Source organism: Sinomonas humi (assembly GCF_000802235.1).
GTDB classification, from domain to species: Bacteria; Actinomycetota; Actinomycetes; order Actinomycetales; family Micrococcaceae; genus Sinomonas; species Sinomonas humi.
On the sequence record NZ_JTDL01000146.1, the window covers coordinates 1 to 47,228 of the forward strand.

A 47,228-nucleotide genomic window follows, 5' to 3' on the forward strand; every position below is an offset into this window, starting at 1 on the left:
CCACCCCCCCACCCCCCGCCAACCCCCGCCCCGGCGATGCCGGCGGCGGTTGCGGTCCCGCCGATGCCGCGGGCGCCGGCGTCGGGGCGGCGGGGTCCTCGGCGTCCGTTGCGGCGGCGGAGGAACGGACCCTGTCCCAGCTGCGCGCCGACGCGCTCGTGCACCGGCTCCTGGGCGTCCCGGACGAGGCCTTCCCCGGCCCCTTCCGACCCCACATCACCCTCACCATCCCCGTCCGCACCCTCTTGGCCGCCCAGAGCAGCCAGGCCGGCGGCCCGGCCCGCGACGAGGAGACGGGCTGCGACGCTCTCGGCTGCGACCTCGCCGAAGGGGACAGGCCCGAGGGTCCCCAAGAGCCCGAGCGCCCCCAAGAGCCTGCGGGCCCGGAGGGGCTTGTGGGATGGGTGGGGCCGGTGGGGTCGGGGTCCGTGGGGTCGGGGTCCGCGGAGCTGGAGGGCTACGGTCCGATCGACGCGGCCACGGCCCGCCGGCTCGCGGCCCTGGCCCCGAACTGGGACCGGCTCTTCACCGACTGGGACACCGGGGCCGCCCTGGGGGTCGGGCGCACGGCCTACCGCCCGCCCAAGGCACTGCGCCGCTACCTCGCCCACCGCGACGGCGGATGCAGGTTCCCCGGCTGCACCCGCCCCGCCCACGCCTGCGAACCCGACCACACCACCGAATGGCAGGACGGCGGCACCACCGACCCCTACAACCTCGCCATTCCTTAATACATCCTCAGTGTGATGGGACCAGTCATGAAGTGTACGGTTCAGTCATGTCGATTGATCAATTCAGCATTGAGAGTCAGTGCTTCATCAGCTATACCCGAGCGGACAATGACCAGTTCCATCAGGTGGTGGATCGGCTCAAGTCGGATTTGGAAGGGCGGTTCGCGGCGGCCACCGGCCGGAGTCTGAAGATATTCCTAGACCGGGAGTCAATTGGGTGGGGCGAAGACTGGCGCGCAAAGATTCGCGGAAGCATCGAATCCGCGACATTTTTCATCCCAATCGTCACGATGCGATATTTCCTCAGCGAACCGTGTCGAGAGGAGCTGCTTGCTTTCTATGAAAACGCCAAGCAGCTGGGAGTCACCGAACTGATCCTTCCGGCGATCCTCACGGGTGCCTCGAAGATCTCGGCAGAGGACCCCCGAGAAGAAGTGCAAATCATCGAAAAGCTAAATTTTCGAAATATCGAAAATGAGTGGCTTGAAGGATATGATTCGCCCGCCTGGAAAAAGATGATTCACCGGATGGTTGCAGATCTTGAGAGTGCGATGGTTCGCTCTGAGGCCGCCATGGCTGAGCGGGAGCAGTCGGCTGCGAACCGCTTGGAGTCGGAAGAAGCAGGCGAGCTCCCCGAAGAGGAGCCTGACCTTTTCGTACTCAATGAAACCTTTGAACGGATAACCAAGCTGACGACCGAGTCAGGCGCGGCTTTGAACGACTTCGCCGCCGCAAGCAGCCGAGCGTTGGAGGGAGATATGGCCGCTCTGTCTCCAGCCCAACAGCAAGCGCGCATGGTCAAGGCAGCGGGGGAGATCAAGGGCTACGCAAGCAAGCTTTCGGACGTGGCCACCCGCTTCGAGAAGGAAACCGTGGGCGCTGATGCACAACTGCGGGCCTTCGTTCAAGAAGCAAGAACTATCAATCATGATTTAGTCCGGGAAGCGCTTGGAAATTTGCTAGATCCCTTGAAATCCATAGATGACATGAGTGAAACCCTCGACACGATCGACTCAATCGTCGGGGTTCTTCAGTTCGCGTCTTTGGCGAATATCAGCCTTCGCAAGGCTGTGCAGCCGGGGATCAAGGGAGTCAAGTCGCTCCGTAATGCACTCCAAACAGCACAAAGCTGGAAGAAGCTCTAGCCGGACGTGGGCGCCGAAGGCGCCCACGTCCCTTCACTTGAAGTAGCAACATAACTCGGGGGACTGAATGGACCGGGGGGACGGTAGACGCCAGCGGTCGGGGAGGGTCGCCGTGGATGGCGGAGGCCTCGTTTCGAGGCGGCCTGCCGCCGGGCCCGGCCAGAAGCGGGAGCGGACGGTTGGACTTGACCTTCTCCCGATGCTTCCCGCCGTCCAAGGCCAAACAGAGGTGACCACGACGGGCGGTGACGGTCGATCCGGGGTAATGACAGCGGTGTAGTTCGTGTGCCATCATGGGGGTGCGTCCAGCGAGGCGCTGGGGTGAACCCGCCCAGGACCCCAAAAACAGACAACTAATGCGAGTGGCTCTCCTGGGGAGCAGAGCAGCGTGGTAGGCCCGCGTCCAGGAATGCTCATTGGGTTAGACGACACGAAGGGCCCATCCGGAGCGAGACCGGATGCTTAGGCCGCGTGTTCCCAGATAGTCCTTTCTTCCGGTGAGTCCGGGGCCTAAGCGATTCCATGTCGAGTCGTCTCCCCGAGGTTCTGCGATGCCTTCCGCGCCACTTCTGTCGCCGTCGCTTTCCGCTCTCGCCCGCCCGGACGCGGGCTGGTCGTTCATCCTCTACCCAGATGCCGCCGAGGGCTCGGGGCGTTTTCGCTCCTCCGATCAGCCCAAGCGGGTGCGGGTTCCGAAGGGCTCCGCCGCAGACCCAGCTCGTGCCGCAGCGGAGGGCGGGCGCCGCGCGAAGTCCAAGCTTCGCCGCTACTGCGCCGCCAACCGGCTCAACCGTCTCGGGACCCTCACCTACGCCGGGGACGGGTGCCGCGATCCTAAGGCCCTGCGGGGGCATCTTGGCGAGTTCTTCCGGACGCTGAGAGGGCATCTCGGCGGGGACCCCTTCCCCTATGCGTGGGTGCCGGAGTGGCACAAGAGCCACGGCCTGCACGCGCACTTCGCCATCGGCCGGTACGTGAAGAAGTCGGCGATCGAGAAGGCGTGGGGCCGGGGCTTCGTGCACATCAAGCTTCTCGGGGACCTGCCGGTCGGGTCGGGAAAGCTCTCCGAAGCGCGGCGCGCGGCCGGCTACCTGTCCAAGTACGTCGCCAAGACCTTCACCGACCCCCAGTTCCGAGACCTCGGGAGGCACCGCTACGACGTCGCCCAAGGCTTCCAGCCCGCGTCCCTGCATCTGAGTGGGACCTCAGCTGCTGAGGTGCTCGGGCAGGCCTCCCAGTTCCTGGGCTCGCGCCCAGAGAGGCGCTGGTCCTCCTCGGACGCACAGGACTGGGCCGGGGCTCCGACGATCTGGGCCCAGTGGGGTGCCTGATGGTCTCCGGAGGAGCTGGCGGCGTGGGTGGCCGAGTCCTGCCGTGAACAGGGGGTCCCGGTACGGGTGACCGACCCCGGAGTCCTCTCCCGTGTCGGCACGCTGCTGGGCACGGCGGCGGAGCGGACGGACGCGGCAGCGGCCGGAGCACCGCGCCGGGCTCACAGCCGCCACGTGGGAACGAGCCGGGACGGGTCCAGAGACCGCGCTCCCCGCGTCCCCGGACCCACGGTCGCATAGTCCAGGACGGCCTTGACGATGGCTGCCTGCCGCTCGAGGTTCAGCCCGTCCCACCGTTCCCGAAGCTCCCGTCCCGCACCCACGAGGCCCTCGAGCTGGCTGGTCCCACTGAGGTGCGCAAGCTGCTGCTCGGCTCGCCGGATGCGCGCCTCGACGGGTTCTCTCGCGGTCTTCCACTCGGCGGTGCTGATCGCACGCGAGCTGGCCATCAGGGCGAATTCCTGCAAGAGGTCCTTGTCTGCCTCAAGCGCTGCCCACAGCTCGGCCTGCCGCTCGTCGGCGGCGCGGCGTCCGGCGAGGGCGTCGGCGAGCTCGGGGGTGTCGAGCCGGTGCAGAACGGCGGCGCTGATCCACTCCTCCACCGGTCCCGCCACGATTGTGAGGCGTCCGCAGCCGCCATGGTCCGGGCCCGAGTGGCACACGTAGCGGCGAGTGTCCACCCGCAGCGACGAGAACAGCCGATTCCCGCACTTGCCGCAACGCAGCAGACCCGAGAGGAGATAGCGCCGCGGGGACCGGGTGCCCGAGACCCTCTTGGCCTCCATCCTGTTCAGCACCTGCTGGCGCTGCTCGGGAGTGACGATCGCCTCCCACACCGCGTCTCCCACGATCTCGCCCTTGTGCTCCCGGAGCCCGGCGATGCGCCCGGAGCGCAGGACCTGCCTGAGCGTCGTGGTCATCCACGGCCCGCCCGCGACCGTGGTGATGCCTTCCTCGTTCAGCCATGTGCACAATGACCGCGCGGACTCACCGGCCAGGAACCGGGCCACGAGCGTCCGGATGACCTCCGCCTCCTCCGCGCGGACGGCCACCTTGTCCTCCTCGAACCCGAACGGGCGAAGCGGGCCACCGTGGGGCTTGCCCTGCTCGGCCAGCTGGAGCGCCTTGCGCCGGATGCGCGCCGACTTGCGGGCGGATTCCTTCGCAGCGAACGCGGCCAGCAGCCGGGCCATGAACAGCCCGTCGTCGTTGCCCATGTCGATATCAGCGGTCACGGTCGCCACCTGCGAGACCCCGGCCCTTTCGCACAGCTGGACGAACTGCTCCAGCTCCATCGGCATCCGGGTGAGCCGGTCGAGGTTGTAGATCAACACCCCGTCCCGGTGCCCCGAGGCGAGGTCCGCCAGCATGCGCTGGTACTCGGGCCGGGCCTTGCCCTTGAAGGCGCTCAGATCGTTGTCCACATACTCCTCGCCCACCGTCCAGCCACGCTCGGCAGCAAGCTTGCGGCAGTCCTCCAGCTGTCGCCGGACCCCGAGGCCCTCCCCGGTCTGGTCCGAGGAGATGCGAGCGTAGATGGCTGCGGAACGTGGTGGCGGTATGGGGGTCATACTAACGACGTGTCGGTAACCTCGCCCTCCTGTGCCGAAAACACCACGCCCTCAAATCCATCGACGCCTGGACCTACCACCACCAACCAGACGGCCACCTCCCACCAGACGGCCACCACCCACCAGAAGGTCCCTACGAACCCGAGGGCACCCTCCGCTGGCGCTCCCCGCTCGGGCGGACCCATGTGAGCGAACCCGGCCGGGGCGCGATTGCCGGCCGAGTCGAAGCGCCAAGGGTCGGAGCGCTGCGGGATTTCGCACCCGACGGGACTGGACCCGACCACTTCGCGCGCAGTGGGCGCGGTGGGACAGAACGTGGGGATCTGGTGCCCGGTGAGACAGGAGCCGGCGACGTGGTGTGCGCTGAGTCAGGACGCCGCGAACCCGGGCGTGGCGAGGCGCTGCCGGAAGACTCAGCGGGGAGTGCCAGCCCGCAGAGTGCCAGCCCGCAGAGTGCCAGCCCGCTGAGTGCCAGCCCGCTGAGTGCCAGCCCGCTGAGTGCCAGCCCGCTGAGTGCCAGCCCGCTGAGTGCCAGCCCGCTGAGTGCCAGCCCGCTGAGTGCCAGCCCGCTGAGTGCCAGCCCGCTGAGTGCCAGCCCGCTGAGTGCCAGCCGGCAGATTACCAGCCCGCTGAGTGCCAGCCGGCAGAGTGCCAGCCCGCAGAGCGGCCCTCCGGCGGCCCCGCCGCCCGAAAGCGTGAAGCCCCAGCATGGCGACGAACCCCCGCCGTTCTGACCCGACCGTTGCTGCACCGCACGCTCCACCGCGCGTTTTCAGCTTCCATGCTCGCGTTTCAAATGCTGCTGAGCGCCAATCCACGGCGTCGCCCATTTCAGGTCATTTGCTGCCCAGGGCGCCGCCGCCAAGGCGCCGCCGCCAGTGTGCCCCAGCCTAGAGCGCCGTCCGGATCGTCTTTTCGAATCCCGTCACGTGCTCAAGGGCGAGCTTTCCCGCCTTCTCGGCGTCGCCGTCGGCAATCGCTCGCAACAGGTCGGCGTGCTCGCTCACATGGCCGGCGACTGAAGGGACGCGGTCCAGCACGAGGCACCAGATGCGGGTTGCGAGGTTGTCGTAGCGGATCAGCACGTCTTCGAGATGCGCGTTCCCGGCAGCGCGGTAGATGAGTCTGTGCACGGAGAGGTCGAGCCGCATGAGCTTGGTCTGGTCCAGCTGGGTTTGGCTGACGTTGCTGATCTCGTCGGCCTTTGCCCGAATTTCCGCGCGTAGCGCAGCGCCTGCATTCTCGGCTGCCCGGCGCGCGGCGAGCGGTTCGAGGAGCTCGCGGATCTCCGAGATGGCAGCGAGTTCAGTGATGTCGACGATGGTCGCGAACGTGCCCCGCCGAGGGTATGACACCACGAGGTGATCCGTCTCGAGCCGTTTGAGTGCTTCGCGGACGGGTGTGCGCCCCACGCCGAGCTCGGCGGCGAGCTGCCCATCGTTGATGGGCTCCCCGGGCCGGATGTCGAGCATGATGAGGCGGTCTTTGAGGAGCTGGTAGGCGTGCTCGGCGAGCGAGAGGTTTCCTCCATGCTCCCCGGTTATCAGTGTTCCCTGCGCCGTCATCCCCAGAGGTCCCTTCTTCCGCAGCTGATGGTTGACATGCCCTTCACCGTCAATCATACTCGTGCTCAGGCTTTGATATATCAGTCTCATACTAGTTCTAAGTCTGAACGACCAGCAGAGAGGACACAATGGTGAACGTCCTGACCACTCACCTCGCCGAGGCGGACCCCGAGGTCGCGGCCGCCATCGACGAGGAGCTCAAGCGCCAGCAGGGCACACTCGAGATGATCGCGTCGGAGAACTTCGCTCCGACGGCCGTCATGGAAGCCCAAGGCTCCGTCCTGACCAACAAGTACGCCGAGGGCTACCCCGGCAAGCGCTACTACGGCGGCTGCGAGAACGTCGACGTGATCGAACAGCTCGCGATCGACCGCGTGAAGGCCCTCTTCGGCGCTGAGTTCGCCAACGTCCAGCCCCACTCCGGCGCACAGGCCAACGCCGCCGCAATGTTCGCTCTGCTCGACCCAGGCGACACCATCCTCGGCCTCTCGCTCGCCCACGGGGGGCACCTCACGCACGGTATGAAGATCAACTTCTCCGGCAAGCTCTACAAGGTAGTGCCTTACGAGGTGAGCCCGAAGGACTTCCTCATCGACATGGCCGAGGTCGAGCGCCTTGCCCTCGAGCACAAGCCGAAGCTCATCGTGGCCGGCTGGTCCGCGTACTCGCGCCAGCTCGACTTCGCGGAATTCCGGCGCATCGCAGACCTCGTCGGCGCCTACCTGATGGTGGACATGGCGCACTTCGCTGGACTAGTCGCCGCGGGGCTCCACCCGAACCCGGTCCCGCACGCGGACATCGTGACGACGACGACGCACAAGACCTTGGGCGGGCCGCGCGGCGGGGTGATCCTCACCAATCGGGCCGACATCGCGAAGAAGGTCAACTCCGCGGTCTTCCCCGGACAGCAAGGGGGCCCGCTGGAGCATGTGATCGCGGCGAAGGCCGTCGCGTTCAAGTTCGCGGCAGAGCCAGCCTTCCGCGACCGTCAGGAGCGCACACTCCAAGGAGCACGCATCATCGCCGAACGCCTCCTTGAGGACGACGTCGCAGCCTCCGGCGTCTCGGTCGTCAACGGCGGCACAGATGTGCACTTGGTCCTTGTCGACCTCCGAAACTCCGACCTCGACGGCCAACAGGGCGAGGACCGCCTTCATAAGATCGGGATCACAGTCAACCGCAACGCCGTCCCGTTCGATCCTCGGCCGCCGATGGTCTCCTCAGGGCTGCGCGTCGGAACACCGGCTCTCGCAACCCGTGGCTTCGGTGAGACCGAGTTCCGCGAGGTCGCAGACATCATCGCCACCGCCCTGAAGGCAGACTTCGACGACGAGGTGGCCGCGGGTCTGCGCACCCGGGTCGCAGTCCTTGCCGACAAGCATCCCCTTTACCCGAACCTGACCCAGGACGACTCGAACGGAGCCAAGTGATGGCGGATCTCCTGCCGGAACACCCGGACTTCCTCTGGCGCAATCCCGACCCGAAGCCGTCCTACGACGCCGTCATCGTCGGCGGCGGCGGCCACGGGCTCGCCACGGCGTACTACCTCGCCAAGAACCACGGGATGACCAACATCGCCGTGCTCGAGCGCGGCTGGCTCGCGGGCGGGAACATGGCCCGCAACACGACGATCATCCGCTCGAACTACCTCTGGGACGAGTCGGCAGCGATCTACGAGCACTCCCTCAAGCTCTGGGAGGAGCTTCCCGAGGAGCTCGAGTACGACTTCCTGTTCAGCCAGCGCGGTGTGCTCAACCTCGCGCACACGCTTCAGGACGTGCGCGAGTCGGTCCGCCGCGTGAGCGCGAACAAGCTCAACGGGGTCGACGCCGAGTGGCTCGACGTCGACCAGGTCAAGGAAGTCTGCCCGATCCTGAACACGAGCGACAAGATCCGCTACCCCGTCCTCGGCGGCACGTTCCAGCCCCGAGCGGGCATTGCCAAGCACGATCACGTGGCGTGGGCCTTCGCCCGCAAGGCCGACGAGCTCGGCGTGGACCTCATCCAGAACTGCGAGGTCACGGGCTTCGTCAAGGACGGCAACCGCGTGGTCGGCGTCCAGACGAACCGCGGCACGATCAACACCGGAAAGGTCGCCCTCTGCGCTGCGGGCCACTCGAGCGTCCTGGCCAAGATGGCTGGCTTCGACCTTCCGATCCAGTCCCACCCGCTCCAGGCGCTCGTCTCGGAGCTCCACGAGATCGTGCACCCGACGGTCGTGATGTCGAACCACGTCCACGTGTATGTTTCTCAGGCTCACAAGGGCGAGCTCGTCATGGGCGCTGGCATCGACTCGTACAACGGCTACGGCCAGCGGGGTGCGTTCCATGTCATCGAGGAGCAGATGGCCGCCGCGGTCGAGCTCTTCCCGATCTTCGCCAGGGCGCACCTGCTCCGGACATGGGGCGGCATCGTCGACGTCACGCTCGACGCGTCCCCCATCGTGAGCAAGTCCCCAATCGAGAACCTCTACGTGAACTGCGGCTGGGGCACCGGCGGCTTCAAGGGCACCCCGGGCGCGGGCTGGACGATGGCGCACACGGTCGCAACAGGCGAGCCGCACCCGCTCAACGCCCCGTTCTCCCTCGAGCGCTTCGTCACGGGCGCCCTCATCGACGAGCACGGCGCGGCCGCCGTCGCCCACTGAGCCCCCAGACGCCCAGCTAGACCTACAGAAGGAGCCAGCGATGCTGCTCATCAGCTGCCCGAATTGCGGGCCCCGCGACGAGACCGAGTTCCACTACGGCGGTCAGGCCCACGTCGCCTACCCGGAGGACCCCAACGCCCTCACCGACGAGGAATGGGGCCGCTACCTCTTCTATCGCGAGAACCCCAAGGGCCTCTTTGCAGAGCGCTGGGTCCACTCCAGCGGTTGCCGGAAGTGGTTCAACGCCGTTCGCGATACCGCTACGTACCGCATCGCCGCGGTCTACCGCATGGGCGAGACCCAGCCGAGTGTTACAGGAGGAGCCAAATGAGCCGCCAACCGTTCCGCCTCCGCCAGGGCGGCCGTGTCGACCGCTCGACCGAGCTCGAGTTCACCGTCGACGGCCGCGCCTACACGGGGCACCCGGGGGACACGCTCGCGTCGGCGCTGCTGGCCGCCGGCGTCATCGAGACCGCGCCGTCGCTCTACTTGAACCGGCCCCGCGGCATCGTCGCCGCAGGCGTCGAGGAGCCCAATGCGCTCGTGAAGCTCCGTCGGCCCGGCCAGTCGACCACGGAGTCGATGCTTCCGGCGACGACGGTTGAGCTCGTCGAAGGCCTCGAGGCCGAGTACCTCTCGGGTCTCGGCCAGCTCGACCCCGAAGAGGACACGTCCGTCTACGACAAGAAGTACGTCCACACCGACGTCCTCGTCGTCGGCGCAGGCCCCGCCGGGCTCGCCGCGGCCCGCGAAGCCGCTGCCACGGGTGCGCGCGTCATCCTTATCGACGATCAGCCCGAGCTCGGTGGATCGCTCCTCGCGGAGCAGGAGGCGACGGTAGCCGGAGCACCGGCCCTCGAGTGGGTCGCCACAGTGCGTGCAGAGCTCGACGCCGCCCCGGAGGCCACGGTCCTGACTCGCACCAACGCGTTCGGCAGCTACGACTCCAACTACGTCATCGCGCTCGAGAACCGCACCGATCACCTTGGCGCGCAGGCTGGGGGCCCCGAGTTCGACGGCGTCTCGCGGCAGCGGCTGTGGCACATCCGTGCGCAGCAGGTCGTCCTCGCGACGGGAGCCCACGAGCGTCCGATCGTCTTTCGCAACAACGACCGCCCGGGCGTCATGCTTGCCTCCGCGGTCCGCACCTACCTGAACCGCTACGGCGTGGCGGCAGGCTCGCGCGTCGTCGTCTCGACGACGAACGACAGCGTGTACCCGCTCGTCGCCGAGCTCACCCGGGCGGGCCTCCAGGTGGCCGCCGTCGCGGACGCCCGCCCCGAGCTCTCCTCCGCCGCCGAGGCAGCGAAGTCGGCCGGCGTCGTCGTGCTCTCCGGCGCGACCGTCGTAGACACTGCCGGCAGCCCGCGCGTCGCCTCCGCACGGATTCGCCGGATTGACGACGACGGGACCCCCACCGGGCCTACCCAGGAGATCGCCTGCGATCTCGTCGCGGTCTCGGGCGGGTGGAGCCCCGTGGTCCACCTGCACAGCCAGCGTCAGGGCAAGATCCGCTGGGACGACGACCTCGCGGCGTTCGTGCCGTCGGGGGCCGTCGAGGGCCAGCAGATTATCGGTGCGGCCCGCGGCAGCTTCGCGCTCGAGGACTGCCTCGTCGAGGGCACGAACGCGGGCGCCGTCGCGGGGTTCAACGCGGGCTTTGTCAACGAGGGCGGCGCGCACGCGATCGCCGTCGCCGGCACCGCCTTGCACGTGACCGGCAAGACTCGCCCGCTCTGGGTGGTCCGGGGCGAGGACGGCAGTCTCGATGGGCTCGACGAGCACTTCGTGGACCTCCAGCGCGACCAGACCGTCAAGGACATCCTCCGCGCGACCGGTGCTGGGATGCGCAGCGTCGAGCACGTCAAGCGGTACACGTCGATCAGCACCGCGAACGACCAGGGCAAGACCTCGGGCGTCAACGCCATCGGCGTCATCGCGGCAGCGCTCAACAACGGGGCAACCCCCGGCGAGATCGGCACGACGACGTACCGGGCCCCGTACGCGCCGGTGGCCTTCGCGGCCCTCGCCGGCCGCGAGCGTGGTGAGCTCTTCGACCCGGCTCGCCTCACGTCGATCCACCCGTGGCACGTCGAGCACGGCGCAGAGTTCGAGATCGTGGGCCAGTGGCTGAGGCCTTGGTACTACCCGCAGCCCGGCGAGGCGATGGACGACGCCGTGCTCCGCGAGTGCGCGGCGGTCCGCACCTCGGTGGGCATGATGGACGCGACGACCCTCGGCAAGATCGAGGTCTGGGGCAAGGATGCGGGCGAGTTCCTCAACCGGATCTACACAAACGCGTTCAAGAAGCTCGCGCCAGGCTCGGCACGCTACGGCGTCATGTGCACCCCGGACGGGATGATCTTCGACGACGGCGTCACCCTCCGCGTCGAGGAGAACCGCTACTTCATGACGACGACGACGGGCGGCGCCGCGCGCGTCCTCGACTGGCTCGAGGAGTGGCACCAGACCGAGTGGCCCGGGCTCGACGTGAACTTCACGTCCGTCACCGAGCAGTGGACGACGGTCGCCGTTGTCGGCCCGAAGTCCCGCGCGGTCATCGCCAAGATCGCGCCGGAGCTCGATGTCGACAACGAGGCGTTCCCGTTCATGACGTTCCGCGAGACGACCCTCGCCTCGGGCATCCCGGCCCGCGTCTGCCGCATCTCCTTCTCCGGCGAGCTGGCCTTCGAGGTCAACGTCTCCGGCTGGTACGGCCAGCAGGTCTGGGAGGACATCTTCGCGGCCGGTGAGGAGTTCGGCATCACCCCCTACGGCACCGAGACGATGCACGTGCTCCGCGCCGAGAAGGGCTACCCGATCGTCGGCCAGGACACCGACGGGACGGTGACCCCGCAGGACGCCGGCATGGAGTGGATCGTCTCGAAGGCGAAGGACTTCATCGGCAAGCGCTCCTACTCCCGTGCGGACAGCGCGCGCACCGACCGCAAGCACCTCGTCTCGCTCCTGCCCGTGGACCCGGCGTTCCGGCTCCCCGAGGGGACCCAGCTCGTCGAGTCGGGGATCAGCGTGAACCCGGCCTACGGCCCCGTGCCGATGCTCGGCCACGTGACGTCGAGCTACCACTCGGCAGCGCTCGGGCGCTCCTTCGCGCTCGCCCTCATCAAGAACGGCCGGAACCGAATCGGCCAGACCCTCGTCGCCCCCGTGGGCAACCAGCTCGTCGACGTCGTCGTCGCCGACACCGTCCTCTACGACCCGGAAGGGAAGCGCCGTGATGGCTGAGCACACCCTCATCGCCCCTATCACTGAGCAGCGCGCCACTGAGCTGCGCCGCAGCCCCGCCGAGCACCTTGCCGCCCAGTTCGCGGCGGCCGAGGTGACCGGCCCGCACAGCCTCGCGCTGCGCGAGGTGCCGTTCCGCACGATGGTCGGCCTCCGGGTCGTCCCGGGCACGGACGCCGCCCGCCGGGTCGAGGAGCTCCTCGGCACGCCTCTGCCTGGCAGGTGCGGGGGCGTCGCCATCTGTTTAGGCAATTCCGTCGCAGCCGGCTCTTCTGTCCTGTGGCTCGGGCCGGACGAGTTCCTCGTCGTCTCCCCTTTGGGCAGCACGGTCGGCCCTGCTGAGGCGACCGCCCGCTTGGTCGAGGCGCTCGGCACCGACCCGGGCTCCGCCGTCGACCTCTCCGCAAACCGCACGACGTTCGAGCTTGCGGGGAAGGCGGCCCGCGACGTGCTCGAGAAGGGCTGCGCGCTCGATCTCCACCCGCGTGCGTTCGCCGTCGGCTCCGCGTACGTCACGCAGCTCGGGCCGGTGCCCGTCCTGCTCTGGAAGACGGGGAGCGAGACGTGGGAGATCTTCCCGCGCGCCTCGTTCGCCGACTACCTCGGCCGCTGGCTCCTTGACGCGATGCGTGAATTCCATGGCGCCCGCTGAGTACGTCCTCACCCTCGACTGCCCGGAGAGGCCCGGGATCGTGTACGCGGTCTCGGGCTTCCTGGCCCAGCACGGCTGCAACATCCTCGACATCAAGCAGTACGGCGACCGGCGCGGCGGGCACTTCTACATGCGCGTGCACTTCGAGGCGCCCGGTCGGCTCGAGTCGGAGTTCGGCCCGATCGCCCACGAGTTCAGGATGACGTGGCAGCTGCGGCCGGCGGGGGAGAAGACCCGGGTGCTGCTCATGGTGTCGAAGTTCGGGCACTGCCTCAACGACCTGCTCTTCCGGGCGCGGATCGGCGAGCTGCCTGTCGAGATCGTCGCGGTCGTGTCCAACCACGAGGACCACCGCGGCCTGGTCGAGTGGCACGGCATCCCGTACCACCACATCCCTGTCACCGCCGAGTCCAAGCCCGAGGCGGAGGCAAAGCTCCTGGCCCTCGTCGACAGCTACGGGGTGGAGCTCGTGGTGCTTGCGCGCTACATGCAGGTGCTCAGCGACGCGCTTGCGACCCGCATGACCGGCCGTGTGATCAACATCCACCACTCGTTCCTGCCCTCGTTCAAGGGCGCGAAGCCGTACCACCAGGCGTGGGAGCGCGGGGTCAAGACGGTGGGCGCGACCGCGCACTACGTCAACGCCGAGCTCGACGAGGGGCCGATCATCGCCCAGCAGGTCATCGAGGTCGACCACACGCACTCGCCCGAGGACCTCGTTGCCGTCGGACGAGACGCCGAGTGCAAGGCGCTCAGCAATGCGGTGCGCTGGCACTGCGAGGGGCGGGTCATCCTGAACGGCAACCGCACCGTGGTGCTCCGCTGAGGGAAGGAGGCCGGTTATGGCACTGAGCGCACTCGACATGTTCTCCGTGGGCATCGGCCCGTCGTCGTCGCACACGGTCGGGCCCATGCGGGCGGCGGTCCTGTTCACGGATGGCCTGCGCGCTGCGGGGGTGCTGGGCGCCGTCGAACGCGTCCAGGCCGAGCTGTTCGGCTCGCTGGGTGCGACCGGGCACGGGCACGGCTCGGACAAAGCCGTGATCCTAGGCCTTCAGGGCGAGCGGCCCGAGACCGTCGACACGGACACCGCCGACGCCCGTGTGGCCCAGGCCGGGGCCGAGGGGAAGCTGCTGCTCGCGGGGGAGCGGTACATCGCGTTCACCCGAAGCGAGGACGTCGTGATGCACCGGAGGCGTTCGCTCCCAGCTCACCCCAATGGGATGGTCTTCAGGGCGTACGACGGCGCGGGGCAGCTTCTGCGGGAAGGCACCTTCTACTCGGTGGGCGGCGGGTTCGTCGTCGACGAGTCTGCGGTCGGCGCGGACCGGATCGTCCAGGACTCGACGCCGCTGCCGTACCCGTTCACGACGGGGGCGGAGCTGCTCGCCCACTGCGGCCGCGAGGGCAAGCGTGTCAGCGACATCATGCTCGCCAACGAGCTGTCCTGGCGTACTGAGGAGGAACTCCGCGCCGAGCTCCTGCATATCTGGGCGGTGATGCAGGAATGCGTGCGCAACGGCTGCACGCGAACCGAGAAGCTCCTCCCCGGGGGGCTCAAGGTCCCGCGGCGTGCGCCCAAGCTGCTCGCCGACCTTGAGGCGGCGAACGATCAGACCGACCCCATCCGAGCGATGGACTGGGTCAACCTGTTCGCGCTCGCGGTCAACGAGGAGAACGCATCGGGCGGTCGGATCGTCACCGCGCCGACGAACGGGGCGGCGGGGATCGTTCCCGCCGTCCTGCACTACTACATGACGTTCGTTCCCGGAGCGGACGACGACGGCGTCGTGCGCTTCCTGCTCACGGCGGCGGCCGTGGGGATCCTGTTCAAGGAGAACGCCTCGATCTCGGGCGCCGAGGTCGGGTGTCAGGGCGAGGTGGGCTCGGCGTGTGCGATGGCGGCCGGCGGCCTCTGCGAGGTCCTGGGCGGGACGCCTGAGCAGGTCGAGAACGCTGCCGAGATCGGCATCGAGCACAATCTCGGGCTGACGTGCGATCCGGTGGGCGGCCTCGTGCAGATTCCGTGCATCGAGCGGAACGCCGTCGCGAGCAACAAGGCCATCAACGCCGCGCGGATCGCGCTGCGCGGGGATGGCAGCCACAAGGTCTCCCTCGACAAGGCCATCAAGACCATGCGCGAGACCGGGGCGGACATGAAGATCAAGTACAAGGAGACATCACGCGGCGGGCTCGCCGTGAACGTCATCGAGTGCTGAGGGGGAGTTCTGCATGCGGCAGACAACCGTGGTCAAGACGCGGACCGGCCGCGGCCGGCGTGACGACTGGTCGCAGCTGGTCGGTCGTACTGTCGAGGTGTGGTTCCAGGGCGAGCAGGTCGCAACGGGTGTTGTAGACCTTGCCGCCTCGGACGACACCGTGCTCTGGCTCGCAGCCCAAGGGATCCAGCGCCGGAAGCTCTACGACAAGCTCGCGGGGTACGAGGTGTGGGCGTAGGAGCGGCGACACCCCGGAGAAGGCCGCTGCCCCTTTCCTTGCGTTTGTCCAGCTTCGCTGAGGGTATTGATTTCGCACGACGCCTGACTACCGCGTGTGGCCGTCCGGCCGTCCCTTGTGGCGATGAAAGCGGGTAAAGGTGGCAGAACACGTGCGGGGCGCTCATTCTCTGGGTGCCAGCTCGCTCGGCGGGAGATACAGGCTTCTTGAGAAGATCGGAGCGGGCTCGATGGCAGTCGTCCATCGAGCCTTCGACGAGTTCCTGGAGCGCGAGGTCGCAGTCAAGCTCATCCACTCGACCGCTGCGGACGAGGCGGAGCTGCGACGCAGCGACGTCGAGGTCGAGCTCCTCGCACGGCTCAGCCACCCGGGGCTCGTGACGCTGCTCGATGCCGGGGCTGAGTGGACGGCAGAGGGTGTGCCGCGCATCTTCCTCGTCATGGAGCTCGTCTCGGGCCCCGACCTGCGGTCGCGGCTCAAGGAGGGCCCCCTCCCGGCGACCCGAGCGGCCGAGATCGGCCACGATCTCGCGGAGGCGCTCGGCTACATCCACGACAAGGGAGTGGTGCACCGGGACGTCAAGCCCGCGAACATCCTCCTGCTGGACGACGCCGTCAAGGGCACGCGTGCGCACGCGAAGCTCACGGATTTCGGCATCGCGCGGATGACGGAATCGGTCCTCACGCTCGAAGACGCCGTCTCCGGCACACCCGCCTACTTGAGCCCCGAGCAGGTGCGCGGAGACGTGGCCAGCCCCGCGAGCGACATCTATTCGCTCGGGCTCGTCCTCCTGCAGTGCCTCACCGGCGAGCTCGCCTTCCCCGGCGCCCCGCTCGAGAGCGCAATGCGCCGGCTCACGCAAGGACCGCCGATTCCCGACGTGGTAGACCCGCTCTGGCGCGAGCTCGTCGTCGGGATGACTGCCTTGGACCCAGCCCAAAGGCTCACTGCCGTCGAGGCTGCCGCCTCGCTCTACCGGCTTGCCGCGCTGGGCACCGTCGGCGCACTCGCGCCGTTGGGCCAGCCCCTGAACCTGGCTGCTCAGCCAGCCGCGAGCTGACCGAGCAGGCTCGTCGCGAAGGCCTCGAGGAGCTTGTCCGGGCCGGTGTAGACCTCGGCTGCCCCGGCTTCCTTCAACTCGGCCTCGCTGGTTCCTCCGCACGTGACGGCGATCGTGGGGATGTCCAGCTTCGAGGCTGCGTACACGTCCCAGACGGAGTCGCCGACGTACACGACATCCTCCGCGCGGAGGTCTCCTGCTTCCAGGGCCGCGACGAGGATGTCCGGCGCGGGCTTGCTCTCCTCGGCGTCCGAGGAGCTGGTCGCTGCAGTGATCGCGTCGTCGGCGTCGAGCGCCCTCCGCAGCACACGGAGTTCGCGCTCGCGAGCCGAAGAGGCCAGCACGACGGCGAGTCCCGCCTCGGCGCACTTCCGCACGAGGCCGCGGGCGCCGTCGAACGCTACCAGCGAAGGCCAATAGGTGCCGAAGACGGCGCCGTGGGTCGCCTTGAGCTCGGCATCCTCGCTCTCGTCGCGGTCCTCGCCCAGCAGATGGGCAATGAGCTTGTCGCCGCCCATCCCCACGGCGCGGTGGATCGCGGACATCGGGACCTTGTGCTCGAACTGCCGGAAGGCCTCCCACCACGCGAGAGCGTGGAAATAGCTCGAGTCGATGAGCGTTCCGTCGACATCGAAGAGCACTCCGCGCGTTTGTGCGTCCATCCGTTCCGCCTTCCGTCCTCGGGGTAATGCTCCAGTGCCCGAACCCCAGCAACTCAAACGCAAGGAGGATGCCATGGCAGACAAGAACCAGGACGGCGGCGTGCGCAAAGGGAGTGAAAGCTCGGATTCGCTCAAGTATTCGCAGGAGATCAAGTCTCCCGACGACAAGCCCGAGCGCGAGGGGCGGAGCCTCGTCACCACGAACCACGACGTCATCCGGCAGTGGGCAGAGGAACGCGACGGCACCCCAGCCACCGTGGAGGGGACCGAGCACGGTGACCACCTTGGCGTCCTGCGGATCGACTTCGGCGCCAAGAACGACAAGCTCCGGCACATCGACTGGGACGAATGGTTCGCGACATTCGACGAGCGCAAGCTGAACTTCATCTATCAGGAGCAGCGCAGCGACGGCACCCAGTCGAACTTCTTCCAACTGGAGAATCCGAACCGGGAAGACGCCTAGCCAACGCGGCGTTTCTGCGAACCCGGGAGCCTCCTGGGCGGGGAGTAGTACTCGTGGCCGGTGGGGGTGACGGTGAGGATGTCGCCTCTGGTCCCCACGGGCCGAGTTTGATCTGGGGGATCCGTTCCGACGACGGCCCGTTCCCAGCCGGTGGATTCCTTGACATGGTTGCAGGCCTCGCACAGGCCCTGCCCGTTCTCCGCGCTCGTCTCCCCGCCGGAGGCCGCGGGGACTATGTGGTCGATGTGCCGGATCGGCGCCTCGCAGTATGGGGTGCGGCAGACCTGGTCGCGGATCTCGATGAACTGGGCCATTGCCCTCGGGAAGCGGCGCAGCTTGCTGTCCATGGCGGCGAGCTCGCCGGTGCTCGGATCGAGGTACAGGCGACGCAGCCACACCCCCGCCAGGGAGGCGGCGCCAGCAGGTAGGACCCTGGTGCTGCTTGCCGCGGTGCTGCCGGCGGGCATGCTTGTCGGCGCTGTTGCGGCGTGGGTCACCATGGTCCGGGCCTGGGCGGCTGGGATTGTGCCGTAGCCCTGCAGCAGCGCGGGCTCGCGGGCCCCTCGGAAGAGGGAGGATTCCGTCATGACCAGACCCACGCGCAGGGGCACGGCATCGGCGTGGGCCTGACCGGTTACCCGCTCTACCAGAGTGTCGGCGGCCACCTGCCCACTGGTCCGCGGGTCTCCCGTGGCCTTGGCCGCCCGGCCTGCTGCACGCAGTGCCTCTGCGGCCGCCGCGGCTTGGGCGACGGGAAGGATTGCGGTGAGCTGTGCCATCGCGTCGGGCAGTCGCCTGACCGTGACGCGGCGCCCCTCCTCGGCCTTGCGTACGCGAGCTGTGGCCGCGGCGTCGTCGATCGCGTCGACCGCGGCGCGCACCGCGTCCTGGACGCCCCGGTCGCCGAGGCCTTCAAGGCGCTGCGGATGCCCGCAAAGGTCCTCATCCACGGCCGCCCGAGCGGAGGGGGAGAGGACTTCGACACCTTCGGCCACGAAGATCGCCCGTTCCTCGGTCAGCTGGCCCCCCGCAAGAGCTCGCAGCGTGCACGGGAGTTCGGCCACGAGCCGCTTCGAGGCCGAAAGCAACTTGGCCCCACGGGCCGGGGAAACCTTCCGGGCCAAGGCGATCTGGGCTGAAGCCGAGCGTTCCCTGGAGCGGGCGGAGTCGCGGCCAGTCTTGGACTCGAGGGCGGCGGCGCGCGGGTCCATCCCTGCCTCGCACAAAGCGGCGAACGTCGCTTGAATGCGTGCTTGCTCCGCCGCCGCGGCTGCCTTGAGCCGCTCGAGCGCGTCCAGGCGGTCGATCAGCTCTGGGCCACCGAGGTCCCTTGGCCCTGAGGAGAGTGCCAGACGCGCGACGAAGGAGGCGACCTCCTCCGTCGACGGCCCCGGGGCCCGGCTCAGCAGCCCCTCGAAGGCCTCTCGCCAGCCACCCTCCGAAGGGCGGCACTCCTCGGCAGCGCGCGTCGGCACCTTCTCGAGCGAGTCGTTCGCCCGGCGCTCGAATCGGTCCCCCATCCCCACCATGGAGACATTCTATCGAACATATGTTCGAAAAACAAACAACCAAACAAATATCCGAAAGGCGGACTAACTGACGCTAGCTCAAGCCTGAGCAGACGTGGCGACGAGCACGACCTCCGGCCGGCCCGCATCGGAAGGCGCCATTCCCGAGAAGGCTGCGCTGAGGCTCGGTTCAAGGTGCTTCACGACCGTTCCTCGCGCCGAATCACGAAGCACGATGGCGCGCGCGCCCACATCCGCGGCGTGCCGGGCCAGGACGTCGGCAGCTGCGGCGCGATCGCCGACGCTGTGCAGGATCAGGCCGCGGGCTGTGAGGCCATCCAGACCCCCATCTCCGAGCCTGGCGAGGTGAGCTGCGACGGCGGCCCGTGCCTCGTCTTCGCTTTCCGGGCTGATTGCGAGCTCTTCGAGCACTTCGGTCTCCCGGACGTGCACAATCTCGAGCGGCGCACGCTCGGAGCGGGCGAGGGCTGCAGCGCGGTCGACGACGGCGGTCGCGGCGGCGTTTGCGCTGACGGCGGCGACGACGGGCCGGGAGATCGGGGCGCCGGACGTCGGTGTGCCTGGCGTCGCTGTGCCGGACGTCGGTGTGCCAAGGGCGAGCGGCTCGAGCGTGGGCGTCGAGAGCCCGGGTTGTGCAGCCCCGGGTTGTGCGCCCCCGGGCTCGACCGACTCAGGCTCCACGGACTCAGGCTCCACGGCTTCCGGCGCCGCCTCGCGCTCGGCGGCGGCGACGAGGCGGTGGCCCGCCGCGAGTACGGGGATCGCGAGGAGGAACGCGAGGGCCCCCACCAGGAACGCGACACTCTGGTTCGAGGCCTCTGCGATCTTGCCGGCGGCAAACGGGGCGAGGCCGCCGCCGATGAACCGGACGAAGCCGTACGCCGAGGAGGCCACTGGGCGGTCGACGGGGGCCACGAGCATGACTGCCTGGGTCGTGAGCGTGTTGTTGATGCCGATGAAGGCGCCGCTCACGATGACGGCGACGATCACGACGCTCGGCGTCGCCACGCCGAACGCGATGACGGCCATGACGATGCCGAGGCCGAGCATGTTCACGTAGAGCACGGGCGCTGTGCCGAAGCGCCGCTGGAGCCGGGGCGCGAACACGACCGCGAACAGCGCCACGAGGACGCCCCAACCGGTGAAGACGAGGCCGAGCTGGTGCGGGTCGAGCTTCATCGGGTACGGCGCGTAGCCGAGCATTGTGAAGAAGCCCCAGTTGTAGAGCAGCGCCATGATCCCCATGATCAGGAGCCCGCGGTGGCGCAGCGCGAGCAGCGGGGCGGCGAGAGAGGTCTTCTTCGCGGGTTTGGGCTGCTTCGGCACGAAGATCAGGGTGGCAACGAGCGCGAGGCCCATGAGCACGGCGACGCCGTAGAAGGGCCCGCGCCAGCTGATGCTGCCGAGCTCGCCGCCGAGCAGGGGCCCGACGGCGATGCCGATGCCGAGCGCTGTCTCGTAGAGGATGATGGCGCCCGAGAAGCCGCCCTTTGCCGAAGACACGATGACCGCGAGGCTCGTCGCGATGAACAGCGCGTTGCCCAGGCCCCACCCTGCCCGGAATCCGACGATCCCGCCGATCGAGCCCGACGTGCCCGCGAGTGCCGCGAAGACGACGATGAGGAAGAGCCCCACGATGAGGGTCAGCTTGGAGCCGATGCGGCTCGAGACCCAGCCGACGACGAGCATCGCGACGGCGGTCACCACGAGGTAGCTCGTGAACAGGAGGGAAACGTCGCTCGGCGTGGCGTGGAGGCTCGAGGCGAGCGCCGGCAGGATCGGGTCGACAAGACCGATGCCCATGAAGGAGATGACGCAGGCGAAGGCGACCGCCCACACCGCGCCGGGCTGTTTGAACGGATTGGTCTTCGTGCCGTGAGGGGCGCTCATCGCTTTGCCGTTCCTCTCTGTGAGTTCTGCGGCGGTGCCGCTTCTTGTGCTGCTGCCGACACCAGGCGTTCGAGGGCCGGAAGAGCGGCCTCGATCGCGGCGCGATCAGTGGGTTCTAGGGTTTCGAGGAGTTCCCGGAGGTGGGCGTCGCGCCGCTTCCGACGCTGCGAGAACACCTCGCGGCCCCGGGGGGTGCTGGCCACCAGGACGCTCCGCCGGTCGTCGTCGGGCGTCTCTCGCGCAACGAGCCCATCGCTCTCCAGGCGCCCGACCAGCTGGGTCATGGCCGGCTGGGAGACCCCTTCGGCCCTGGCGAGCTCCGTGATCCGCAGGGGACCCTCGGCCTCAAGCCGAGCGAGAGCCGAGGCCGCCGACGGCGAGATGCCGCCCACGGCAGCGACGCTCCGCAGGCGGCGGGTGAGCTGTTCGATGACCCGGGAGAAGCGCTCGACCGGGTCCCGGTGGGTCGCCTCTGGGAAATTCATAAGCCCATTATTACATAATTTGCTTATGATCTCCGCAAACCTGGCTGCGCTTGTCTAGCCAGCCGCCCTGGTATCGGCTCCGGCAGTGACGAATTCCCTGCCGCGCGTCTCCGGACCGAAGGCGATCAGCACGGCGATGAAGATCGCGATGATCCCGGCCACGAGGGCCATCGCCAACGCATAGTTCCCACCGGTCGACTGGGCGATGAGGGCCTGGATCGTCGCGTTCGCTGCCGCGATCACGTTGCCGACCTGGTAGACGAAGCCCGGCAGGACCGCACGGGTGCCTTCGGGCACGAGCTCGTTGAGGTAAGCCGGGATGACGCCCCAGGCGCCCTGGACCATGAACTGGATGAGGAACGCGCCGATGCCAAGGGCCACCGAACCGGTCGAGAACGCCCACAGCGGGATGCACGGAAGGGCGAGGAGCGCGAAGACGATGATGGTCCGCTTCCGGCCGAAGCGCTCGGAGAGCGAACCGGCGATGAGGCCGCCGATGATCGCCGCGATGTTGTAGAAGATCGCGATGAGGCTCACCGTTCCGGCACTGAAATGCCGCTGGACGGTGAGGAACGTCGGGTAGAGGTCCTGGGTTCCGTGGCTGAAGAAGTTGAACCCGGCCATGAGGAACACTGCGAAGATCAGGATCGGCCAGTTCGCGGCCACGGCCGGCCAGAACGCCGCCTTGCGCTCGCCGTCTGCAGCCACGCCGTTGCCAGCCACGCCGTTGCCAGCCACGCCTCGACGTGCCCCGCGCGTTGCCGTCCAGACCGGGGATTCGTCGACCCGGAAGAAGATGTACACGGCGAGCAGGATCGGAACCACGCCGATCGCGAACATGCCGCGCCACCCGACGGAGTTGATGAGCAGGCCGTAGACGATCGACGCGATGAGGTAGCCGAGCGGGTAGCCCGCTTGGAAGATCCCGGAGACCAAGCCGCGCGAGCGCGTGGGGATCGATTCCATCGTCAGGGCCGAGGCGACACCCCAAATGCCGCCCATCGCTATCCCGTAGAGCACCCGCAGGGTGAAGAACGTCTCGAAGTTGGGGGAGAGGGCCGACCCCAGCTCTATGAGCGAGAACACGACGATATTGATCACGAGGATCGGCTTGCGGCCGAACCGTTCCGCGAGGGGCCCGAACACGAGAGCGCCGACCGGGCGGAGGACGAGGGTGAAGGTGATCGCGAGCGTCGCCGTGACGATCGTGATGTGGAAGTCCTTCGCGAGGGACGAGAGGGCGAAGACGAGGACGAAGTAGTCGAAAGCGTCGAGCGTCCAGCTGCCCGCCCCGGCGAAGAGTGCCTTGCGTTGGGTGGGAGTCCACGGCTCCCGAGGCTGCCGTTCTCTTGGCTGGTTCGCATCGCTGCGTGACATTGGCCTCCCCTTCTTCCGCCTGCTCCTTTTCGGCCCTTTCCCAGCTTCCTGGGTTTCAAGCGAACTTGCGTCTCCCCTGCCTCGGGATGCGACGCTAGGAAAATGGCGGTCACAAACCGGTCACGCACTTTCCCATCCCGCGCAGCCCTCGGCAGGGCCCGCACGGCCGCGCTCTCAGGGCTGCGAACCGCCATGGCGCGGAGCCGGCTCGAGCTCGCAGGCAAGACCGCGCTAGCCGCCGGACTCGCGTGGGCGGTCGCGCCGCTCATGCCTGCGCCCGCCGCGCATTACCCCTACTACGCCCCGCTCGGCGCGCTGGTCACGATGTACCCGACGGTCGCCGACTCCGCAAGGAAGGGCCTCCAGAGCCTTCTCGGGCTCGGGCTGGGGATCGGCGTCGCCTTCGCCGTCGCGTCGTTCAGCGGTGCGAACGCTGCCGCGGTGGCCGCCGTGGTCGGCCTCGGCGTCCTGGTAGGCGGGATGCCCCGCATGGGGGCCGCGAGCGACTGGGTGCCCATGGCAGGGCTGTTCGTCCTGGTCATTGGGGGGCAGCGAGCGGACGCCTTCTCGCTCGGGTACGTGCTCCAGATGGCGGTTGGAATCGCGATTGGCTTCGCCGTCAATTGGCTCATCCTGCCGCCGCTGCACTTCAAGGCCATCGGTTCCGCCTTCGCGCGGCAACGCCGGGCTCTCGCTCGGCAGCTCGAGGACATGGCCGAGGCCATGGAAGAATCCTGGCCGCCCGACCACAGCGACTGGGCCGAGCGGGACGAGCAGCTCGCGCGCACGGCGAGCGAGGTCCGGCAAGCTGTGCACCGCGCTGAGGTGAGCGCACGGGCGAACCCGCGGCGCCGTCGTCATCCGCGGGATCTCGGGGAGGACCTCAAGGACCTCCGTGCCATCGAGCGCCTCACGTTCCAAGTCCAGGACATCACGGACGTCCTCTCTAGCGCCATCTGGGAGGAGCGGGCCGGGACCGCGGTCCCTCCCGAGCTGACCGGCGAGCTCAGCGTGGCTCTCCGGGCTTCCGCCGCCGTGATGCGCGCCTGGGGAGAGGACGACGTCGAAGCTCCCCTTGACGAGGCCGAGCAAGCCCTCGATGTGCTCACGAGAGGCTTCGCCGACGTCATTTCACGAGGTGTTTCCGTCAACGCCACCGCCTCAGTCGCGATGAGCCTGCGGCGCGCCGTCCAGATCGTCAGGAGGCGCTCGTCAGCCAGGGCGTGAGCGGCCAGACCGTGAGCGGCCAGGGCGTGAGGGGCTAGGGCGTGAGGGGACGGTGCGAGGTGCGCGGGGGAGAGGACCGGGGCCTGGGCCCGGCCCGCGGCGCCCGGGATCGCCGTCGCTCCCCGGCCGCGACCAGATCCGAGAGGCTGATCTCGATCCCGAGCCAGGGATTTCCCCGGTTCGGGATCACGAGCTCCGCGAGCGGGACGTCTCGGCGTTGAGTCCGGCCGGTGCCGCAGACCCACAGCACCTTCGCCCGCGTTTCACCCACGGCGACGAGGTAGCCATGGACCTCGGCCTTGCCCTTCCGGACGATGACCTTGCGGCTCCCTGCCATTGCAAGGACCAGTTCCTCGCGGCTGGGACCGCTCTCAACAGTAGGCTCCACCACAGCACCCCCTGAGCAGAGGTTCCTACACAGGTACAGGATGGACCGTCGGGGGATTCGGCGCCAGAGGCTTTCAATGCCATTTCGCGGGCCAGCCGTTCGGCACTCGGCCCGGTTCCGGGCATAGACGAGCCGGAGGATTCCCCGGCTCAGGGAGTCCTCCGGCAAGCTTTTGGATCAGGAAAGCCTGGCGGCTGGGATCAGAGGAGCTTCTTCTCCTCAAGCCGCAGGGCGATGCCGATCGCAAAGAATGTGGGCGCCCAGTGGCCCACGAAGATGCCCCAGCGATCGGATTGGGCGCGGTCGTGCCGGGGGTTGATCCGGCTGAAGGTCCAGGAAAGGACCGAGAGCCCGATGGACCCGAACCCCGCCATGTAGGCGTATTCGCTCTTCATTCCCATGTCATGCAGTTTCTCCAACATGAGACCTCAATCCCCACTGTCGGCGGTTTGAATCCAGTAGTCACTCATGAGGGACCAGTCATGCGATTGACCAATCAGGGCCGAGGATTTCCTCGAGCACGCTGCGGCGCTGCTCGCATAGGGTTCCACTCCGGGCGTGCCCCTTCTGGAGCTCGAGCCACCGGCCCATAAGCGCTTCCTCTGAGTCGGGGCAAAATGCCTCCGGCGCACGGCCTTTTGCAGAAAGGAAGTTCCTGAGCCCCTCGACGCTAGCCAAGAAGGCGTCGTCATTGGCCTGCGGCGCGTCAGAGATGTCCGTGATCTGGCGCGAAAGCACCCGTCTCATGAATTCGTCCATGGATCCCCCCACTGGTTGTACGTGCCGTTGTACATGTCCGATCCCGCGGATTATTCACGGTCAAGCTGGGAGCCAGCTGTCAGATTTCACCCTTGGAACGGCCGATAGGATTGCCGGATGGTTCGTACCCGGCTGTACCGCGACGGCAAGCTCGAGCGCGAAGACCTGGCGCTCGGCGAGATCGAAGGGCTGCTTTCCAAGGACGGAGCCGCCGTATGGATCGACTACGAATCGCCCAGCGAAGAGGATCTCGGTGCGATGGAGACGATCCTGGGCCTCCATCGGCTCGCGGTCGAGGACGCCGTCCACGATCACCAGCGGCCCAAGCTCGATCGGTATCCGAGCCATCTCTTCCTTGCGGCCTACGAGGCGGCTCTCGCCCCGGAAGGAAGCGATCTGACCGTCACCGAGGTCAAGGCGTTCATCACGCGCCGTGCCCTCGTCACCGTCCACGGTGCGGACTTCGCCGTCGAACGGCTCACCGAGAAGTGGGACCAGGAGAACGACCTCGCGGGGCACGGCGTCGCCTTCCTGCTCTGGGGGCTCATGGACCTCCTCGTGGACGGGCACTTCGACGTGGTCCAGGACCTCGACGAGCGCATCGAGGGCCTCGAGGATGCCCTCTTCGACGATCATTCGTCCGATCACGATCTGCAGCGGCGCTCGTTCGAACTCCGCAAGAGCCTCGTCCGCCTCCGCCGGGTGGTGCTTCCTATGCGTGAGGTGCTCAACACCGTGCTGAGGCGGGACCTCGATATCGCGGACCCGTCAATGCAGCCGTTCTTCCAAGACGTCTACGACCATGTCCTGAGGGCCTCGGACTGGACCGAGTCGCTGCGCGACCTCGTCGGCAGCATCCTCGAGACCCATATCAGCATCCAAGGCAACCGCATGAACCTCGTGATGAAGAAGCTCACTAGCTGGGCTGCGATCATCGCGGTGCCCACGGCAGTCACGGGCTTCTTCGGGCAGAACGTCCCGTTCCTCGGGTTCCAGAGCACCTTGGGGCTGGTCCTGTCGCTCAGCCTCATCACGGCCGGTGCCCTGGGGCTGTACTGGCTCTTCCGGCGCAAGGAATGGCTCTGACTCCGTCGGGATGTTCAGTTTCCTTACTATCGGGTAACATAGCTGGCTGTGGGTGATGGGGCTCACACTTCTCTTCGATGATCGGGGCATCAATGGACGTGAGCACGATTCGTGAACTGGCACTGCAGATCAGCGGCATCGACATGATCGTCGCGCTCTCGCCTTCCTCGGGTACTCCCGCCGAGACCTCCTCAGGGGCGGAGGCCCCAGCCGACGACGACGGCGAGATCCCTTCGGCGCAGTCCGCAGCCCTCTAGGGGCGTGAGGCCCACTCGTCGATGAGCGCGTGAAGCTCGGCTTTGCGCTCGCTGCCAGCGAAGGATGCATCGACCGAATTGCGGGCGAGCCGTTCGAGGGCACTCTCTTCGAGAGACGGGAACGCTGCCGTGAGGCCGGCCATGTTGTCCGCCAAGTAGCCGCCGAAGTAGGCGGGGTCGTCGGAGTTGACGGTGACCATGATCCCTTGATCGAGCAGATCCAGAATGGGGTGCTCGGCGAGGCTCGAGATCACGGCGAGCTTGACGTTCGAGAATGGGCAGAGCGTGAGTGGGATGCGTTCGCGCCGAAGGCGTTCGATGAGTTCGGGATCCTCGATTGAGCGGATGCCGTGGTCGATCCTTTCGGCGCCGAGGAGGTCCAACGCCTCCCAGACGTAGGCGGCCGGTCCTTCCTCCCCGGCGTGGGCGACCACGCGCAGGCCGAGTTCCTTCGCTCGGGCGAAGACGGGGGTGAAGAGTTCGGGCGGGTAGCCTACCTCCGCCGAGTCCAATCCCACCGCGAGGAGGTCACCTGCCCGGTGGGCAAGCGACTCGAGGGTCTCTAGCGCTTCCGGCACGGGCCTGTCCCGGAGGAACGAGAGGATGAGCCCGCCGCTGATCCCCTTGCGCGCTCCGGTGTGGAGTGCGTCGAGCAGGCCGTCGAGCACATCCTCCGCGGCGAGGCCTCGGGCGGTGTGAGCTTGGGCGTCGAAGAAGATCTCCGCATGCCGGACGCCCTGTTCGTAGGCCCGTTCGAGATAGCGCTCGCCGAGGGTTCGGAAGTCGTCCCGAGTCTGCAGGACCGCCATGCACTCGTAGTACAGGTCGAGGAACGATTGGAGGCTCGTGAACTGATAGGCCTCGCGGAGATCCTCGACTGACTGGAAGGGCAGGCCCACGTTATTGCGTGCGGCGAGCTCGAAAACCATTTCGGGTTCGAGCGTTCCCTCGATATGCAGATGCAGTTCCGCCGTGGGGAGTGCCGCGACGCGCGCGGTCGACGTTGCCATACCCTTCCTTCCTGTGCGTGTTTGGTTGGAGAAACCGAGGGTACCAACCATTCAGGCGCCGCCGAATTGGGAGATCAGGCGGCGTTGGTGATGGTGTTTCATGGGTGGATGCCAGGGGAGAGATGGCGGGCCGAATTCGGCCCGCCATCTCAATGTCCCGGGCCATCTCAATTTCCCCGCCATCTCAATGTCCCGGCCATCTCAATGTCACTGACGCTCGAAAAGGACAGCCATGAGCGACGAAGACCGGCGGCGCGAGCTCGGCAGCAATGACGCTCCGGTCGAGGCGGAAATCGAGGAGTCCTTCGACCGCATCGTGGTCGAGGGGGCGCAGCGACTGCACCGCACCTGGCCTTCGGTCCTCATCACCGGATTCTTCGGCGGCGTCGAAGTCGGACTCGGCGTCATGGCCTACCTCGCAGTCCTGCACACGACCGGGAACAAGCTCCTTGCCGGACTTGCGTTCGGCATCGGGTTCATCGCCCTCCTGCTGGCGAAGAGCGAACTCTTCACGGAGGGGTTTCTGGTGCCTATCGCCGCCGTCGTGGCCCGCGAGGCGCGAGTTGGGCAGCTCGTCAAACTGTGGACAGGAACGCTTGCCGCCAACCTCGTGGGCGGCTGGTGCTTCATGTGGCTGGTCATGCGAGCGTTTCCCGAATGGGCTCCAACCGTCACCGAATCGGCTCGGCATTTCGCAGAGGCGCCCCCAAATCTCCAGTCCCTCTGCCTGGCGGCCCTGGGTGGCAGCACGATCACCTTGATGACCCGTATGCAGCAGGGGACGGAGTCCGTGCCGGCCAAGATCGTCGCGGCCGTCGCAGGAGGCTTCCTGCTCTCGGGACTACCGCTGTTCCACTCGGTCCTCGATTCCCTGCTGATCTTCGGGGCCCTCCACGTGGGCGCCCCCTTCGGTTACGGACAGTGGTTCGGCTGGTTCGTCTACACGGCGGTCTTCAACGTCCTCGGCGGCTTGCTGCTCGTGACTGCGCTTCGGCTGCTCCGCAGCAAGGAGCTGCTGAGCGAGCGGCGCAGCGGCTCCTCCTGAAGGCGCCGTCTCAGACCACGCCCTCTCAGACCACGACGCCCTCCCAGACCACGCCCTCCCAGACCACGTCCTCTCAGACCACGCCCCGGTGCTGGAGGACCCTGAAGGCGACAATGCCGGGTACTACTGGCAGCCAGTAGGTCAGCAGCCGCGAGCTGAGGACGGCGGCGACGGCGTTGGAGGGTGCCACACCGATCGCCGTCAGCCCCGCGATCATCGCGGCCTCGACCGCGCCCAGCCCGCCCGGAGTAGGAGCGAGCTGGCCGAGCGTGGAACCGACCACGAACACGGCAAGCACCGGCACCACGGGGAAGGTCGGGGTGAAGGCCGCGAGGGTTGTCGCAAGGGCCGCTGCCAGGAGCAGCAGGTATCCCACACAGCCCAAGGTAAGCTGCGCCGCCCGGAGCGGACTGCGCAGCAAGGGTGTGAGTTCCTGCCTGATCTCGTGAACCCAGGCGATGCCCGGACGCACAATCCTGCGTCTTCCGAACGGTGAAGCCAGGAAGAGGACGATCGCCAGCAGCAGGGCCGCCGCGCCGGCTGCTACCGGCCAGCTCAGGACCAACCCGACTTGGCCCACGGGAACAGCCCCGCCTATGACAACGAGCCCGAGCACCGTGCCGACGGCACTGACCAGCCCGGTGACAAGCCTGTTGATGCCTATCGCAGCCACGATCTGCGGCCCGCGGAATCCAATCCGTTCGAGATAGACCCAATTGATCCGGTAGAAGCCGATCCCCGCGGCAGTCGTCCGGCCCGTGAAGGCCGCGGCCGCTTGGACCGCGATGGTCTTCCTGATCGGGAGCCTCGGAACGCATGAACCGAGGAGCGAGACAGCGGAGGCCAGAATTGCGAGGAAACCGATGACGACGGTCGCAGCCAGCCACCGGCTGTCTCCCCGTTCCAGCAGCACGAGCACCTGGTCGATGTTGGAGAACTCGGGCAGCAGGAGGTATACGGCCAGGCCGCCCACCAACAGCACGATGATCGTGGACGGTCGGACCGGCAGCCGGAGTGATGGCACCGGCGCCTCGATCTGCTCCGCCAGTCCTTCCCGGAGCCTGGCCAACACACCTGCCCCTGGGGGAAGCTGGCGGCGCAGCCGGCGGTGCAGCACCATTCGCTGAAGGTAGGGGAGCACCTGCAAAAGCGCCGCTCGGGGGAAGGCGCGGAGAATGCTCGCGACGGCGCGGTCCGGGCCGACGACGGCGGCCAGCGAGACCAGCATCTCCGCCGCATCCTGCCGGTAGCCTCCCGCAGGGCCGCCGACGCGGCTGAACGTGAAGCTCGAGATGCGAGGCCGCCCCGCATCGTCAACGATGATGTTCTGCGCGCGCAGGTCGTGGTGGGCGATGGGGACGCTTTCCAGGGCTTTGACATTCGCCCAGATGGCATCGAGCAGGGATTCGCTGATGTCGTTCGCGGAGAGGCTGGAGAGGGGATGGCCGCCGATGGCTCGGGAGATCAGGAACGGGGGCCCGTGTTCGATTTCTCCCGCCAGGACCACCGGTACGGTCCCGACGCCGGCCCGCTCGGCGAGCAGGGTGATGTAGGCCTCGTGTTCCACTTCGTGCAGCGGGGTTGAGAGTCCTGCTCCGTGTTCGACGTCTACCGACGCGAACGCGTTGCTGAGCTTGTGCAGGGGGCCGGCGCGACGGTGGAGTCTGCGCACGGTCTTCATCCGGAACAGCGTTCCGTCCTCAGCGGTGATCTCGTACTCCTGCGGGCTCAAGAGGCCGCGGTGTACGGGGACGATGCGGGCTCCGCTAAGGCCGGCCCGCTCCACCGCCTGCTGGAGCGCCGATTCTGAGGCCCGCCGCCCGGGGGCGCCCATCACGATGTGGAAGAGCTTCCCCATGCCCCAGCCGAGCACGACGCCCGCAAACACCCCGACGGGCAGATTCTGTCCCAGGAAGACATCGGCCGCGGCCACAAGGACCACGAGGATCCAACTCGTATTCCGCGCGACCCGGGTCAGGTAGGGGGTCGAGACCGAGGCGAGGGCTGCGATGACGGCACTGCGTGAATCGGGGAATGCAAAGGCGCCGGCACCGGAGGCGTGGAGGAGCCCGGACTCGACCCCGGGCGGCACCAGCCGTGCCGGAACGGTCCAACTGACGACGACGGCGAGCAGCCAGGCGGCGGCGGCCGCGAAGGCCAGCGATATCCCGAGGCGGATCCGTCCGATGTAGAGGGCAAGTCCGACGGCGGCCACAATCCCGGGCCAAGAGCCCAGCCAGGTCAGGCCCTCCCAGATGGGAGCCGACCAGCTCGGCAGGCGCTGCAGCTGCGATGCGATGGCCGCTTCTACCGGGTTGGTGCCGGGGGCGACGGCGACGAGCCGGCAGGCGAGCACCACGCCGGCAGCCACCGCCATCCTGACGACGTCGGAAGGGTGCCGGCCGATCGAGAGCCTCAGGCGGGCGTAGCGGCTCATGCGCTTGGGGCCGGAAGCATCGTGCCCGGTGTCCGGGCCGCCGTCCTGGCCGGTCCGCTTCGCCGCCATGCTTTGGATACTGCCCCCGTCTCGTGAGCACGTCAACGCTCCAGCGACCAGTCAACGCCACCGTGAGCATGGATACCCCTTGCGGATGGGCTGGTGTTGGTGGGCATCATTGGTCCATGCCGAATCCGACGGGATTCCTCAATGAGGGGCGAGTCAGCGCCGAGGATGGTGCTGTCCGGCGGGTGCTGACGATCTCCGCCAACATGGGCGGCGGCCACAATGCGACGGCGGCCGGGCTGGAGGAGGCCGTCCGGGGACTGTGGCCGGGCAGCGAGATCCGCCGTCTCGACACCCTCGACGATCTCTTGGGGCCGCCGGTCGGTTCGCTCTTCCGGCGGATCTACGTCACGAGCGTCGAGAAGGCGCCGACCCTGTACGAGTTCTTCTATTCGGCGCTCTGGCGGCACCGTTGGTTCGCGCGCGCCTCCAAGGGGTTTACCGGCGTCTGGTGCGGCTCGCGACTGGCACCGCACATCGACGGGTTTGATCCCGACCTGATTCTCTCCACCTATCCTCTGGGCAGCTCCGGTTTGGCCTGGCTTCGCCGCCACCGCGGCCTGAGTGTGCCGTCCGCCGCCTGGATCTCGGACTTCGCCCCGCATCCGTTCTGGGTCTACCGCGACCTCGACGTCAACTTCGTGATGCACGAAGTGGCCGAGCCGCACGCGCGTTCCGCGGATCCCGGTTCGGAGGTCCAGGTCTGCGCCCCTCCCGTGATTTCCGCGTTCAGCCCGGGGGACAAGCACGACGCGCGGCGGCGCCTGGGTCTGGGAAGCGACGCCTTCGTTGTGCTGGTCACCGCGGGCGCCTACGCGTTCGGAGACGTTGTGGCCACGGTGCGTGCCCTGCTGGCTGCCGCGCCCGAGGTGCAGGTGGTCGCGGCGTGCGGTCGCAACGCCGTGACTCTCGCCAGACTGGAAGGACTTGGGATTCCGAGGGAACGCCTCGTGGCGCTGGGGTGGACCTCGGAGATGGAGGACTACGTCCGCTCGGCGGATCTCGTCCTGACCAACGCCGGGGGCGCCTCCGCTCTCGAGGCCCTCGCGTGCGACCGCCCGCTGCTGATGTGCCGCCCGATCGCCGCTCATGGAGCAGCCAACGCCCAGCTCATGGTGGTCAGCGGCTTGGCCGATATCTGCGCGGACGAGGAACGCCTCGTCGACTACATCCGGACCGGTGTTGCGGATCGCGAGACTTTTGAGACTCTCGAGCGCAATGCGTCAAAGCACCGGCAAGAGAGGGATCTGCACTCGGCGCTGACTGGCTTGGTCGAGCCCCGAGCCACGCCGCCCGCAGTGGACAGGCCGTGGCCGCTCCGCCCCGCCGACGCATTCTTCGCCCATGTTGAAACCACCGGTGTGAGGCAGGAGATTGGGGCTGTCCTAGCGCTGGATCCCCTGGAGCCGGGCCGCGCCCTGGACGTCGAGACCCTGCGGAGCGACCTGGGCCCGCGCGCCCGAGGGCTGGCGCCACTGCGTCGCCGTCTGGTGCGTGGACGGAGGGCTGGCTGGCTGCTCGAGGAGTCACTGGACATCAGCAGGCATGTGTCCGAGTGCGTGCTCGCCCCGGGAGCTGGGGACGCCGAGGTCGACGACACCGTCGATCGCTTCTGGTCGGTGCCCCTGCCGGAGGACCGCCCGGGCTGGCAGATGCTGCTGGTGCGCGGTCAACCGGGTGGCAAGGCGGTGTTGGCGGTGAAGATGCACCATGCGCTGGGGGACGGCGTCTCCGCACTGGGGCTGCTCGACCGGCTGCTCGCAGCGGACGGCGGGGATCCACTGCCTGAGCGTGGGGAGGCGGCGAAGCCGTTGGCCGCGCGGCGCTCGGCAGGCCGCTCCCCGACTGGGCAGGGCGGTGACCGGCTTTCTTCCCTGGGCAAGGCGGCGGGCAAGGCCGCTCTGGGGCTGTGGAGCCTCGCTAGCCGCGGCACGGCGCCCCGGCATCCGCTCAACCGGGACGCTGTTTCCAAATCCGAGCGTCAGTTCGTTCCCGTTGCCCTGCCGAGGGACACCCTCCGGGCGGCGGCGCGTTCCCTCCACGCTCAGCCACACGAAGTGGCTCTGTCGGTCATTGCGGACGCGCTGAGCCGGCTGCTGGCGGACCGAGCGCTCCTGCTGGGGGACACTCCCTTGCGGGTGATGGTGCCGATGGCGATGCGCGCGCCCCGACTCGACCGCATTTTCGGCAACTGGACGGGGAGCCTCGCACTGGATCTGCCCATGGGTCCCATGGAGCCGAGCCGACGGGTGGCCGCGGTCCGGAACGGGCTGCGCCGCCAGATCGAGAGAGGCGAGCCGGCCGCGGCTCAACTGGTCATGCAGATCGCCGGCAAGCTGCCTGCGGCGGTGCACGGCGGTTTCGCCCGTCTGGTCTACAACCGGCGGTTCTTCAACTCGATCGTCACCTATATGCCGGGCGCCCGCGGCCCGCGCTGGTGCGGCGGGGCTCGAGTCACAGCGATGTATCCGGTCCTGCCTCTGACCGAGGGAGTCCCCATCACGGTGGGCGCCGTGCTTGCCGCTGACACTGTCGGCGTCGGCGTACTCTCCGACCCTGCCCTCGGGCTGGACAGGGGGCTCGTGCAGGAAGCGCTGAGGGCGGCGCTCGAAGATGCCCTGAACGACGCGGGCTCAACCCACGACGACGTCGGCACCCAAAGTGCCGCGAGTTCGGCGGCGGGCTAAGTGGAGACAGCACAGATCTGGGCGGTGCTTCCGGCCGTCGGCGCGGCAGCTTCCTTCGGCTCGGCCGGGCTGCTGCAGCACCGTGTGAGCCGGCAGGCTCCGCCTTCCGGCCCGCTGCGGCCGCGCCTGCTCTGGGACCTGATCCGGATTTCGGCCTTTCGCTGGGGTGTGCTGCTCGGCGCACTCGGGTTTGCCCTGCAGGCCACGGCATTGTCCTTCGGTCCGCTGAGCCTCGTCCAGCCCATCCTCGCCACAGGCGTGCTCTTCTATCTGGGAATTGCCGCCGCCGTCATGCACCAGGCGCCTGACTGGCGGTTGGTGGGCGCGGCGCTGCTGACCACGGTGGGAATCAGCGGCTTCCTTGTCGCGGCAAAGCCCGTCCAGAGCGGCGGGCATCTGCACGGGCTCATCTGGCCTCTCGGCGCGGCCTTCGCTGCCGCCGTCGTCCTGTGCCTCGTCATCGCTACCAGACTGGCCCACCGATTCAGGGCACTGCCCTTGGCGGTCGCAGCTGCGATCTGCTACGGCGTGACAGCGAGCCTGGTGCGCAGCCTCGTCTCTTCGGTGGACCTGGCAACCCTGTTTGGCCAGTGGCAGCTCTACGCGGTGATCGTCCTCGGCCCTGCTGGCTTCCTGCTGAACCAGAATGCCTTCCAGGAAGGCCGCGTAGGGTCGGTTGCGGTGGCAGTCATCACGGTGGGCGATCCGGTCGTATCGATCATCGCCGGCGCCGTATGGCTCGGAGAACCCCTCGCCGGCGGCCCGGGGCCGACGACTGCGCAGGTGATCTCGCTGCTTGTGATGACAGCCGGAATTGTGCTGCTCGCGCACAGGGCGCAGGCAGTCGGCGAACGCATCCGGGGTGAGCAGGGAGAAGAGTCGGACATGCCGGAGGTGCAGTGAAGCGGCCCGAACGATGCGCCTAGGCGGAAGCAGAGCGCTCGTGACCGGGGCGTCGTCGGGCATCGGCAGGGCTATCGCCCTCGCCCTGAGTGCAGCCGGATGCGAGACCCTGCTCACGGGCCGGGATGGCGAGCGGCTTGCCGAGGTGGCCGCGGAGACCGGCGGGAGAACGGTTCTCGCCGACCTCAGCGAGCGGAACGGACTCTCGCGCGTCATCGAGGCTGCGACCTCCTTCCCGGTGCCGGACCTGTTGATCCACGCTGCCGGGATCGGCCGCTTCGCGAGGGTAGCGGAGCGAGCAGACGCCGCGCTTGACGCCGACGCCGCGGACGACGGCGCGGACGACGGCGGCGCGGGCGACAACAGCGCTATTGACGACGACGGCGCGCTACTCGCGATCAACTATCTCGCGCCCGTCCGGCTGACGCGGGCGTTGCTGCCGGCAATGCTGAGCCGAGGCTCCGGGCGGCTTGTCTTCGTCGGCTCGATCGCGGGCCTGCTCGGCGTAGCGGGGGAGTCGGAGTACGCCGCGTCCAAGGCAGCCCTGGGCACCTTCGCTGCCAGCTTGCAGGCAGAGCTCAGCGGCACCGGAGTCGGGGTGACGACGCTCATTCCCGGAGTGGTGGATACCCCGTTCTTCGAGCGCCGCGGCGTCGCCTACGGGCGGCGCTTCCCCCGGCCGGTGCCAGCCGACCGGGTGGCGACGGCGCTGCTGGGGGCCTTGGAGCGGGAACACGCGCAGGTCGTCGTCCCCGGCTGGCTGCGCGTGCCGATCGCACTGCAGGCCTGCAGCCCCCAGGTCTATGCGCGCTTGGCTGGACGCTGGGGCTGAAGGCCCATCGCTGGCTGCGGGTCGTTAACTGCCGGTCGTTAGCTGCCCGTCGTCACCCGCCCGTCGTCGTCATCCCCGCATGGCGCGCAGGGACTCCCGGAGCGAGCCCATCGTGGCCATTACCGCCGTAGGTTCGTAGCCGCAGTGCGCCATGCAGTTGGCGCACCGGGGATCGCGCCCGCGGCCGTACTTGTCCCAATCCGTCTCTTCGACCAGTTCCTTGTAGGTTGCGGCGTAGCCATCCGACATCAGGTAGCAGGGCTTCTGCCAGCCGAACAGCGAATAGCTGGGGATGCCCCAGGCCGTGCACTGGAAGTCCTGCTTTCCTTCCAGGAAATCGAGGAAGAGCGGCGTGTGATTCAACCGCCAGCGCTTGCGGTTGCCGTTCGCGAAGGCCTTGGAGAACAGGGTCCGAGTTTCCTCCACGACCGGGAAATGCTCCTGATCCGGTGCCTTCTCATAGGCGTAGGCGGGGGAGATCATCATCTGGTCCACTTTGAGGTCATCGTTGAGGAAATTCATCACATCGATGATCGTCTGGGGCGTGTCCGTATTGAAGATGGTCGTGTTGGTCGTGACCCTGAATCCCCGGTCCTGCAGCCATCGGATCGACTCGACGGCCTCATCGAAGACCCCGTCTTGGCACACCGACTTGTCATGCCGCTCGCGGAGCCCATCCAAGTGAATGGTGAACGCGAAATACGGCGAGGGCTTGAAATCGAATTTGTGCCACCACTTGCGCACGAGCAGCGCGTTGGTGCAGAGGTAGACGAACTTCTTCTGCGCGACGAGCTCGTTCACGATGCGGTCGATCTCGGGGTGCATGAGGGGTTCACCCCCGGCGATGGACACCATTGGTGCCCCACATTCCTGGATCGCGCTCACCGCCTGCTCGACGGGCATTCGTCGGCGCAACTGGTCCGCCGGGTGCTGGATCTTTCCGCAGCCGGCGCAGCCCAGATTGCAGGCGAACAACGGCTCGAGCTCCACCAGCAGTGGGAACTTCTTATTGCCTTTGATCTTCTGCGCGGCCAGATAGCCGGCCATCCGCAGATTCTGGCGCAAGGGCACGCTCATGGTGGCGCACCTCCTTCGGTAATGTGAATTGGACGTGTTCTTCTGTGATTCCGTTCTCCAGGACGTCAACAGCGCCAAGGCCGCGTAATCCGGCAATGACTCCATCCACCAATTCCTGGGGCGCGGAAGCTCCCGCCGTGAGTGCAACCACTCCGACCTCGTTGAGCCATTCAAGGTCTATGTCGGCCACATCGTCGATGAGATGTGCCGTGGTGCCAACCCGCTCTGCCTTTTCCACGAGCCGTTGGGAATTCGACGAGTTGGTGGAGCCGACCACGAGGGCAAGCCCAGCGTCCCTGGCGACCTCTGCCAAGGCCAGCTGGCGGTTGGTGGTTGCATAGCAGATGTCATCTGAAGCGGGTTCCCTCAGGTTGGGGAACCGAGCCTGCAGAATGTCGACCAGCTCGGCCACCTCGTCGGCGGCAAGCGTGGTCTGCATGATGTACGAGACCCTGTCGGGATCCGCGACCGCGACGGTGCGAGCATCATTCGGGGTTTCGACGAGCAGCGTGTTCGCGGGGCGCTCACCCATGGTTCCCTCGGCCTCTTCATGGCCGGCATGGCCGAGGAAGATCACGGTGTCTCCCGCGTCCGCGAACCTCCGCACCTCCGTGTGCACCTTCTGAACCAAGGGGCAGGTGGCATCGATGACGTCCAGGTTGCGGCGTTCAGCCTCCGCGCGCACAGCAGGTGAGACCCCGTGGGCCGAGAAGACGACCGTGGCGCCCGAGGGGACCTCGTCGAGCTCGTTGACGAAGACGGCGCCGCGGGACGCGAGGTCCTGCACGACGTGCTTGTTGTGCACAATCTGTTTGCGCACGTAGATCGGGGCACCGCGCTGCTCGAGGGCCAGTTCGACGACGTCGATTGCGCGGACGACGCCCGCGCAGAAGGAACGCGGACCGGCCAGGAGGACCTGACGGGGACCGACTGCCCTGCCCCAGATCTGGAGTGCGGCTCCGACCCGGGGGAGGACGCGAAGGGCGGTGGCCATCCGGCCGACGGTGGCAGGCCGCAGCAGAGGGGTGCCCGCGGGGTCCGCGATGACTCGCACCGCTGCGACCGAGGCGTCCGGGGCAGCCGCGAGCACCTGGGCGGATTCCATGTCGACGCAGATTGCCCCCGTCGCAGCCAGTTCTTCGCGCTCGGGGGAGACCACCACGTGGTCCACACTGACGATGGGCCCGGTGACGACCTGCAGTCCTTGGCGGCGGAGCGTGGCCGCGAGCAGCGGCGCGCTTGGGCACTCGATGGTTCGGTCAGCGCCGCGGACCTCGGTCGCGACGACGACGTCCCCGGGCACGAGGTCCGGGCGCAGGCCTCCGCCGATGCCGGCGACGGCAACCGCAGAGGCACGATGGATCTCCCGGTCGGCCAGGGCCCATGAGGCTGCCTTCCCGCCGATGCCCGTTTGCACGACGTCCCCGCTCCGCACCGTTCGCCTGAGCGCGGCGGCTTCGAGCCGGCTCGGCGCACACAGCATCATCTCTGTCATCGTGCAGACCTCCTCAGGCAACGGCCCAAAGCACTGACCGGAAAGACCAATCGGTACAGGTGGTAGTTGATGTAGAAGTCCCCGGGGAAGCCGGTTCCGGTGAACTGCGGCTCGTCCCAGCCGCCGTCCGGGCGCTGATGGCCCACGAGCCAGTCCACCCCGCGGCGAGCCGCGTCGCCGTCTGCCTCGTCTGCAGCATGCAGGGCCAGCAGCGCCCACGCCGTCTGCGACGCCGTCGACTCCCCGCGCCCGGCCCAGCCCGCGTCCTCGTAGGAGCGGAGATCCTCGCCCCAGCCGCCGTCGTCGTTCTGCTGCGCGCAGAGCCACTGCACCGCCCTGCGGACCGGGCCCCTGTCCCGCGGAAGGCCGGCCAACGTCAGGGCCGGGACCACAGCCCCTGTGCCATAGACATAATTGGCGCCCCAACGGCCGAACCAAGAGCCATCGGCTTCCTGATGATCGAGCAGCCAGCGCACCCCGCGCTCGAGCGCCGGGCCTTCCTCGCCGCGCCGCGCCAGCATTTCGACGACGTGCGCTGTGACGTCCGCGCTCGGAGGGTCGATAACCGCCCCGAAGTCGCAGAAGGGCAGCTGATAGGCCAACTCCCGGGTGTTGTCGGCGTCGAAGGCCGCCCATCCGCCGTCCCGGCTCTGCATCCCAAGGATCCAGTCCCGGCCCCGCGAGGCGGCGCTTCCGCGCTCCGGTGTGGGCTGGGTGCAGTCGAGGCCCATGATGACCTCGGCCGCGTCGTCGATGTCCGGGTAGCCGTCATTGTCGAATTCGAAGGCCCACCCGCCTGGGGGAACATCGGGACGGCGGAGGGACCAGTCTCCGCGGACCCGGATCTCCTCCGCGCAGATCCAGTCGGCGGCTCGCTCGAGAGAAGGGTGTCCCGGCGGAAGGCCGGCATCGGCCAGTGCGGTGAGCGCCAAGGCGGTGTCCCAGACGGGGGACTGGCAGGCCTCAATTCTGCGCACCATGCCGGCCTCGGTCTCTTCCGTGATGGTGAACCGCTCCCAGCCGGCCAGTCCCTTCGCCAGAACCGGATGGTCCAGCGCGTACCCGAAGGCGTGCAGCGCCATGAGGGAGTAGACCCACGGCGGCTGGATTCCACCCCACGAACCGTCCGCCTCCTGGCGTTCGACGATCCACTCGACGGTGCGGCGCAGCGCCGTCGCCCGCATTCCGCGCCCGGGGAAGTTCTCGTGGCGTTGCCGCGTCGTTTCGTAGCGGTGCAGCACCGTGTCGAGCAGGCCGAAGGCGCGCGCCGCGGGGGAGGCAGCCGGTCCTGCAGGCTCGGGGGCCCGCTCGCGAGCAGGGTCGGCGCGCAACTCATCGAGGCCGAAGCCCAGCTCGGCCCGTGGGCGCAAGGCAGCCAGAACGGTCAGCGGGGCGATCGTCTGGCGGGCCCAGCACGCAAAGTCATACAGGTTCAGCGGGAATTGCGGCGGCAGGAAGATCAGCTCCGGCGGCAGCGCTGGCACCTCATCCCAGCTCCACACCCCGAAGAGGGCCAGCCAGATGCGGGTGAAGACCCGCGTCTGCTCGAGTCCGCCATGCTCGAGGACGACGGCGCGGGCCCGCCGCATGTGCGGCTCCTCCGGCGCGTCTCCCGCGAGTCGCAGCGCGACGTAGGCTTCCGCCGTCGTCGATGGATCGGGCGGCCCGCCGTAGAAGTTGGCCCACGAGCCGTCGGCGCGCTGCTGGCTGCGGATCCACCGGGCAGACTGCGCCGTCTGCTCCGCTGTCCGCACACCGAGGAACTGCCGCATCAGCAGGTCTTCGGCGTCCATCGTCACATTCGTTTCGAGCTCGCCCTGCCACCAGCCGCCATCGTGCTGGAGGCCCAGGAGGTGTTGGACTGCGGCGTCGAGGCAGGCCTGAGCGGCTGCGGAGTCTGCCAGTTCGGGTGCCTGGCGCAAAGTACTAGCAGACACGTTTCCATCGATCGTCGTCATCGGTTCGGCTGCCCCTCTCCCATGCCCGGCTATCCTCAGCGGTCCCGGTGGCTGAGCTGCCGGGCCAGCGTGGTGAAGTCTTCCGCAATCGGCCCCGGGAGGAGCAGGGAGTCGATCCTCGCCAAGGCCGCCTCAAGCTCCTCGTCGGCGCGCTGCTCCGTCCAGTCCTTCCCGCCGGCCTCCGAGACCAGCTCTGCCGCCTCGTGCAACTGCGCCTCGTTCAGCTCGTCAGGCTGCGCATAGAGCACGGCCAGACGGTCTCCGGCGGGAGTGCCAGAAGCCAGCGCGTACACCACCGGCACCGACTTCTTCCGGGACCGGAGGTCGGACAGGACGGGCTTTCCTGTCCGTTCGGGGTTGCCCCAGATTCCCAGGATGTCGTCGGCCAGCTGGAATGCCAGGCCCAAATGCTCGCCGAACTCGGCCAAGCCCAAGGCCAGTTCCGCGGGCGCGTCGGCGAGGACGGCGCCGAGCGACGCCGAGCAGGCCATGAGCGCGCCAGTCTTGTCGGCAGCCATCTTGAGGCATTCGGCGAGACTGACCTGATCCTGGGTCTCGAAGGCGAGATCTGCGGCCTGCCCGGCTATGAGGCGGCGGGTGCTCGCCGTGAGGCACCGAACGGCCCAGTCCTTGGTCGCCGAGGGCGCCTCGGCCAGCACCTCGCTTGCAAGCGAGCAGAGCGCGTCTCCGGCAAGGATCGCCGCTGGGACGCCGAACTGGGCCCAGGCCGTCGTCCGGTGCCGGCGCTCGGTGTCGTGGTCCATCACGTCGTCGTGCAGGAGGGAGAAATTGTGGATCAGCTCGCACGCGACAGCGGCCGGGATGCCAATTTCGTCGCCCGCGCCCGCGGCCCAGGCCGAGAGCAGCGCGAGGGCGGGCCGGATTCCCTTTCCCGTACCCGAGATCGGGCTCGCATCGCTGTCCCAGAAGCCCAGGTGGTAGCCGCAGACGTGCCGTGTCGCGGGATCCAGACGGTCCAGTGCGGAGCGGAGCGGTGCGTCGATCCGCCGCTGCCCTTCGGCGAGGATGCTCACGGTCGCGGTCATGCAATCACTTCCCTTGTCTGTGCTTGGGGCTTGAACGAGGTAGCGAGCGTTTCGACGGCGGCCAGTCCGCTGCGGACGGCGCCCTCCATCGTGTCCGGCCAGCCGGTTGCGGTCCATGCGCCGGCCAGCGCGAGAGAAGGCCAGCGCGTGGCGGCCGGCGGTCGAAGGGCGCCGGTTCCGGCTCCTTGGCGGAACGTGGCCCTCGGTTCACGGGTCACGAAAGAGTCGACCACGGAGGCATTGCGTGCGGCCGGGAAGACCGCAGCCAGCGCGGAGAGATGGCGGGTGCGAATCTCCTCCGTGGGCGTCCCGATGAGCTCCTGGGCGGCGGAAAGCGAGGAAACGAGGTACTGCCCATGAGCGGCGCCCGCGGCTTCGGTCCGGTCGAATACCCACCAGCTGCCGGAGCCCAGCACAGCGGCGAAGGGGAGGGCGGTCACCGGGCGGTCGTAGAGGACGTGGACATTGACGATGGCGGCGTCCCCCAGCTCATTCCAGCGCTGATCCGGCACCGCCGCAGCCGGGGCCAGACGCGCCGCGGCGGCGTGTGGGACGGCCAGCACCACGGCGTCCGCGTCGACTTCCCCTGTGTCGGTCCGTACGGTGAGGCCGGGGCCGGACTCGCTGATGCCGCGCACTCGCTCCCCGGTGTGCAGGCCGATGCCGAGCCGCGCGAACGTCTGCCGTGCGGGCGCGTCGTGCAGCCTGGACAGGGGGACCCGGGGCACCCCGATGTCCCCGGCCCGGACGTCGTCGAGGAGCCCGGTCCGGAACACTCGGGCCGCGAGCGCGAGCGAGGCCTGCTCAGGGACGATGTTCAAAGCGGCGATGCACAGGAGTCCCCAGAGCCGGTCGACGGCGGCAGGCGTCTGGCCGTGGCGGCGCAGCCAGGCGCCGAAGGTGATTGCGTCGCTCGCCGGATCATCGGGGTCGACGCCGCGGAGTGCGCTGGCGGCGAGCACAGCCCGGATCCGGTCTGCCGTGGGCAGAGCGCGGTAGCCGGCAAGCGCGGGAAGGAGATGGAGCGGGGCGGGTCCGTGGAGGCCGCGGCGCAGCCGGGTCGGGCGGTGATGGGGCGAGATCACCGGAACGTCGAGGCGGTCCTGGATGGCGATGTCGTCCGAGGCCCCCAGCCGGGCCAGGAGCTCTTGGTACCGGCTGTAACAGCGCAACAGCACGTGCTGTCCGGTATCCGCCGTCAGGCTATCCCTCTGGAAGGAGTAGGTGGCGCCGCCCAGCCGTGGGCGCGCCTCGAGCAGCGTGACCCGAGTGCCCCGCTGGGCCAATCCGATCGCTGCGGTTATACCGGCTAGGCCGCCTCCCACCACCAGTGCACTGTTCGGCCCGCTCATGCCCGCCCCCTCACTATGGCACGGAGCGCCACCCGCAGCTTTGACGACGTCGGCAACGAGAGTCGCTGCCCGCGCACGACTTCGGGGTCAACGGCTATTCGATCGAGCAGCTGTCGGTAGATCCCCGCCATCGCGGCGGTACAGGCAGCGCTTCGGTGATCCAGGAGCGGGAGCAGCGTCAGGCCATCTGCGTACCAGGCTTTGGCCCGTGCCGCCTCGAACCGGACCAGAGCCGCAAACCTTTCCGGTGGGTCCGCGAGGTTGCCCTCGCTGTCGAGCTCGAGGGTGCAGCCGAAACGATCGAGGTCCTCGCGGGGCAGGTACACCCGTCCCACCTGACGGTCCTCGCGGAGGTCTCGCAGTATGTTCGTGAGCTGGAGCGCGACGCCGAGGGCATCAGCGAGCGGCCGGGCTCGTTCGGGCTCGGCGGGGCCATAGACGCCCAAGGAGAGCCGACCTATGGACCCCGCCACGCAACGGCAGTAATGCACCAGTTGCTCGAAGCTCTCGTACTGCCGGCCCTCAACGTCCGCACGGCAACCCTCGATGAGTTCATCGAAGGCCTCCAAAGCGATCGGGAGCCGGGCAGCGGCGTCGGCCAAGGCCACCAGGACGGGGTCATCCTGTGCCGCTGACACACCGTCCCGGATCAGGTCCTGCAGGCTCTCGGACGTGGCAGAAAGGGCCAGGAGCTTTTGGTCGGTCGGCATCGTACCGTCCCCGATGTCGTCGATCCGCCGGGCGAGGGCGTAGATCGCGCACATCGCCTGGCGTTTGACGGGGGGCAGCAGGCGGATCCCGTAGGAGAAGTTCCTCGCTTCCCGGCGGGTGATCTCGGCGCACGTGGCGTAGGCGGCTTCAACGCTCATCCGGGCCACCTGACGGTCGCCTCCAGCCAAGCCCTCGCGACGTCCCGCCCGGATGGCTTCTGGGTGAGCATTGGGTCGTGTCCGCTGCGCCGCAACAGCGAGGCGGCCGCCCTCCCGCCTGCGATGTATCCGGAGACGGCCAGCCGCGGCCACCCTCTGAGCGTCGAGACCAGCGGTGCGCCGGCGTCGAGCCACGCCAGCGCCCTGTCGGTCTCGAAGGCGATGAGGGATCGGAGCTCCTCGGTGGCCACCGGGGAGTCCAGAAGGGTTTCCGCGACCTTGAACCGCCGGAGGTCGCACTGCGGCACGTAGATCCGTCCGCGGCTGTAGTCCTCGCCCACGTCCTGCCAGTGTTCCAGCAGCTGGAGGGCAGTGCAGATCCTGTCCGAGAACGCGATGCGGTCCGGGGTCGCGCAGCCAAAGATGTGCAGGACGATTTCTCCGACCGGGTTGGCGGACAGCCGGCAGTATCCGAGAAGGTCATCGAACGTCTCGTAGCGGGCCACCCGCTGGTCGACGAGGTTGGCCTCGACGAGCCGGAGCCATACTTCGACCGGCGGCTCTGCCCGGGCGACGAGGCCGCCAAGGCCCGACACGACCTCGTCCTGAGCGCGGCCGGTCTCGTACAGCAGGCGGATCTGGGCTCCCACCCGTTCCAGCTGAGCGGTCCTGTCACCGGGCGCCTCGTCCCCGAGGTCGTCAACGTAGCGGGCGAATCGGTAGGCCGCGATCAGATCGGCGCGGACGGGCTTGGGCAGCACAGCCAGCGCCACGGGGAAGTTCTCGCCCGCCATAGCGTCCGCCGTTCCTGCCCGCTCAGCGCTCGCCGTCGTCGACCGCAACCGGTCCTCCTTTCGCCTTCTGCTCACGCCATCACCGCGGCCCGCTCTTGGAATGCAGCCGCGTCAGCACCGGCCGGTCGATCTGGGCGCGGATGGCGCCGGCGATCCCGGAGGCGTCCAGTCCGTAGCGGGCCAGCAGCTCAGTGCGGCTGCCGTGCGGGATATACGCGGTGGGCAGGCCGAGGTTCACCACGGTCGTGTCGGCGCCCGTGGCCGCGAGTGCCTGAGCGAGCTGGCTGCCGACTCCGCCTGTGCGCACCCCGTCCTCCACGGTGACGGTCACGGGGTAGCTCGCGGCGAGGCCGACCAGCGGCTCGGGGACCGGCAGCACCCAGCGCGGGTCCACGACCGTGCATTCGATGCCCTCCGCGGCGAGAGCCTCGGCCGCGCCCAATGCGGCCACGGACGTCGCGCCGACGGCGACCACGAGGACGCCGGCCCGGTCCGCGGTCCGCAGGATGTCGACGCCGTCGTGGTGGCCGATAGCCGGGATCGCGGGCCCGAGGTTGCTCTTGGGGAAGCGCAGAGCTGTCGGCCCTCGCTGGTCCGCGACCGCTTCTCGGAGTTCTTCGGCCAAGGATTTCGCGTCCCGGGGGGCGGCGACCCTCATGCCCGGGATATTTCCGAGCATGGCCAAGTCCCAGATGCCGTGATGGCTCGGACCGTCCGGCCCCGTGATGCCAGCGCGGTCGAGGCTCAGGGTGACCGGAAGCCGGTGAAGGCCCACGTCGAGCAGGAGCTGGTCGAAGGCGCGGCCAGCAAAGGTCGCGTAGAGGGCTACGACCGGATGGGCTCCGCCCATGGCCAGGCCGGCTGCTGAAGTGATCGCGTGCTGCTCCGCGATGCCCACGTCGAAACATCTTCCGGGGAAGCGATCCGCGAAGGGCTGCAGTCCGGTCGGCCCGAGCATCGCCGCACTGATCCCGACCAGCTCCGGATAGCGTGACCCAGCCTCGAGCATCGCTTCCGCGAAGGCGTCGGTCCAAGTCGTTGCCCCCGTCAGGGTCGTCTGTGAGCTCTGCGGCGGCCGCCCAGTCGCGACGTCGAGCACGCCGACGCTGTGAAGCCGATCGGCCTCGTCGTTCTCCGCCGGTGCGTAGCCTCTGCCCTTCTCGGTGAGGCAGTGCACCAGCACAGGGGACCGACGCCCCGCGGCGTGGGCCAAAGCGCTCTCCAAGGCGGTCAGGTCGTGCCCGGGCACGGGGCCGAGGTATTCGAATCCCAATTGAGTGAAGATGGATTCCGCGAAATCGGGCTCCCGAGTGCCTCCTTGCGCTCCGGCACGCCCCAGCATGTCGACGACGGCGGAATAGCCTGCGCGGTCGTGGAGCCGGTGCAGATGGCGGGGCAGGCCTCCCGCTGTGGGGGAGTACGAGCGTCCGTTGTCATTGAGCACGACGATCACCGGACGCTTCGAAACACCCAGATTGTTCAGCGCCTCCCAGGCAAGGCCTCCCGTTAGCGCGCCGTCACCGACGACCGCCACCACCGTGCGGTTGCTCCCGGAGAGCTCGAAGGCCTTGCTCAGGCCATCGGCATAGGAGAGGGCCGTCGAAGCGTGGGAATTCTCCACCAGATCGTGCTTGGATTCGCTCCTGTTCGGGTAACCAGACAGCCCACCGGCGGTGCGCAGCCTGCTGAAGCCGTTTCTCCGTCCGGTCAGGAGCTTGTGGACGTACGCCTGGTGTCCGGTGTCGAAGATGATGGGGGTGAAGGGTGACTGGAATACCCGGTGCAAGGCCATCGTGACCTCGACGACGCCGAGATTCGGGCCGAGGTGGCCCCCCGTTGCGCAGACAGATTCCACCAGGAACTGCCGGATCTCCCGGGCAAGCGCGGCGAGTTCGGCTGCCGTGCATGAGCGGAGTGCGGCGGGTCCGTCAAGCTCATCGAGCATGCTCATCATGAACCTCCGTTGGCCATGCAAGGGCGGCTTCTGCTTAGCCGCACAATGTCCGGGCTTCCCAACGGGCCGTGAATATATCGCGTTGCGAGGCTCCGTGTGGTGAGTCTAAGCCGAGGGCGAGCCCTCTGTGTAGAGTCCCGGCAGGCGTTGGAGGAAGTCAGCCGAAAGCTGCTGGAGAAAATCCTCGGAAATATGGAGCATGGACGCTGCCCGTTGGAGCTCATCAAGATGGGCCCGGCTGAGGCGTTCTAGCATGGCCCCCGCTTCCGGAGTCAGGCTGAGTCGCACCACTCGTGCGTCTCGGGGATCCCGGTGGCGTTCGAGCAGGTGGGTGGACTCTGCTCGCCGGACCAGGCCGACGGCGCTGTGGTGGCGGATCCGCAGGGCGGCGGCGACGTCGCGCACGCTCGCGCCGCCCTTGTACGTCCGCACCACCAGCAGCAGTTGGTGCTGTTGGGCGGTCAATCCGGCCTTGACAGCCTCCTGTTCGCTCCACACGATGAAGGCGCGCAAAGCGTTCCGAAACGTCAGTAGCAGGCTGTATTCGGCGTCGGTCAGATCCGACATACGCACATGATACGCGCCGGGCCGCTCATGCTCCTGGGCAGGCATCGGGCTAGCTCGCATGCCTGCGGGAGATGCGCACCATGTCTTGGCGGGGGACGACTTTGACGCGTTCGCGCTGGACCACGGTGCCGTGTTCGGCGGACTCGGCGGTGAACTTCTCCCCGAGGGAGCGCTCGTGGGCGTCGAGCTCGTTCCAGCCCTCCCATGTGGTGTACTCGACGCCGCGCTCCTCGAGCAGGGCGATGATGGCGTGCTCGTCGGGCTCCTGCGCCGGGGGGAGCGAGTCCCGGTCCTCGAGCAGGCGCCCGATCGTCTCGGCCGCGTCGCCTTTGGTCTGGCCGATCAGGCCCACGGGGCCGCGCTTGATCCACCCCGTCGTGTACACCCCGGGGACGGGGTTGCCCTCCGCGTCCAGGACCCGGCCCCCGTCGTTGGGGATCACGCCCCGGTGCACGTCGTACTCGAGCTCGGCCAGCTCCGAGCCGTGGTAGCCGATCGCCCGGTACACGGCCTGGACCGGGTAGTCCTCGAACTCCCCCGTGCCCCGGACATTGCCCGTCCCGTCCAGCTCCATCCGCTCGAACCGGATCCCCGCGACCCTCCCCGGG

41 protein-coding genes and 1 pseudogene are annotated in these 47,228 nt (G+C 68.1%); 20 read left to right on the plus strand and 22 right to left on the minus strand.

The annotated features are described in order from the left end of the window. From LK10_RS18165 to LK10_RS18175, 3 genes are all read left to right on the plus strand, one after another. A partial coding sequence (locus tag LK10_RS18165) for an HNH endonuclease (protein ID WP_043126895.1) occupies positions 1 to 731 on the plus strand: 731 nt, incomplete at its 5' end. A gap of 47 nt (positions 732 to 778) precedes the next feature. Beyond that, a complete protein-coding gene (locus tag LK10_RS18170; protein ID WP_043126899.1) occupies positions 779 to 1,876 on the plus strand; it encodes a toll/interleukin-1 receptor domain-containing protein in 1,098 nt (365 codons plus the stop codon). Between the two features lie 551 nt (positions 1,877 to 2,427). Then, a complete protein-coding gene (locus LK10_RS18175) occupies positions 2,428 to 3,207 on the plus strand; it encodes a rolling circle replication-associated protein (RefSeq protein WP_043126902.1) in 780 nt (259 codons plus the stop codon). Between the two features lie 161 nt (positions 3,208 to 3,368). On the opposite strand, the gene LK10_RS18180 is transcribed toward LK10_RS18175, so the two are convergent. Together LK10_RS18180 and LK10_RS18185 are read right to left on the minus strand one after the other, a co-directional pair. After that, positions 3,369 to 4,778 carry a recombinase family protein gene (locus LK10_RS18180; RefSeq protein WP_081998669.1) on the minus strand — a complete coding sequence of 470 codons (1,410 nt, stop codon included), beginning with the start codon at positions 4,776 to 4,778 and terminating at the stop codon, positions 3,369 to 3,371. Between the two features lie 890 nt (positions 4,779 to 5,668). Beyond that, the gene (locus LK10_RS18185) at positions 5,669 to 6,343 is read right to left on the minus strand and encodes a GntR family transcriptional regulator (protein WP_043126905.1); all 675 of its coding nucleotides are present in this window, start codon (positions 6,341 to 6,343) and stop codon (positions 5,669 to 5,671) included. Between the two features lie 128 nt (positions 6,344 to 6,471). On the opposite strand from LK10_RS18185, the gene glyA reads away from it, so the two are divergent. From glyA to LK10_RS18230, 9 genes are all read left to right on the plus strand, one after another. Continuing rightward, positions 6,472 to 7,773 (plus strand): serine hydroxymethyltransferase, encoded by a 1,302-nt coding sequence (glyA, locus tag LK10_RS18190; RefSeq protein ID WP_043126906.1) that lies wholly within the window; start codon positions 6,472 to 6,474, stop codon positions 7,771 to 7,773. Further along, positions 7,773 to 8,990 carry a sarcosine oxidase subunit beta family protein gene (locus tag LK10_RS18195; protein ID WP_043126909.1) on the plus strand — a complete coding sequence of 406 codons (1,218 nt, stop codon included), beginning with the start codon at positions 7,773 to 7,775 and terminating at the stop codon, positions 8,988 to 8,990. Before glyA ends, LK10_RS18195 begins: the two co-directional genes overlap by 1 nt. A 40-nt stretch (positions 8,991 to 9,030) precedes the next feature. Continuing rightward, positions 9,031 to 9,321 (plus strand): sarcosine oxidase subunit delta, encoded by a 291-nt coding sequence (locus LK10_RS18200; RefSeq protein ID WP_043126912.1) that lies wholly within the window; start codon positions 9,031 to 9,033, stop codon positions 9,319 to 9,321. Further along, the gene (locus LK10_RS18205) at positions 9,318 to 12,236 is read left to right on the plus strand and encodes a sarcosine oxidase subunit alpha family protein (protein WP_043126915.1); all 2,919 of its coding nucleotides are present in this window, start codon (positions 9,318 to 9,320) and stop codon (positions 12,234 to 12,236) included. Before LK10_RS18200 ends, LK10_RS18205 begins: the two co-directional genes overlap by 4 nt. Then, the gene (locus LK10_RS18210; protein WP_052207557.1) at positions 12,229 to 12,888 is read left to right on the plus strand and encodes a sarcosine oxidase subunit gamma; all 660 of its coding nucleotides are present in this window, start codon (positions 12,229 to 12,231) and stop codon (positions 12,886 to 12,888) included. The genes LK10_RS18205 and LK10_RS18210 overlap by 8 nt, the downstream gene beginning before the upstream one ends. Then, positions 12,875 to 13,714, plus strand: coding sequence for a formyltetrahydrofolate deformylase (purU, locus tag LK10_RS18215; RefSeq protein WP_043126917.1), 840 nt, complete (start codon positions 12,875 to 12,877; stop codon positions 13,712 to 13,714). Before LK10_RS18210 ends, purU begins: the two co-directional genes overlap by 14 nt. A gap of 16 nt (positions 13,715 to 13,730) precedes the next feature. Then, on the plus strand, positions 13,731 to 15,107 hold the full coding sequence (locus tag LK10_RS18220) for an L-serine ammonia-lyase (protein WP_043126921.1): 1,377 nt from the start codon (positions 13,731 to 13,733) through the stop codon (positions 15,105 to 15,107). A gap of 13 nt (positions 15,108 to 15,120) precedes the next feature. Beyond that, positions 15,121 to 15,345: a hypothetical protein gene (locus LK10_RS18225; RefSeq protein WP_043126924.1), complete on the plus strand. Its 225-nt coding sequence runs from the start codon at positions 15,121 to 15,123 to the stop codon at positions 15,343 to 15,345. A gap of 151 nt (positions 15,346 to 15,496) precedes the next feature. Beyond that, positions 15,497 to 16,405: a serine/threonine-protein kinase gene (locus LK10_RS18230; protein ID WP_269429534.1), complete on the plus strand. Its 909-nt coding sequence runs from the start codon at positions 15,497 to 15,499 to the stop codon at positions 16,403 to 16,405. On the opposite strand, the gene LK10_RS18235 is transcribed toward LK10_RS18230, so the two are convergent. Then, the gene (locus LK10_RS18235; protein WP_043126927.1) at positions 16,387 to 17,067 is read right to left on the minus strand and encodes an HAD family hydrolase; all 681 of its coding nucleotides are present in this window, start codon (positions 17,065 to 17,067) and stop codon (positions 16,387 to 16,389) included. The two genes, LK10_RS18230 and LK10_RS18235, sit on opposite strands and share 19 nt — an antisense overlap. Positions 17,068 to 17,140: 73 nt before the next feature. Here LK10_RS18235 and LK10_RS18240 point away from each other — a divergent pair, with 73 nt between their 5' ends. Further along, positions 17,141 to 17,530: a hypothetical protein gene (locus LK10_RS18240; protein ID WP_197061989.1), complete on the plus strand. Its 390-nt coding sequence runs from the start codon at positions 17,141 to 17,143 to the stop codon at positions 17,528 to 17,530. Here the strand turns inward: LK10_RS18240 and LK10_RS18245 are convergent. The 4 genes from LK10_RS18245 to LK10_RS18260 all read right to left on the minus strand — a co-directional run bounded on the left by LK10_RS18245 (position 17,527) and on the right by LK10_RS18260 (position 22,811). Further along, on the minus strand, positions 17,527 to 19,059 hold the full coding sequence (locus LK10_RS18245) for an HNH endonuclease signature motif containing protein (RefSeq protein ID WP_052207559.1): 1,533 nt from the start codon (positions 19,057 to 19,059) through the stop codon (positions 17,527 to 17,529). The genes LK10_RS18240 and LK10_RS18245 overlap by 4 nt on opposite strands. Positions 19,060 to 19,137: 78 nt before the next feature. Next, on the minus strand, positions 19,138 to 20,949 hold the full coding sequence (locus LK10_RS18250) for an MFS transporter (RefSeq protein ID WP_052207560.1): 1,812 nt from the start codon (positions 20,947 to 20,949) through the stop codon (positions 19,138 to 19,140). Continuing rightward, complete coding sequence (locus tag LK10_RS18255) at positions 20,946 to 21,434, minus strand: MarR family winged helix-turn-helix transcriptional regulator (protein WP_052207561.1); 489 nt, start codon at positions 21,432 to 21,434, stop codon at positions 20,946 to 20,948. Before LK10_RS18255 ends, LK10_RS18250 begins: the two co-directional genes overlap by 4 nt. A gap of 54 nt (positions 21,435 to 21,488) precedes the next feature. After that, positions 21,489 to 22,811, minus strand: coding sequence for an MFS transporter (locus LK10_RS18260; RefSeq protein ID WP_052207562.1), 1,323 nt, complete (start codon positions 22,809 to 22,811; stop codon positions 21,489 to 21,491). A gap of 102 nt (positions 22,812 to 22,913) precedes the next feature. Here LK10_RS18260 and LK10_RS18265 point away from each other — a divergent pair, with 102 nt between their 5' ends. After that, entirely contained in the window at positions 22,914 to 24,038 is a 1,125-nt protein-coding gene (locus LK10_RS18265) for an FUSC family protein (protein ID WP_081998670.1), read from the plus strand. Positions 24,039 to 24,072: 34 nt separating this feature from the next. On the opposite strand, the gene LK10_RS18270 is transcribed toward LK10_RS18265, so the two are convergent. The 3 genes from LK10_RS18270 to LK10_RS18280 form a co-directional block, all read right to left on the minus strand. Beyond that, complete coding sequence (locus LK10_RS18270) at positions 24,073 to 24,426, minus strand: hypothetical protein (protein ID WP_197061990.1); 354 nt, start codon at positions 24,424 to 24,426, stop codon at positions 24,073 to 24,075. A gap of 200 nt (positions 24,427 to 24,626) precedes the next feature. Further along, on the minus strand, positions 24,627 to 24,827 hold the full coding sequence (locus LK10_RS18275) for a hypothetical protein (protein WP_231567841.1): 201 nt from the start codon (positions 24,825 to 24,827) through the stop codon (positions 24,627 to 24,629). A gap of 79 nt (positions 24,828 to 24,906) precedes the next feature. Then, positions 24,907 to 25,185, minus strand: a complete 279-nt coding sequence (locus LK10_RS18280; RefSeq protein WP_043126936.1) for a hypothetical protein — start codon at positions 25,183 to 25,185, stop codon at positions 24,907 to 24,909. A gap of 117 nt (positions 25,186 to 25,302) precedes the next feature. Here LK10_RS18280 and LK10_RS18285 point away from each other — a divergent pair, with 117 nt between their 5' ends. Both LK10_RS18285 and LK10_RS22060 read left to right on the plus strand, forming a co-directional pair. Next, positions 25,303 to 26,271 carry a magnesium transporter CorA family protein gene (locus tag LK10_RS18285; RefSeq protein ID WP_043126938.1) on the plus strand — a complete coding sequence of 323 codons (969 nt, stop codon included), beginning with the start codon at positions 25,303 to 25,305 and terminating at the stop codon, positions 26,269 to 26,271. Positions 26,272 to 26,348: 77 nt separating this feature from the next. Further along, the gene (locus LK10_RS22060; protein WP_156144254.1) at positions 26,349 to 26,528 is read left to right on the plus strand and encodes a hypothetical protein; all 180 of its coding nucleotides are present in this window, start codon (positions 26,349 to 26,351) and stop codon (positions 26,526 to 26,528) included. Here LK10_RS22060 and LK10_RS18290 read toward each other — a convergent pair. Beyond that, positions 26,525 to 27,538 carry an adenosine deaminase gene (locus tag LK10_RS18290; RefSeq protein WP_043126942.1) on the minus strand — a complete coding sequence of 338 codons (1,014 nt, stop codon included), beginning with the start codon at positions 27,536 to 27,538 and terminating at the stop codon, positions 26,525 to 26,527. The two genes, LK10_RS22060 and LK10_RS18290, sit on opposite strands and share 4 nt — an antisense overlap. 232 nt (positions 27,539 to 27,770) lie before the next feature. Here LK10_RS18290 and LK10_RS18295 point away from each other — a divergent pair, with 232 nt between their 5' ends. After that, complete coding sequence (locus LK10_RS18295; RefSeq protein ID WP_043126946.1) at positions 27,771 to 28,583, plus strand: formate/nitrite transporter family protein; 813 nt, start codon at positions 27,771 to 27,773, stop codon at positions 28,581 to 28,583. Between the two features lie 73 nt (positions 28,584 to 28,656). Here LK10_RS18295 and LK10_RS18300 read toward each other — a convergent pair whose 3' ends face one another. Further along, entirely contained in the window at positions 28,657 to 31,089 is a 2,433-nt protein-coding gene (locus LK10_RS18300) for a lysylphosphatidylglycerol synthase transmembrane domain-containing protein (protein WP_043126948.1), read from the minus strand. A 116-nt stretch (positions 31,090 to 31,205) separates the two neighbouring features. Between LK10_RS18300 and LK10_RS18305 the strand changes: the two genes are divergently transcribed. The 3 genes from LK10_RS18305 to LK10_RS18315 are packed head-to-tail and all read left to right on the plus strand — an operon-like array spanning position 31,206 to position 35,508. Then, a complete protein-coding gene (locus LK10_RS18305; RefSeq protein WP_052207563.1) occupies positions 31,206 to 33,773 on the plus strand; it encodes a wax ester/triacylglycerol synthase domain-containing protein in 2,568 nt (855 codons plus the stop codon). Further along, complete coding sequence (locus tag LK10_RS18310; RefSeq protein WP_052207564.1) at positions 33,774 to 34,676, plus strand: DMT family transporter; 903 nt, start codon at positions 33,774 to 33,776, stop codon at positions 34,674 to 34,676. It abuts the gene before it with no gap. A 40-nt stretch (positions 34,677 to 34,716) separates the two neighbouring features. Further along, positions 34,717 to 35,508, plus strand: a complete 792-nt coding sequence (locus LK10_RS18315) for an SDR family NAD(P)-dependent oxidoreductase (protein WP_197061991.1) — start codon at positions 34,717 to 34,719, stop codon at positions 35,506 to 35,508. A gap of 69 nt (positions 35,509 to 35,577) precedes the next feature. On the opposite strand, the gene hpnH is transcribed toward LK10_RS18315, so the two are convergent. The 10 genes and pseudogenes from hpnH to LK10_RS22440 form a co-directional block, all read right to left on the minus strand. After that, a complete protein-coding gene (gene hpnH / locus LK10_RS18320) occupies positions 35,578 to 36,585 on the minus strand; it encodes an adenosyl-hopene transferase HpnH (RefSeq protein WP_043126954.1) in 1,008 nt (335 codons plus the stop codon). Beyond that, a complete protein-coding gene (gene ispH, locus LK10_RS18325) occupies positions 36,515 to 38,080 on the minus strand; it encodes a 4-hydroxy-3-methylbut-2-enyl diphosphate reductase (RefSeq protein WP_081998672.1) in 1,566 nt (521 codons plus the stop codon). The genes hpnH and ispH overlap by 71 nt, the downstream gene beginning before the upstream one ends. Continuing rightward, positions 38,077 to 40,002 carry a squalene--hopene cyclase gene (gene shc / locus LK10_RS18330; RefSeq protein WP_043126955.1) on the minus strand — a complete coding sequence of 642 codons (1,926 nt, stop codon included), beginning with the start codon at positions 40,000 to 40,002 and terminating at the stop codon, positions 38,077 to 38,079. The genes ispH and shc overlap by 4 nt, the downstream gene beginning before the upstream one ends. Positions 40,003 to 40,073: 71 nt before the next feature. Then, complete coding sequence (locus LK10_RS18335) at positions 40,074 to 41,084, minus strand: polyprenyl synthetase family protein (RefSeq protein WP_043126958.1); 1,011 nt, start codon at positions 41,082 to 41,084, stop codon at positions 40,074 to 40,076. Next, the gene (gene hpnE / locus LK10_RS18340) at positions 41,081 to 42,436 is read right to left on the minus strand and encodes a hydroxysqualene dehydroxylase HpnE (RefSeq protein ID WP_043126961.1); all 1,356 of its coding nucleotides are present in this window, start codon (positions 42,434 to 42,436) and stop codon (positions 41,081 to 41,083) included. Before hpnE ends, LK10_RS18335 begins: the two co-directional genes overlap by 4 nt. Next, positions 42,433 to 43,305: a presqualene diphosphate synthase HpnD gene (hpnD, locus tag LK10_RS18345; protein WP_043127000.1), complete on the minus strand. Its 873-nt coding sequence runs from the start codon at positions 43,303 to 43,305 to the stop codon at positions 42,433 to 42,435. Before hpnD ends, hpnE begins: the two co-directional genes overlap by 4 nt. Then, positions 43,302 to 44,147 (minus strand): squalene/phytoene synthase family protein, encoded by an 846-nt coding sequence (locus LK10_RS18350; protein WP_197061992.1) that lies wholly within the window; start codon positions 44,145 to 44,147, stop codon positions 43,302 to 43,304. Before LK10_RS18350 ends, hpnD begins: the two co-directional genes overlap by 4 nt. A gap of 31 nt (positions 44,148 to 44,178) precedes the next feature. Next, positions 44,179 to 46,050 (minus strand): 1-deoxy-D-xylulose-5-phosphate synthase, encoded by a 1,872-nt coding sequence (gene dxs / locus LK10_RS18355; protein ID WP_197061993.1) that lies wholly within the window; start codon positions 46,048 to 46,050, stop codon positions 44,179 to 44,181. 108 nt (positions 46,051 to 46,158) lie between these two features. Further along, positions 46,159 to 46,620 carry a MarR family winged helix-turn-helix transcriptional regulator gene (locus tag LK10_RS18360; RefSeq protein WP_052207566.1) on the minus strand — a complete coding sequence of 154 codons (462 nt, stop codon included), beginning with the start codon at positions 46,618 to 46,620 and terminating at the stop codon, positions 46,159 to 46,161. A gap of 49 nt (positions 46,621 to 46,669) precedes the next feature. Next, positions 46,670 to 47,228, minus strand: a pseudogene (locus tag LK10_RS22440) (pyridine nucleotide-disulfide oxidoreductase); the annotation flags it as partial.

Bases quoted from the DNA above. Each gene is read 5' to 3' on its own strand.
- LK10_RS18245 (WP_052207559.1), bottom strand. From the start codon at position 19,059: ATGGTGGGGATGGGGGACCGATTCGAGCGCCGGGCGAACGACTCGCTC.
- LK10_RS18200 (WP_043126912.1), top strand. From the start codon at position 9,031: ATGCTGCTCATCAGCTGCCCGAATTGCGGGCCCCGCGACGAGACCGAG.
- glyA (WP_043126906.1), top strand. From the start codon at position 6,472: ATGGTGAACGTCCTGACCACTCACCTCGCCGAGGCGGACCCCGAGGTC.
- LK10_RS18360 (WP_052207566.1), bottom strand. From the start codon at position 46,620: ATGTCGGATCTGACCGACGCCGAATACAGCCTGCTACTGACGTTTCGG.
- LK10_RS18205 (WP_043126915.1), top strand. From the start codon at position 9,318: ATGAGCCGCCAACCGTTCCGCCTCCGCCAGGGCGGCCGTGTCGACCGC.
- LK10_RS18295 (WP_043126946.1), top strand. From the start codon at position 27,771: ATGAGCGACGAAGACCGGCGGCGCGAGCTCGGCAGCAATGACGCTCCG.
- LK10_RS18225 (WP_043126924.1), top strand. From the start codon at position 15,121: ATGCGGCAGACAACCGTGGTCAAGACGCGGACCGGCCGCGGCCGGCGT.
- LK10_RS18265 (WP_081998670.1), top strand. From the start codon at position 22,914: ATGGCGGTCACAAACCGGTCACGCACTTTCCCATCCCGCGCAGCCCTC.
- hpnH (WP_043126954.1), bottom strand. From the start codon at position 36,585: ATGAGCGTGCCCTTGCGCCAGAATCTGCGGATGGCCGGCTATCTGGCC.
- LK10_RS18285 (WP_043126938.1), top strand. From the start codon at position 25,303: ATGGTTCGTACCCGGCTGTACCGCGACGGCAAGCTCGAGCGCGAAGAC.
- LK10_RS18180 (WP_081998669.1), bottom strand. From the start codon at position 4,778: ATGACCCCCATACCGCCACCACGTTCCGCAGCCATCTACGCTCGCATC.
- hpnE (WP_043126961.1), bottom strand. From the start codon at position 42,436: ATGAGCGGGCCGAACAGTGCACTGGTGGTGGGAGGCGGCCTAGCCGGT.
- LK10_RS18260 (WP_052207562.1), bottom strand. From the start codon at position 22,811: ATGTCACGCAGCGATGCGAACCAGCCAAGAGAACGGCAGCCTCGGGAG.
- LK10_RS18170 (WP_043126899.1), top strand. From the start codon at position 779: ATGTCGATTGATCAATTCAGCATTGAGAGTCAGTGCTTCATCAGCTAT.
- LK10_RS18280 (WP_043126936.1), bottom strand. From the start codon at position 25,185: ATGGACGAATTCATGAGACGGGTGCTTTCGCGCCAGATCACGGACATC.
- hpnD (WP_043127000.1), bottom strand. From the start codon at position 43,305: ATGAGCGTTGAAGCCGCCTACGCCACGTGCGCCGAGATCACCCGCCGG.
- LK10_RS18275 (WP_231567841.1), bottom strand. From the start codon at position 24,827: ATGGGAATGAAGAGCGAATACGCCTACATGGCGGGGTTCGGGTCCATC.
- ispH (WP_081998672.1), bottom strand. From the start codon at position 38,080: ATGACAGAGATGATGCTGTGTGCGCCGAGCCGGCTCGAAGCCGCCGCG.
- LK10_RS18175 (WP_043126902.1), top strand. From the start codon at position 2,428: ATGCCTTCCGCGCCACTTCTGTCGCCGTCGCTTTCCGCTCTCGCCCGC.
- LK10_RS18305 (WP_052207563.1), top strand. From the start codon at position 31,206: ATGCCGAATCCGACGGGATTCCTCAATGAGGGGCGAGTCAGCGCCGAG.
- LK10_RS18250 (WP_052207560.1), bottom strand. From the start codon at position 20,949: ATGAGCGCCCCTCACGGCACGAAGACCAATCCGTTCAAACAGCCCGGC.
- LK10_RS18185 (WP_043126905.1), bottom strand. From the start codon at position 6,343: ATGACGGCGCAGGGAACACTGATAACCGGGGAGCATGGAGGAAACCTC.
- LK10_RS18300 (WP_043126948.1), bottom strand. From the start codon at position 31,089: ATGGCGGCGAAGCGGACCGGCCAGGACGGCGGCCCGGACACCGGGCAC.
- LK10_RS18290 (WP_043126942.1), bottom strand. From the start codon at position 27,538: ATGGCAACGTCGACCGCGCGCGTCGCGGCACTCCCCACGGCGGAACTG.
- LK10_RS22060 (WP_156144254.1), top strand. From the start codon at position 26,349: ATGATCGGGGCATCAATGGACGTGAGCACGATTCGTGAACTGGCACTG.
- LK10_RS18210 (WP_052207557.1), top strand. From the start codon at position 12,229: ATGGCTGAGCACACCCTCATCGCCCCTATCACTGAGCAGCGCGCCACT.
- dxs (WP_197061993.1), bottom strand. From the start codon at position 46,050: ATGAGCATGCTCGATGAGCTTGACGGACCCGCCGCACTCCGCTCATGC.
- purU (WP_043126917.1), top strand. From the start codon at position 12,875: ATGGCGCCCGCTGAGTACGTCCTCACCCTCGACTGCCCGGAGAGGCCC.
- LK10_RS18220 (WP_043126921.1), top strand. From the start codon at position 13,731: ATGGCACTGAGCGCACTCGACATGTTCTCCGTGGGCATCGGCCCGTCG.
- LK10_RS18195 (WP_043126909.1), top strand. From the start codon at position 7,773: ATGGCGGATCTCCTGCCGGAACACCCGGACTTCCTCTGGCGCAATCCC.
- LK10_RS18255 (WP_052207561.1), bottom strand. From the start codon at position 21,434: ATGAATTTCCCAGAGGCGACCCACCGGGACCCGGTCGAGCGCTTCTCC.
- LK10_RS18335 (WP_043126958.1), bottom strand. From the start codon at position 41,084: ATGACCGCGACCGTGAGCATCCTCGCCGAAGGGCAGCGGCGGATCGAC.
- LK10_RS18235 (WP_043126927.1), bottom strand. From the start codon at position 17,067: ATGGACGCACAAACGCGCGGAGTGCTCTTCGATGTCGACGGAACGCTC.
- LK10_RS18240 (WP_197061989.1), top strand. From the start codon at position 17,141: ATGGCAGACAAGAACCAGGACGGCGGCGTGCGCAAAGGGAGTGAAAGC.